Source organism: Streptomyces desertarenae (assembly GCF_042681365.1).
Lineage (GTDB): Bacteria > Actinomycetota > Actinomycetes > Streptomycetales > Streptomycetaceae > Streptomyces > Streptomyces desertarenae.
On record NZ_JBHUFU010000003.1, the window covers coordinates 309,137 to 365,478 of the forward strand.

General features: G+C 75.6%; 47 protein-coding genes and 2 pseudogenes (2 of these 49 running past the window's edge). 21 read left to right on the forward strand and 28 right to left on the reverse strand.

Features of this window, described 5'->3' with window-relative positions; genetic code table 11:
- Positions 1-213, reverse strand: the 5' end (the start) of a protein-coding gene (locus ACFSJS_RS07495; RefSeq protein WP_380898104.1) for a hypothetical protein. The gene continues 654 nt to the left of window position 1, outside the view; only the first 213 of its 867 coding nucleotides appear in the window; its start codon is at positions 211-213; its stop codon lies beyond the left edge, outside the window.
- 214 nt (positions 214-427) lie between these two features.
- On the opposite strand from ACFSJS_RS07495, the gene ACFSJS_RS07500 reads away from it, so the two are divergent.
- From ACFSJS_RS07500 to ACFSJS_RS07515, 4 genes are all read left to right on the forward strand, one after another.
- Entirely contained in the window at positions 428-1,603 is a 1,176-nt protein-coding gene (locus ACFSJS_RS07500) for a lactonase family protein (RefSeq protein ID WP_380898106.1), read from the forward strand.
- Positions 1,604-1,757: 154 nt separating this feature from the next.
- A complete protein-coding gene (locus tag ACFSJS_RS07505; protein ID WP_380898108.1) occupies positions 1,758-3,122 on the forward strand; it encodes a rhodanese-like domain-containing protein in 1,365 nt (454 codons plus the stop codon).
- 173 nt (positions 3,123-3,295) lie between these two features.
- Positions 3,296-4,342: an NAD(P)-dependent alcohol dehydrogenase gene (locus tag ACFSJS_RS07510; protein WP_380898331.1), complete on the forward strand. Its 1,047-nt coding sequence runs from the start codon at positions 3,296-3,298 to the stop codon at positions 4,340-4,342.
- A gap of 249 nt (positions 4,343-4,591) precedes the next feature.
- Positions 4,592-5,077 carry a tyrosine-type recombinase/integrase gene (locus ACFSJS_RS07515; RefSeq protein WP_380898111.1) on the forward strand — a complete coding sequence of 162 codons (486 nt, stop codon included), beginning with the start codon at positions 4,592-4,594 and terminating at the stop codon, positions 5,075-5,077.
- 21 nt (positions 5,078-5,098) lie between these two features.
- On the opposite strand, the gene ACFSJS_RS07520 is transcribed toward ACFSJS_RS07515, so the two are convergent.
- Positions 5,099-6,307, reverse strand: a complete 1,209-nt coding sequence (locus ACFSJS_RS07520; RefSeq protein ID WP_380898113.1) for a cytochrome P450 family protein — start codon at positions 6,305-6,307, stop codon at positions 5,099-5,101.
- 171 nt (positions 6,308-6,478) lie between these two features.
- Between ACFSJS_RS07520 and ACFSJS_RS07525 the strand changes: the two genes are divergently transcribed.
- Positions 6,479-7,183: a TetR/AcrR family transcriptional regulator gene (locus ACFSJS_RS07525; protein ID WP_380898115.1), complete on the forward strand. Its 705-nt coding sequence runs from the start codon at positions 6,479-6,481 to the stop codon at positions 7,181-7,183.
- 30 nt (positions 7,184-7,213) lie between these two features.
- Here the strand turns inward: ACFSJS_RS07525 and ACFSJS_RS07530 are convergent, their stop codons facing one another.
- Positions 7,214-7,684: a VOC family protein gene (locus ACFSJS_RS07530; protein WP_380898333.1), complete on the reverse strand. Its 471-nt coding sequence runs from the start codon at positions 7,682-7,684 to the stop codon at positions 7,214-7,216.
- Positions 7,685-8,316: 632 nt separating this feature from the next.
- On the reverse strand, positions 8,317-8,796 hold the full coding sequence (locus ACFSJS_RS07535) for an RICIN domain-containing protein (RefSeq protein WP_380898117.1): 480 nt from the start codon (positions 8,794-8,796) through the stop codon (positions 8,317-8,319).
- A gap of 738 nt (positions 8,797-9,534) precedes the next feature.
- On the opposite strand from ACFSJS_RS07535, the gene ACFSJS_RS07540 reads away from it, so the two are divergent.
- Positions 9,535-9,990: a tellurite resistance TerB family protein gene (locus ACFSJS_RS07540; RefSeq protein WP_380898119.1), complete on the forward strand. Its 456-nt coding sequence runs from the start codon at positions 9,535-9,537 to the stop codon at positions 9,988-9,990.
- A 182-nt stretch (positions 9,991-10,172) separates the two neighbouring features.
- A complete protein-coding gene (locus ACFSJS_RS07545; RefSeq protein ID WP_380898120.1) occupies positions 10,173-11,150 on the forward strand; it encodes a TIGR03557 family F420-dependent LLM class oxidoreductase in 978 nt (325 codons plus the stop codon).
- An 85-nt stretch (positions 11,151-11,235) separates the two neighbouring features.
- Here ACFSJS_RS07545 and ACFSJS_RS07550 read toward each other — a convergent pair whose 3' ends face one another.
- Entirely contained in the window at positions 11,236-12,729 is a 1,494-nt protein-coding gene (locus ACFSJS_RS07550) for an MFS transporter (protein WP_380898123.1), read from the reverse strand.
- A 159-nt stretch (positions 12,730-12,888) separates the two neighbouring features.
- The gene (locus ACFSJS_RS07555) at positions 12,889-13,068 is read right to left on the reverse strand and encodes a hypothetical protein (protein WP_380898124.1); all 180 of its coding nucleotides are present in this window, start codon (positions 13,066-13,068) and stop codon (positions 12,889-12,891) included.
- A 239-nt stretch (positions 13,069-13,307) separates the two neighbouring features.
- Here ACFSJS_RS07555 and ACFSJS_RS07560 point away from each other — a divergent pair, with 239 nt between their 5' ends.
- On the forward strand, positions 13,308-14,126 hold the full coding sequence (locus tag ACFSJS_RS07560) for an SDR family NAD(P)-dependent oxidoreductase (RefSeq protein ID WP_380898127.1): 819 nt from the start codon (positions 13,308-13,310) through the stop codon (positions 14,124-14,126).
- A 36-nt stretch (positions 14,127-14,162) separates the two neighbouring features.
- On the opposite strand, the gene ACFSJS_RS07565 is transcribed toward ACFSJS_RS07560, so the two are convergent.
- The 3 genes from ACFSJS_RS07565 to ACFSJS_RS07575 all read right to left on the reverse strand — a co-directional run bounded on the left by ACFSJS_RS07565 (position 14,163) and on the right by ACFSJS_RS07575 (position 17,186).
- The gene (locus ACFSJS_RS07565) at positions 14,163-15,542 is read right to left on the reverse strand and encodes a GDSL-type esterase/lipase family protein (RefSeq protein ID WP_380898129.1); all 1,380 of its coding nucleotides are present in this window, start codon (positions 15,540-15,542) and stop codon (positions 14,163-14,165) included.
- Between the two features lie 278 nt (positions 15,543-15,820).
- On the reverse strand, positions 15,821-16,963 hold the full coding sequence (locus ACFSJS_RS07570; RefSeq protein WP_380898131.1) for an amidohydrolase family protein: 1,143 nt from the start codon (positions 16,961-16,963) through the stop codon (positions 15,821-15,823).
- Position 16,964: 1 nt separating this feature from the next.
- A complete protein-coding gene (locus ACFSJS_RS07575; protein ID WP_380898133.1) occupies positions 16,965-17,186 on the reverse strand; it encodes a hypothetical protein in 222 nt (73 codons plus the stop codon).
- A 242-nt stretch (positions 17,187-17,428) separates the two neighbouring features.
- Between ACFSJS_RS07575 and ACFSJS_RS07580 the strand changes: the two genes are divergently transcribed.
- Both ACFSJS_RS07580 and ACFSJS_RS07585 read left to right on the forward strand, forming a co-directional pair.
- On the forward strand, positions 17,429-18,727 hold the full coding sequence (locus tag ACFSJS_RS07580; RefSeq protein WP_380898135.1) for an alpha/beta fold hydrolase: 1,299 nt from the start codon (positions 17,429-17,431) through the stop codon (positions 18,725-18,727).
- A gap of 238 nt (positions 18,728-18,965) precedes the next feature.
- On the forward strand, positions 18,966-20,873 hold the full coding sequence (locus ACFSJS_RS07585) for a calcineurin-like phosphoesterase C-terminal domain-containing protein (RefSeq protein ID WP_380898138.1): 1,908 nt from the start codon (positions 18,966-18,968) through the stop codon (positions 20,871-20,873).
- A gap of 93 nt (positions 20,874-20,966) precedes the next feature.
- Here ACFSJS_RS07585 and ACFSJS_RS07590 read toward each other — a convergent pair whose 3' ends face one another.
- The 5 genes from ACFSJS_RS07590 to ACFSJS_RS07610 form a co-directional block, all read right to left on the reverse strand.
- Complete coding sequence (locus ACFSJS_RS07590) at positions 20,967-23,027, reverse strand: RICIN domain-containing protein (protein WP_380898141.1); 2,061 nt, start codon at positions 23,025-23,027, stop codon at positions 20,967-20,969.
- 128 nt (positions 23,028-23,155) lie between these two features.
- Positions 23,156-25,234, reverse strand: coding sequence for a beta-galactosidase (locus tag ACFSJS_RS07595; RefSeq protein ID WP_380898143.1), 2,079 nt, complete (start codon positions 25,232-25,234; stop codon positions 23,156-23,158).
- 71 nt (positions 25,235-25,305) lie between these two features.
- On the reverse strand, positions 25,306-26,646 hold the full coding sequence (locus ACFSJS_RS07600; protein ID WP_380898145.1) for an ABC transporter substrate-binding protein: 1,341 nt from the start codon (positions 26,644-26,646) through the stop codon (positions 25,306-25,308).
- A 78-nt stretch (positions 26,647-26,724) separates the two neighbouring features.
- Positions 26,725-27,672 carry a carbohydrate ABC transporter permease gene (locus ACFSJS_RS07605; RefSeq protein WP_380898148.1) on the reverse strand — a complete coding sequence of 316 codons (948 nt, stop codon included), beginning with the start codon at positions 27,670-27,672 and terminating at the stop codon, positions 26,725-26,727.
- Between the two features lie 4 nt (positions 27,673-27,676).
- Positions 27,677-28,597, reverse strand: coding sequence for a carbohydrate ABC transporter permease (locus ACFSJS_RS07610; RefSeq protein WP_380898150.1), 921 nt, complete (start codon positions 28,595-28,597; stop codon positions 27,677-27,679).
- Positions 28,598-28,815: 218 nt separating this feature from the next.
- On the opposite strand from ACFSJS_RS07610, the gene ACFSJS_RS07615 reads away from it, so the two are divergent.
- Positions 28,816-29,895, forward strand: coding sequence for a LacI family DNA-binding transcriptional regulator (locus ACFSJS_RS07615; protein WP_380898152.1), 1,080 nt, complete (start codon positions 28,816-28,818; stop codon positions 29,893-29,895).
- A 29-nt stretch (positions 29,896-29,924) separates the two neighbouring features.
- Here the strand turns inward: ACFSJS_RS07615 and ACFSJS_RS07620 are convergent, their stop codons facing one another.
- From ACFSJS_RS07620 to ACFSJS_RS07635, 4 genes are all read right to left on the reverse strand, one after another.
- Complete coding sequence (locus ACFSJS_RS07620; RefSeq protein ID WP_380898154.1) at positions 29,925-30,191, reverse strand: Thoeris anti-defense Tad2 family protein; 267 nt, start codon at positions 30,189-30,191, stop codon at positions 29,925-29,927.
- Between the two features lie 113 nt (positions 30,192-30,304).
- A complete protein-coding gene (locus ACFSJS_RS07625; RefSeq protein WP_380898156.1) occupies positions 30,305-31,975 on the reverse strand; it encodes a DUF4139 domain-containing protein in 1,671 nt (556 codons plus the stop codon).
- A gap of 8 nt (positions 31,976-31,983) precedes the next feature.
- On the reverse strand, positions 31,984-34,191 hold the full coding sequence (locus ACFSJS_RS07630; protein WP_380898158.1) for a DUF4139 domain-containing protein: 2,208 nt from the start codon (positions 34,189-34,191) through the stop codon (positions 31,984-31,986).
- 109 nt (positions 34,192-34,300) lie between these two features.
- The gene (locus ACFSJS_RS07635) at positions 34,301-35,083 is read right to left on the reverse strand and encodes an NAD(P)H-dependent oxidoreductase (protein WP_380898159.1); all 783 of its coding nucleotides are present in this window, start codon (positions 35,081-35,083) and stop codon (positions 34,301-34,303) included.
- A 223-nt stretch (positions 35,084-35,306) separates the two neighbouring features.
- Here ACFSJS_RS07635 and ACFSJS_RS07640 point away from each other — a divergent pair, with 223 nt between their 5' ends.
- Genes ACFSJS_RS07640 through ACFSJS_RS07650 form a run of 3 tightly spaced genes read left to right on the forward strand, consistent with a single transcriptional unit; the run spans position 35,307 to position 38,163 of the window.
- Complete coding sequence (locus ACFSJS_RS07640) at positions 35,307-36,455, forward strand: Gfo/Idh/MocA family protein (protein ID WP_380898160.1); 1,149 nt, start codon at positions 35,307-35,309, stop codon at positions 36,453-36,455.
- On the forward strand, positions 36,452-37,387 hold the full coding sequence (locus ACFSJS_RS07645; protein ID WP_380898162.1) for a DUF6807 domain-containing protein: 936 nt from the start codon (positions 36,452-36,454) through the stop codon (positions 37,385-37,387). The genes ACFSJS_RS07640 and ACFSJS_RS07645 overlap by 4 nt, the downstream gene beginning before the upstream one ends.
- Entirely contained in the window at positions 37,363-38,163 is an 801-nt protein-coding gene (locus ACFSJS_RS07650; RefSeq protein ID WP_380898164.1) for a cupin, read from the forward strand. The genes ACFSJS_RS07645 and ACFSJS_RS07650 overlap by 25 nt, the downstream gene beginning before the upstream one ends.
- A 52-nt stretch (positions 38,164-38,215) precedes the next feature.
- Here ACFSJS_RS07650 and ACFSJS_RS07655 read toward each other — a convergent pair whose 3' ends face one another.
- Complete coding sequence (locus ACFSJS_RS07655) at positions 38,216-39,190, reverse strand: GlxA family transcriptional regulator (protein ID WP_380898166.1); 975 nt, start codon at positions 39,188-39,190, stop codon at positions 38,216-38,218.
- A 144-nt stretch (positions 39,191-39,334) separates the two neighbouring features.
- Here ACFSJS_RS07655 and ACFSJS_RS07660 point away from each other — a divergent pair, with 144 nt between their 5' ends.
- Together ACFSJS_RS07660 and ACFSJS_RS07665 are read left to right on the forward strand one after the other, a co-directional pair.
- Positions 39,335-40,045: a DJ-1/PfpI family protein gene (locus ACFSJS_RS07660; RefSeq protein WP_380898168.1), complete on the forward strand. Its 711-nt coding sequence runs from the start codon at positions 39,335-39,337 to the stop codon at positions 40,043-40,045.
- Positions 40,046-40,242: 197 nt separating this feature from the next.
- Positions 40,243-42,009, forward strand: coding sequence for an ABC transporter ATP-binding protein (locus tag ACFSJS_RS07665; protein ID WP_380898170.1), 1,767 nt, complete (start codon positions 40,243-40,245; stop codon positions 42,007-42,009).
- A gap of 43 nt (positions 42,010-42,052) precedes the next feature.
- Here the strand turns inward: ACFSJS_RS07665 and ACFSJS_RS07670 are convergent, their stop codons facing one another.
- The 4 genes and pseudogenes from ACFSJS_RS07670 to ACFSJS_RS07685 form a co-directional block, all read right to left on the reverse strand.
- A complete protein-coding gene (locus tag ACFSJS_RS07670) occupies positions 42,053-42,865 on the reverse strand; it encodes a peptidoglycan-binding protein (protein WP_380898172.1) in 813 nt (270 codons plus the stop codon).
- A gap of 238 nt (positions 42,866-43,103) precedes the next feature.
- Entirely contained in the window at positions 43,104-43,565 is a 462-nt protein-coding gene (locus tag ACFSJS_RS07675; RefSeq protein WP_380898174.1) for a YchJ family protein, read from the reverse strand.
- Positions 43,566-43,633: 68 nt separating this feature from the next.
- Positions 43,634-43,876 (reverse strand): acyl carrier protein, encoded by a 243-nt coding sequence (locus tag ACFSJS_RS07680; RefSeq protein ID WP_279556550.1) that lies wholly within the window; start codon positions 43,874-43,876, stop codon positions 43,634-43,636.
- A 528-nt stretch (positions 43,877-44,404) separates the two neighbouring features.
- Positions 44,405-44,803: pseudogene (locus ACFSJS_RS07685) on the reverse strand (ATP-binding cassette domain-containing protein); the annotation flags it as partial.
- A gap of 58 nt (positions 44,804-44,861) precedes the next feature.
- Here ACFSJS_RS07685 and ACFSJS_RS07690 point away from each other — a divergent pair.
- Positions 44,862-44,990 (forward strand): annotated as a pseudogene (locus tag ACFSJS_RS07690) (LuxR C-terminal-related transcriptional regulator); the annotation flags it as partial.
- A 61-nt stretch (positions 44,991-45,051) separates the two neighbouring features.
- On the opposite strand, the gene ACFSJS_RS07695 reads toward ACFSJS_RS07690, so the two are convergent.
- On the reverse strand, positions 45,052-45,699 hold the full coding sequence (locus tag ACFSJS_RS07695; RefSeq protein WP_380898176.1) for a LysE family translocator: 648 nt from the start codon (positions 45,697-45,699) through the stop codon (positions 45,052-45,054).
- Between the two features lie 172 nt (positions 45,700-45,871).
- Here ACFSJS_RS07695 and ACFSJS_RS07700 point away from each other — a divergent pair, with 172 nt between their 5' ends.
- Entirely contained in the window at positions 45,872-47,206 is a 1,335-nt protein-coding gene (locus tag ACFSJS_RS07700; protein ID WP_380898335.1) for an aminotransferase-like domain-containing protein, read from the forward strand.
- Positions 47,207-47,365: 159 nt separating this feature from the next.
- On the opposite strand, the gene catA is transcribed toward ACFSJS_RS07700, so the two are convergent.
- Positions 47,366-48,034 carry a type A chloramphenicol O-acetyltransferase gene (catA, locus tag ACFSJS_RS07705; protein ID WP_380898178.1) on the reverse strand — a complete coding sequence of 223 codons (669 nt, stop codon included), beginning with the start codon at positions 48,032-48,034 and terminating at the stop codon, positions 47,366-47,368.
- 1,300 nt (positions 48,035-49,334) lie between these two features.
- Here catA and ACFSJS_RS07710 point away from each other — a divergent pair.
- Positions 49,335-50,540, forward strand: a complete 1,206-nt coding sequence (locus tag ACFSJS_RS07710; protein ID WP_380898180.1) for an extracellular catalytic domain type 1 short-chain-length polyhydroxyalkanoate depolymerase — start codon at positions 49,335-49,337, stop codon at positions 50,538-50,540.
- A 21-nt stretch (positions 50,541-50,561) separates the two neighbouring features.
- Here ACFSJS_RS07710 and ACFSJS_RS07715 read toward each other — a convergent pair whose 3' ends face one another.
- Positions 50,562-51,992, reverse strand: coding sequence for an RICIN domain-containing protein (locus tag ACFSJS_RS07715; RefSeq protein ID WP_380898182.1), 1,431 nt, complete (start codon positions 51,990-51,992; stop codon positions 50,562-50,564).
- A gap of 476 nt (positions 51,993-52,468) precedes the next feature.
- Between ACFSJS_RS07715 and ACFSJS_RS07720 the strand changes: the two genes are divergently transcribed.
- Positions 52,469-53,290 carry an endonuclease I family protein gene (locus ACFSJS_RS07720; RefSeq protein ID WP_380898184.1) on the forward strand — a complete coding sequence of 274 codons (822 nt, stop codon included), beginning with the start codon at positions 52,469-52,471 and terminating at the stop codon, positions 53,288-53,290.
- 52 nt (positions 53,291-53,342) lie between these two features.
- Here ACFSJS_RS07720 and ACFSJS_RS07725 read toward each other — a convergent pair whose 3' ends face one another.
- Positions 53,343-53,642: a hypothetical protein gene (locus tag ACFSJS_RS07725; protein ID WP_380898186.1), complete on the reverse strand. Its 300-nt coding sequence runs from the start codon at positions 53,640-53,642 to the stop codon at positions 53,343-53,345.
- Positions 53,643-53,947: 305 nt separating this feature from the next.
- On the opposite strand from ACFSJS_RS07725, the gene ACFSJS_RS07730 reads away from it, so the two are divergent.
- Complete coding sequence (locus tag ACFSJS_RS07730; protein WP_380898188.1) at positions 53,948-54,394, forward strand: spore-associated protein A; 447 nt, start codon at positions 53,948-53,950, stop codon at positions 54,392-54,394.
- 58 nt (positions 54,395-54,452) lie between these two features.
- Here the strand turns inward: ACFSJS_RS07730 and ACFSJS_RS07735 are convergent, their stop codons facing one another.
- A protein-coding gene (locus tag ACFSJS_RS07735; protein WP_380898190.1) for a SpoIIE family protein phosphatase crosses the window boundary here: on the reverse strand, positions 54,453-56,342 show its 3' portion. Its footprint extends 228 nt past the window's final position; only the last 1,890 of its 2,118 coding nucleotides appear in the window; its start codon lies off the right edge, out of view; its stop codon occupies positions 54,453-54,455.

The following is a 56,342-nucleotide window of genomic DNA, read 5'->3' on the forward strand; positions in this document are numbered from 1 at the left end:
GGTGCCCGCCCCGCGCGGCAGGTCCTCGAAGTCCTCGCAGAACAGCAGGGCGGCGCCGCTCGGGCAGCCGCCGCGCGGGGGTCCGCCGTGGCCGGGGTGGCGGTCGGGTGAGGAGGGGGCGCCGCCGGTGGCGGCCACGGCCGTGGCCGCGGCCAGGGCGAGGGCGCCGAGCAGGCGGGGAAGCCGTCGGGCGGTGCGGGGGAGCAGGCGCATCGGAGGTCTCCGTCGGGACGTCGGGAGGGGCGCACACCCGGAATGGGAGCGCTCCCATGGGTCGCCGGGCACCCTAGGGCACCACGCCCCGCACCGCCAGATGCCGCAGCCGCCCTCCTGTGCGGGGCGGGCACCGCCCCCTTCCCCGTTCCACCGGAGGCGGTGATCCTGTGCGGGTAGCGTCTGGAACCGCTCCCACCCCCCTGGAGGACCCATGACGGACCACCCGCGGCACCCGAACCGCCGCACGGCCCTCACCCTGCTCGGCGCCGCGGCCGGAGGACTGGCGGCCGCTCCGGCCGCCGCGGCCCGGCCCCTCCCGGGCGGCCGCCGGCCGCGGTACCACCTGGGCGCCTACACCGGCGGCGACACCGCCCACGGCATCGGCGCGGCGAGCGCCGACCCGCTCACCGGAGCCCTCCGCGTGGAGGGGGTGACCCCCGCCGCGGACCCCTCCTTCCTGGCCCTGTCGGCGACCGGCCGCGTCCTGTACGCCGTCAACGAGACGGCCGACGGCCGGGTGTCCGCCTTCGCCCTCGCCCCGGACGGCACCGTCCGCCGCCCCCTGGGAGAGGCGCCCAGCGGCGGCGCCCACCCCTGCCACCTCGCCCTCCACCCCGGCGGGCGCCACCTGTTCACCGCCAACTACACCTCCGGCACCGTGGCCGTGGTGGCGCTGCGGCCCGACGGCGCCCCGGCGGGGGTCGCCCAGGTGGTGCGGTACACCGGCTCCGGGCCCCACCCCGGCCGGCAGGAGGGCCCCCACGCCCACATGGTGCTGCCCGACCCCGCGGGGCGGCGGCTGCTGACCGCCGACCTGGGCACCGACTCCGTCCACGTCCACCGCTTCGACCCCCGGCGCGGGCGCCTGGACGAGGGCACCCGGGTGCCCATGCCGCCCGGTTCCGGCCCCCGCCACCTGGCCCTGCACCCCTCCGGCCGCGCCGCCTACGTGCTGGGGGAGCTGGACTCCACCCTCACCGCCTGCGCCTACGACCCGGACCGCGGCACCCTCACCCCCACCGCCACCGTCCCCGTCCTGCCGGAGGGCACCGGGGCGGAGGGCACCACCGCCGCCGAGGTGCTGGTCTCCGCGGACGGCAGGTTCGTGTACGCCTCCAACCGCGGCCACGACCTGATCGCCGTCCTCGCCGTCGACCCGCTCGACGCGACCCGGCTGCGGCCCGTCTCCCACCACCCCTGCGGCGGCCGGTCGCCGCGCCACCTCGCACTCGACCCGGACCAGCGGCTGCTGTACGCCGCCAACCAGGACTCCGGCACGGTCACCGTCCTGCGCCGGGACCCGGCGAGCGGCACCCTGTCCCCGGCCGCCGAACCGCTGCCGTACGCGGGAGTGGTGTGCGTGCTGCCCGACCCCGCGCGGTCCTGACGGGCCGCGGGGCGGGCCGGCGCGGAACGCGGGCGGCGTGCGCCCCCGCCCCGCCCCGCGCCGACCGCCCCGTTTCCGCTCCCCCCGGCGGGTACCCGCCGGGGGAGGGCCGGGGAGGGCGGCCCCGGAGCCCCGTCCGGGAGGGAGCGGCACCGTGTTCTTCGTCGACACCGTGGAGACCCCGGGGCTGGGCAACCGCGGTTACCTGGCCGGCGGCCGGTCCACCGCGGTCGCCGTGGACCCGCCGCGGGACGTCGACCGGCTGCTCGCCCCGGCCGCCCGGCGCGGGGTGCGGATCGCCCTGGTGGCCGAGACCCACGTGCACAACGATTACGTCACCGGCGGCCCCGAACTGGCCCGGCTGACCGGTGCGGAGTACCTGGTGCCCGCCGGCGCCCGGGTCTCCCTCCCCCGCACCCCGGTGGCCGACGGCGACCGGCTGGAGGTCGACGGCGGACTGGTCCTGCGCGCGCTGGCCACTCCCGGCCACACCCCCCACCACACCTCCTACGTCCTGGAGGAGGACGGGCGCGCGGTGGCGGTCTTCACCGGCGGCTCCCTCCTGATCGGCACGGTGGGCCGGCCGGACCTGGTCGATCCCCGGCTCACCCGCGAGCTGGCCCGCGCCCAGCACGCCTCCGCCCACCGGCTGGCCGAGGAGCTGGACGACGAGGTGCCCGTCCTGCCCACCCACGGGTTCGGCAGCTTCTGCTCCTCCGCCCCGTCCGAGGGCGACGCCACCACCATCGGCAAGGAACGCACCGCCAACGACGCGCTGCTCAAGGACGCGGACGCCTTCGTCGCCGACCTGCTCGCCGGCCTGGACGACGTCCCCGCCTACTACGTCCACATGCAGCCGGTCAACGCCGCCGGCCCCGCGCCGGTCGACCTCACCCCGCCCCGGCGCGCGGACGCCGCGGAGATAGCCGCCCGGCTCGCGGCGGGGGAGTGGGTGGTCGACCTGCGCGACCGCGTGGCGTTCGCCGAGGGCCACGTCGCCGGGGCGTTCAACTTCGAGGCCGACGGCAGGCTCGCCGTCCACCTGGCCTGGCTGATCCCGTGGGGCAAGCCGGTCACCCTGCTGGCCGAGAGCCCCGGGCAGCTCGCCGGCGCCCAGCGGGAGCTGGCCCGGGTCGGCATCGACCGGCCCGCCGCGGCCGCCACCGGCGGGCCCGCCGACTGGACCGGCGCGGGCGCGGAGTACCGCTCCTACCCCCGGGGGACCTTCGCCGACCTGGCCGGCGCGCTCGGACGCGGCGGCCGGGCGGTGCTGCTCGACGTGCGCCGCGACACCGAACGGGCCCGGGGCCACGTCGACGGCTCGGTGCACATCCCGCTCCACCGCCTCCACGACCGCCTCGGCGAGGTGCCCGACGGTGTGGTGTGGGTGCACTGCGCCGGCGGGATGCGGGCCGCCACCGCCGCCTCGATGCTGGACGCGGCCGGCCGGGAGGTGGTCGCCGTCGACGACTCCTTCCGCAACGCCGAACGGGCCGGACTGACCGTCGTGCGCCCCTGACCGGAACCGCAACCGGGACCGGGACCGGCCTCGCGCCCGCGCGGCCGGGGCACCCGCCCCCCGCCCCCACCGGCCGGCGGTGTCGCATCCCCCGCGAGGGGTACCGCGGAAGCGGACGCGGACGCCGGACGGGCGCCCAGGGGGGAGAGGGACGGGAGAAGCGGATGGACCGGATGACGGCGGTACGGATGACGGCGTGGCAGCGGCCCCCCGAGGTGGTCCGGGTGCCGGTGCCGGAGCCGGGCCCCGGAGAGGTGCTGATCGAGGTCGCCGGAGCGGGCGTGTGCCACTCCGACCTCCATGTCATGGAGTGGCCCGCCGGGGCGCTGCCCTACGACCTCCCCTTCACCCTGGGCCACGAGACCGCCGGGCGGGTGCGCACCCTCGGCCCCGGCACCCGGAGCGCCGGGCTGCGCGAAGGCGACGCGGTACTGGTCTACGGCCCCTGGGGCTGCGGGATCTGCCCCGCCTGCGCCCGCGGCGCGGAGAACTACTGCCGGCGCGCCGCCGAACTGAGGGCCGCCGGGGGCGGACTGGGCGCGGACGGCGGCATGGCCCCCTACATGCTCGTCCCCTCGCCCCGGCTGCTGGTCCCGCTCGGGGACCTCGACCCGCGCACCGCCGCCCCGCTGACGGACGCCGCGCTGACCCCGTACCACGCCGTCAAACGCTCCCTGCACCGGCTCGTTCCCGGCACGGCGGCGGTCGTCATCGGGGTCGGCGGCCTGGGCCACCTGGCCGTCCAACTGCTCAAGGCGCTCTCCCCGGCCGACGTCGTCGCCGTCGACGTCGCCGAGGACAAACTGGACCTGGCCGCCGGAGCGGGCGCCGACCACTGCGTACCCGCGGGCGAGGGCGCCGCCGAGCGGATCCGCGCGATCACCGGCGGCCTGGGCGCCGCCTTGGTGCTGGACTGCGTCGGCGCCGACGCCACGATGGCCACCGCCGCCGCGTGCGCCGCCGTGGAGTCCGACGTCACCGTGGTCGGCCTGGCGGGCGGCACCCTGCCCGTGGCCTCCGGCACCGTCCCCTTCGAGGCGTCGGTGTCGATCCCCTACTGGGGCAGCCGGGGCGAGCTCGCCGAGGTCGTCGCCCTGGCCCGCGCCGGCCGGATCCGCCCGCACGTGGAGACCCACCCCCTGGAGGAGGCCCTGGAGGTCTACCAGCGCCTGCGCGACGGCCGGATCGAGGGCCGGGCGGTGCTGGTGCCCGGCGGCTGAACCGCGTCACGGACCACTGCGGCCGCACCGGTCGGGCCCACCCGGGCGTGCGGGGGTGGACAGCGGCGCGGTCGATAAATAATGTGCCAAGCAACGGCAATCGGCGGACGGGCGGAGACGGCGGCGAGGATGGCGGCGGACGGAGCGGTACCGGTGGGCAAAGCGGCGGCGCCGGCGGACGGGGCGGGCGGGCCCGGTGACGGGAAGCGGTACCCGAGGCCGACCGTCTCACCGGAGGAGGCCGAATGGGTGTGGCGGACGCTGGCCTCGCAGGCGATGGAGGAGGGGGCCAAGCCGGAGACGGTGCGGCTGGCGGTGGTGGCGGGACTGGCCCGGGCCACCGGTGCCCGCTACGGGGACCTGCTGCGCTGCACGGTGCGGTCGCTGGACCTGGGGGCCCGGTGGGTGGACGTGGAGCACGGCAAACACCGCACGCTCCGCCGGCACGGGCTGGACGCGGGCACCGTCTCGGTGCTGCGCCGCTGGATGGACGTCCGCGCCGACCTGTGCGCGGAACTGGAGGGGTCGCCGCCCGAGGCGCTGCTGCTGACGGTGCACCACACGCACGACAACGGGGTCACCGTCGCGGCGGGGCTGCCCATCACCCGGCAGGGACTGGTGCTGTCCTGGCGCCGGTTCGTGTACCGCACCAACGCCGCCCACGCCGGCAGGCGGCCCCCGCTGCCCACCCGCTTCGAGCAGTTGCGCCGGGCCTGGACCGCCGCCCGGCCCTGAGGGGGCCGGGCGGCGGTCCCCTCAGGCGTCCGGGGCCGGGTGCGGGGTGTAGCGCACCGGGAGGTGGCGCAGACCGCGCAGCATCCCGGCGTGCCACACCAACTCGTCCGGTTCCGCGTCGAGTTCGAGGTCGGGGCAGCGCCGCAGCAGGGTCTCCAGGGCGACGGCGGCCTCCATGCGGGCCAGCGGTGCGCCCAGGCAGTGGTGGACGCCGTGGCCGAAGGCCGCGTGTCCGCGGGCGTCGCGGCGGACGTCGAAGCGGTCGGGGCCGGGGAAGCGGCGGGGGTCGCGGGAGGCGGAGGCCAGGACGGCGACCACCGTCTCCCCGGCGGGGACGGCGGTGCCCGCGATCTCCACGGGTTCGGCCGTGAAGCGGCAGGCCGAGGTGAGGACGGGGCCGTCGTACCGGAGCGCCTCCTCGACGGCGCCGTCGAGGAGGGAGGGGTCGGCGCGGAGCGCGGCGAGCTGGTCGGGGTGGAGCAGCAGGGCGCAGACGGCTCCGGAGATGAGGTTGACGGTGGTCTCGTGCCCGGCCACGAGCAGCAGGAAGGCCATGCCGAGCAGTTCCTCCGGGGTGAGCGCGTCCTCTCCGGGGCCGGTGGCGCGGACCAGGGCGCCGAGGAGGTCGTCGCCCGGGGTGCGGCGCTTGTGCTCGACGAGCGCGGCGAGGTACTCGGCCATGGCCTGCGAGGCGGCGTCGGCGGCCTGCCGGTCGCCGGGGCGGACGACGGTGTCCGACCAGTGGTGGAAGGTTCCGCGGTCGGATTCGGGGACGCCCAGGAGTTCGCAGATGACGGCCACGGGCAGGGGTGCGGCGTAGGAGGCGACCAGGTCGGTGCGGCCCAGTGGCAGCACGGCGTCCAGCAGGTCGTCGGCGGTCCGCCGGACGCGGGGCCGCAGGGCGGCCACCCGGCGTCCGGTGAACTCCCGGGCGACCAGGCCGCGCAGCCGGGTGTGCCGGGGCGGGTCGGTCTGGAGCATGGAGCGTCCGACGGCGTGGCCGCCGTCGTCCTCCCGGTCGGCGCTGTGGCGCACGTCGTTGCTCAGCCGGGGGTCGGTCAGGGCCGTCCGGACGGCCTCGTGGCCGACGACGGCCCAGACGGTCCCTCCGTCGGTGGCGGGCAGGCGGTGGACCGGCCCCCGCTCGCGCAGCAGCGCGTGGACGGTGTGGGGGTCGGCGGCGTAGTCCGTGCCGGGCGGGGAGAGTCGGTCGAAGGCGGGTGTGGTCACGGTGCTCCTCCTGCGGTTCGGTCGGGTCGGGGCGCCCCAAGGAAACGGGGAATACTCCCCGCTTCCTTGGAGGGCGACCGTAGCACCGGGAGCACCCGGCGCGCCGGACGGCCCCCGCGCGCCGGGAGTTCCGGACCGGGGCGCTCCGGGGAGCCTGTTAGGGTGCCGGGCGTGGGAACCGGTGGAGGCGGCGGAGCGCGCGGTGGAGGCGGCGGGGACGTGCCGCTGCGGCGGGACGCGCGGCGCAACCGCGAGTCGCTGATCGCGGCCGCCCGCGCGGTCTACGCGGAGCAGGGCGTCGACGCCCCCCTGGACGACATCGCCCGCCGGGCCGGCGTGGGCAACGCCACCCTCTACCGGCACTTCCCGACGCGCGGCGCCCTCGTCGAGGCGGTCTTCCGCGACACGCTGGCCGGGACGCGGCGGGCGGGCGAGGAGGCGCGGCGCAGCGAGGACCCGTGGGAGGGCCTGACGTCCTATCTGGAGCTGGTCTTCGAGGGGCTGGCCGCCGACCGGGGCGCCAACGACCTGATGACCACGGGGGTGGAGGGGGCGCCGTCCCTGGAGGAGCTGCGCGCCCACAACCGCGAGACCGTCGGCATCCTGGTCCGCCGCGCCCAGGAGCGCGGCACGGTGCGGCCGGACGTCACCGCCGAGGACCTGCTGTTCGCCCTGGCCGCGCTGGGCCGGGCGGTACCGGCCTCCGCCGCCGTCGTGCCCGGTTCCTGGCGCCGGTTCCTGGCGCTGCTGCTGGACGGCCTGCGGGCCGAGGCCGCCCGGCCGCTCCCCGCACCGCCGATCAGCTTCGGCCAGCTCGAGGAGGTCCTGCGGGAGCTGGGGCCCTCGATGCCGGGGCGGCGGCCCGCGGGCCGGTGACGCGGCCGCGCGGCGCCGCCCCGGGCGGTCTCACCGGCCCGCGGCCTCCCGCAGGGCCCGGACGTCGATCCTGCGCATTCCGAACAGGGCCTTCATGACCCGGGCGGCGGCCGCCGGGTCGGCGTCGTTCAGCAGTTCCGGCAGCTCGTGCGGGACGATCTGCCAGGACAGGCCGTACCGGTCCTTGAGCCAGCCGCACTGGCTCTCCTCGCCGCCGTCGGTGAGCTTGGCCCACAGCTCGTCCACCTCGGCCTGGTCGGCGCAGTCCACCGAGAGCGAGATCGCCTCGGAGAAGGTGAACTCCGGGCCGCCGTTGAGCGCGCTGAACTGCTGCCCGGCCAGTTCGAAGGTGACCAGCAGGACCGATCCCGGCTCCCCGGGGCCGGCCTCGGTGTGGCGCTGGACGCCGGTGATCCGGGAGTCCGGGAACAGGGAGGTGTAGTACTCGGCGGCCTCCTCGGCCCGGCCGTCGAACCACAGGCAGGTGGTGATCTTCCGCATCCGCATGGCGTTCTCCCGGAGGGTGGTTCCCAAAGGTGCTTTCGACGGGTGGACCGGCCGGGGAGCCGGAACTCATCGGCCGGATGCGGGCCGGGCCGGAAGGGTTGACGCTAAACCGGTTCATTGCTGCAATGCTCCCGGCGGCCGCCCGTCCCGGTGGTGGGGGCGGGCGGCCGCCGTGTGCCGTGGGCCGCTCACGGCACGCGGGAGCGCGCGGACGCAGTGCCCCGGCGCGGCGCCACGCCGACCACGGGGGCGGCTCCGGGGCGCAGGCGCGCGAGCAGCTGCGCCAATTGCCCGATCGGGGGCTGTCGTCCGGGAGGCGACCGGGGGCCGGCGAGACGTGTGCGCCCGGGGTGAGCCGCCGTCAGCTCCCCTTCCGGGGAGGAAGGGCCCGGGGCGGCACGAAGGCCGCGCCGACGACGAGGGGGAGGGACATCGCTGGCGCGGCCGTACCCTCCGCATGCCCGGCGATCCGCGGCTCACACCCGCCCTTCCCGGAATGGCCGGCCGGCCGTTCCGGGGCGCCGGGTCGCCGCGGGGATCGCCCGGACGGGCTCCGGAGCGCGCACCCTGCGCACCACGACGCTCGGGTGCCGGTTCCCCAGTCCCGTCAGCGGGACCACGGCTTCTCAGGGCTGCCACATGTGCCACGTCTGGTTGGGCTGCGATTTCGCAGGCCACTGAATGAGCGCCGCGCCGTCACCCATCGAGTCGCCGTTCACGTCCAGCACCTTGCCGCTGTGCTTGGCCGTCAGCATGAGGCCCCCGGTCTGCAGGGGTGTGGAGCGCCACAGTTGGTTGTCGCCGCCGCGCCAGCTCGCCTGAACGACTGCCGCGCCGTCATCGGTGGAAGCTTCTGCCACCGTCAGGACCTTGCCGCTGTATTTTGCGACCAATTTGTAGTACTCGTTGTCCACCCACTGCACTTGCCACAGCTGGTACGGGACGTCGTCCCTCCAAGACCATTGGACGGCGGCTACGGCCTCGCCCTTCCCGTGTATCCCCCCGGTCACGGTCAGCGCTTTGCCTTCGGTGCTTCGTACCGTGAGGTAGACCCATGCGTCCGTTTCCAGAGTCTGGGGGCTCAACTCCGTGATCTGGATTGCCATGAGAGATCCTTTGCACTTGCCCGGCCGAGTGCCGGGCAGACGTCGTTCCTGCTCACCACCAGCCTCCGCAGTCGTGTGGCTTTTCGCCTGTCCAGGTCATATTTCTTAGTCCATACGGGTGAATCATCGCCGCCTTGACGTGCACGGTGAGGGGTCGGCAGCCGAACCCGGCTTACGGATGTGGTGAGCGGGGTTTTCTCGGTGAAAAGATCCACGTGAAGCCGGACGAGGCCTTGGTGTCGGGATGGGCCGGGCAGCCTCGTCCCGGCGGTGGGCGGACGTAAGGTCCCGGCAGGGCGGGGTCTCGCCGCAGGGACCGGTCCGCGGGAACCAGAGGCCTCACGTTGGTTCCCCGAGTTGCCATGCTCGATGCCCCCGCCCGGCGGTGGCCGCCCTCACCCGCCTGCCGACCGCCCACCGACAGCGGGCCGGCGCCCCGTATGGATCGCGGGCATTGGGCCTGTTCCGCCAAGCGGTGCCGGTGCTGGGCTGGTTCCGCCCACGCGACGGGGATCCTCACCGTTCGCGGTACCGGGGGCGGCCGTTCCGCCGGGCGGGTGAGCGCCGCGACCCCTCCCGCCCGGAGCGGGGAGGTCACCGCGGGCGGTGATCGGCTCCTATCCTTCTGAGGGGGCGGAGCGAGGCGCGGGACGGCCGCGTCCGGCTGGTGTCGCCCCGTCACCAGGACGCACCGGACGGCGGTGCGCGTCCGGACCCGGCGACGTACGGAGTGTGCTCATGGCCCTGTGGGACCGCCTCAAGGAATCCGCGCAGACGATGCAGGCGCAACTGGAGGAGCGGAGGAACGAACTGCGGGGCGGTGCCTTCCGTGACGCGAGCATGGCGATGTGCGCCCTCGTCGCGGCGGCGGACGGCCGGATCGAACCGGCCGAACGGCGGCGCGTCGCCTACCTGATCGAGCACAACGAGGCGCTGGCCGGCTTCCCCGCCCAGGAGTTGCTGGAGCGCTTCGAGGGCTGGCTGGACCGGCTCGCCGCGGACTTCGACCTCGGCCGGGCCGAGGCCCTGCGGGAGATAGCCAAGGCGCGCAGGAAACCCGTCGAGGCCCGGGCCGTCGTCCAGGTCGGCATCGTCATCGGCGGCGCGGACGGCCACTTCGACCTCATGGAGCGCTCGGTCGTCGGCGAGGCGTGCCAGGTGCTGGATCTGCCGCCCCACGAGTTCGACCTGTGAGCCCACCCGGCCCGTGACGCTCCTCCGGCGCGGCGGGCCGCGGCGGGGGCGGCGTCCGCCGCACGGCCCACGGCCGCCCCCCGCGCCGCCCGGAGGCCCCCGTTTCACCTCGCTCGCGCCGGGCACTCCTCGGCGAGTGGCGGGAATCCCGCCGGACCAGTGGAACAGGCAGCGAGGAACAGATGCAGATCGGCTACAAACTGGCGGCGGAGGCGTTCGGCCCCGCCGAACTCGTCCGGCAGGCGGTCCGCGCGGAGCAGGCCGGCTTCGACTTCGTGGAGATCAGCGACCACTACCACCCGTGGCTGGACAACCAGGGCCACTCCCCGTTCGCCTGGACGGTCCTGGGCGCCATCGCGGCGAAGACCGAGCGCATCGGGCTGGCGACCGGCGTGACCTGTCCCACCGTGCGCTACCACCCGGCGGTCATCGCCCAGGCCGCGGCGACGCTCGCCCTGGTCTCCGACGGGCGGTTCGTGCTGGGCGTCGGATCCGGTGAGCGGCTCAACGAGCACGTCGTCGGCCGCGGTTTCCCCGACGTGCGCCTGCGCCACGAGATGCTCCGCGAGGCGCTGGAGATCATCCGGCTGCTGTGGCGCGGCGGCTACCGCTCCTACGAGGGGAAGCACCTGCGGCTGGAGGACGCCAGGGTCTTCGACCTCCCCGACGAGCCGCCCCTGATCGCGGTGGCCGCCAGCGGCCCGCCCTCGGCCCGGATCGCGGCCGAACTGGGCGACGGGCTGTTCGCCACCGAGGCGAAGCCGGAGATCGTGCGGCACTACCGGGAGGCCGGCGGCACCGGGCCCGGGTACGCCGAGGTGCCCACCGCCTGGGCCCCCGACGAGCGCACCGCGGCGCGGGCCGCCCTGGAGACCACCCGGTGGGCGGTGACCGGCTGGAAGGTGATGAGCGAACTGCCCAACCCGGTCAACTTCGCGGCGGCCACCACCACCGTCCGCGAGGAGGACATGCTGGAGCACTTCGCCTGCGGCTCCGATCCGGAGCGGTACGTGGAGACGGCGCGGCAGTTCGCCGACGCCGGCTTCGACCGGCTGGTGCTGATGAACGCCGGCCCGGACCCCGACGGGTTCCTGGACTTCTACAGCAGTGAGCTGGACGGCCGGCTCCGCGGGCTGGAGCCGGGCGGGAGCGGCTCCTGAGGCCCGGGGGCTCCCGTACGCGGTGCGGGGGCGGGGACCGCCGCGGTCCCCGCCCCCGCACCGCGGCCCCTTCGGGCCGGAGTGCTCAGCGCTTGCCCGGGGCCGGTGTCACCTGCGCCGACAGCGGCACCGCGATGTCCTCCAGCGAGCGCTGTTCGGCCCGCACCGCCAGGAAGACCGCCACCAGCCCGGCCAGGGTCATCAGGGTCGCGCCGATCTGGAAGGCCAGCACGGTGTCCGCGACCACCCCGGACTCGGTGAGCTCGGCGAAGATCAGCGGACCGCTGATGCCGCCCGCGGCGGTGCCGATGGCGTAGAAGAAGGCGATCGCCATCGCCCGCGTCTCCATGGGGAAGACCTCACTGACCGTCAGGTAGGCCGAGCTGGCCCCGGCCGAGGCGAAGAACAGCACCACGCACCAGCACGCCGTGAGCGTGGTGGCCGTCAGATGGCCGCCGCCGAAGAGCCACGCGGTGACGAACAGCAGCAGCCCGGAGAGGATGTACGTGCCGGAGATCATGATCCGGCGGCCGACGGTGTCGAAGAACCGGCCCAGCAGCAGCGGCCCGAAGAAGTTGCCGACGGCGATGACGGCGAAGTAGTAGCCGGTCGAACCGGTGGGCACGTCGAAGAACGTGGTCAGGATGGCGCCGAAGCCGAAGGTGATGGCGTTGTAGAGGAACGCCTGGCCGACGAAGAGCGACAGCCCGAGCACGGCGCGCTTGCGGTACTGCGAGAAGACCGTGCGGGCGATCAGTCCGAAGCCGATGCTCCTGCGGGTGTGGATGGTGATCTCGCCGGCGGGCGGCGGCAGCTCCGCGACGCCCTTCTCCCGGCGGATCTCCTCCTCCACCCGGCTCACCAGCCCCTCGGCCTTCTCCCCCTGGCCGTGGATGAACTGCCACCGCGGGCTCTCGGGAACGTGCCGGCGCACCAGCAGGATGACCAGGCCGAAGACGACGCCGAGGGCGAAGGTCAGCCGCCAGCCGACGTCGATGGCGAAGAGGTCGGTGTCCAGCATGACGATGGACAGCAGCGAACCGCCCACCGCGCCCAGCCAGAAGCTGCCGTTGATGATCAGGTCGATGCGCCCGCGGTACTTGGACGGGATCAGCTCGTCGATCGCGGAGTTGATGGCCGCGTACTCGCCGCCGATGCCGAAGCCGGTCAGGAAGCGGCAGGCGAAGAACCACCAGCTGGAGAAGGACAGGGCGGTCAGCGCGGTGGCGCCCAGGTAGACGGCCAGGGTGATGATGAAGAGCTTCTTGCGTCCGTACCGGTCGGTCAGCCAGCCGAAGAACAGGGCGCCCGAACAGGCGCCCGCCACGTACAGCGCAGCTGCGATGCCCGTGACCTGGGCGGAGGTGATGGGCAGGCCGCTGCCCTCCTCGGCCAGCCGGCCGGCGATGTTGCCGACGACCGTGACCTCCAGGCCGTCGAGGATCCACACCGTGCCCAGACCGATCACGATCATCCAGTGCCAGCGCGACCACGGCAGCCGGTCGAGCCGGGCCGGCACGGACGTCGTGACCGTTCCCGTCCCGGCCGTCGCGTCCATGGTGTCGTTGTCTCTCGTCATCACCGCTCCCTCCAGCGCAGGGCCGAGGGAGTGCGCCTCGGCGCGCGCTCCTCACGGTTTCCCTGCCGCGTGGGGTCCACACGCGGCCCTTCGGAGGGGGCCGGACGACGGACGGGGGGCGGCGGGACGGGGCCCGCCGCCCCCGGAAGGCCACCGGGGTCAGCGCGGCTGGAGCCGGCCCTGCTCGGCGAGGGAACGGCCGAGCGTGTCGCGCATGCGCGTGTAGCGCGTGGAGTCGCCCCACAGGTCGCCACGGCGGGGTCGCTGGGCGCACACCGCCCAGATGACGGCGCATACGCCGGTGATCAGCGGGAAGAGCAGCCACACCATCGCGGCCACCGGTGTCTCTCCTTCCTGCGCCGTACGGCGCATCGAGGATGTTCGGACCCAGCACTTCTCATATACCTATCGGCAGGGAAACTGACAAATCCGGACTCAAGGTGGGCGGAGGAAGGAGGCGCCGCGCGGGGCGGGAACACCACCGCACCGGCGGCGTCCGCGCGCCCGGACTAGGGTGTGGATGCCGTCCGGGCGCCCCGCGGCACCCGGTGTCCGACCACCCCGTGAGGAGCTCCGCCGTGCAGCACCCCGATCCCGCCGGTCCCGCCGGGTCCCCGTCCCCCGGCCGGCCGGCCTTCCCCGCCACCGGGCGGCGCGTGCTGGTCACCGGGGCCTCCCGGGGGCTGGGCCGGGCACTGGCCGAGGCGTTCGCCGCCAATGGCGACCGGGTGGCCGTCCACCACGGCGGCCGCCGGCGGGACGCCGAGACCACCCTGGCGGGACTGCCCGGCGACGGCCACGTGCTGCTCGGCGCGGACCTGGCCGACCCCCGGCAGGCCGCCGGCCTGGCGGACGCCGCCGCCGAGGCGCTGGGCGGGCTGGACGTGCTGGTGAACAACGCCGCGGTCAACACCCCGCACCCGCCCGCCGGCACCTCCCACGCCGACTGGTGCGCCGCCTGGCGGCGGCACGTGGACGTCAACCTCCTCGGCACCGCCAACCTCAGCCACGCCGTCGCCCGCCACCTGATCGACCAGGGCACCGGCGGACGCATCGTCAACATCGGCTCCCGGGGCGCCTTCCGCGGCGAACCCGACCACCCGGCCTACGCCGCCACCAAGGCGGCGGTGCACGCGCTCGGCCAGTCCCTCGCCGTGGCCCTGGCCCCGCACGGCATCGCCGTCACCTCCGTGGCACCGGGGTTCATCGAGACCGAGCGCGTCGCCCACCGGCTGGCCGGCCCCGAGGGCGAGGCGATCCGCGCCCAGAGCCCCTACGGGCGGGTCGCCTCGCCGCAGGAGGTCGCGGCGGCGGTGCTGTGGCTGGCCTCCCCGCAGGCGGAGTGGGGCTCGGGCGCCGTGCTGGACCTCAACGGCGCCTCACACCTGCGGTCCTGAGGGCGCCGGCCGGCGCCCTCAGGACCGCGGACGGTTTCAGGCGGCGTTCCGGCCGGACCGGCCTTCCGCGCCGTCCAGCCCGAACAGGGACAGGTCGACGGCCCGCGCCATCGCCGCGTGTCCGGCCGCGTTGGGGTGGTAGCAGTCGGAGCGGTAGGCGTCGCGGATCCGGGTCGGGGCGGCCGGGTCCCGGACCGCGGCGTCGAAGTCGATGACGCCGTCGAACAGCCCGCCGGTGCGGACGAACTCGTTCACCGCCAGCCGGTTGGCCTCCTTGTCGCTGCCCACCGTGTTGCACATGGGCATCAGGGTGGCGCCGACGACCCGCACCCCGCGGGCGTGGGCCCGCTCGACGATCTCCTTCATGGCATCGATGACCTGCGACGCCGGGGAGGGCGGTGCGAACTCGCCGCCGCCGATGTCGTTGGTGCCCTCCAGGAGGATCATGTGACGCACCCCGGCCAGGTCGAGGACGTCGCGCTCCAGCCGGTCGGGCGCCGGAGGACCGCAGCACTGGCCGGTGGGGTCGTAGGGGCTGGGCTGCCGGCTGACGGTGTTGCCGGAGATCCCGGCGTTGGCGACCGCCAACTGCCTTCCCGGGGGCAGGGCGTTGATCCGCTGCGCCAGCAGGTCCGTCCACCGGTCGCCGCCCCCGACCGCCGCGTGCCCGGCGGTGTTGGAGTCGCCCAGCGCCACGATGGTGCCCGCGGCGGCCGTGCGGCCGTCGACGACCTCCACCCACCACAGCCGGCCCGGGTGGTAGCCGGGTTCGGCGGACAGGCCCCTGTCCTCCTCCGGGTAGGCGGCGTCACCGGTGTCGTGGGTGTGGTCACCGCCCAGCGACAGGAAGCTGGCCGGCGGGTTCGGGGTGGGCGGCGGGAAGGCGTGGTCGTTGACCGGCGCGCCGGGCGCGTACAGGCTCACCGCCAGGTTCTGCTGGGCCGCCACGCGCAGGGGAACCGGATCGCTGTACACATGGCCGCCCGGGGGCACGGTGACCTGCCGGCGGCCGTCGAAGGTGAGGGTGCGCAGGGAGCCGGGCACGAGGTCGGCCTCGCCGACCCGCAGCTGCAGCCCGACGGTCGCCGAGCGGAAGGCGGCGGGACGGTCCCCGTACGGGTTGCCGACGCGCACCCGCAGCGAGGAGGCCGCCACCGAGGCCCGGGCGATGTTGCGCACCGTCAGGTCGGGCGAGGTGCCGTGCGCGCCCTGCAGGCTCGCGCTCCACACGGCGCTGCGGCCGTGCGGCGCCGCGGCGCCGGTGTCCGGCGGCGCGGCGGCACGGGGGGCGGGGCGTTCGGCGGGTCCGGCGGCGGAGGCGGGGGCCGCCACGGCGGAGACGAGCAGGACGGCGAGCGGGACCAGCCACACGCCCAGGCGGGTGCGGACTCTGCCGCCCCCCGGTGAGAACCTCACGGCGTTCCTCTCGATCGGCTGACGGGAGCAGGGACCGGCCGCCGGATCGCGGACGGTCCGGGGTGGAGAAGTCCGGCGCCGCCTGCGGACCGCGCGGCCGCGGGTGGCGCTGAACGGGACCGGGGCGGGACACGGGCCGCGCTCCCGCACGCTAGGAGCGTCCGGGCGGACCGTCAACACCGCCTCCGGGCCGCGCCGAGCGGAGTCCGGGCGCGGTCCGTGCGGGCACCGGGCGGGCGCCGAGCGGGAGCCCTCCGCCCGCCGGGCGCAGCCCCCGGTCACCCGCCCAGCCCGTACACCCGCCGGGCGTTGCCGGCGCAGACCAGGGCGGCGACCCGTGCGGCGTCCTCGCGCGACCAGGCTCCCCCGCCGGTCCACTCCTCCAGCAGCCGCACCAGCGCCTCCCGGAAGAGCGCCGCCCCCGTCACGTACAGCTCGGGCAGCCCGTAGGCGTCGGTGGAGAACAGCAGCTTCCCGAACGGGGCGAGCTCCAGCGCCTCGGCGAGCACCTCCGCGGCCCGTGCGCCGGTGTGGTTCACGGAGAGGCCGACGTCGGCGTACACGTGCGGGTAGGCGTGCGCCAGGTAGGCGGCGTGCCGGTGGTAGGGGTAGCCGTGCAGCAGCACCAGCCGGCACCCGGTCGGCCGGACGGCCCGCACGAAGCCGGTGAGCAGCAGCGGGTCGCAGCGGTCCAGCCGCAGGTCGGGATCGCCGAATCCGGTGTGCAGCTGGAGCGGCAGACCGGTCCGCGCCGCCGACCACAGCAGGTGGCGCAGCAGGACGGGGTCGGCCACCCGGTCCCCGGAATCCCGCGCGGCCAGCCAGCGGCCCGCCGCCGCCCGCACCTCAGAGGCGGCCGGCGGTCCGGGCTCCAGATCCAGTCCGTAGCGGTAGGCCGCCACCGACTTGAAGCCCACCGCCGTCCCCGCCGCCCGCTCCACGGCGCCCTCCAGCGCGGCCAGGAAACCGCCGGCGGAGCCCGCCGCGTCGGCGGCCCGCTCGGCCAGCCGCTCCAGCCGCACCACCTCGTGGGCCCGCGCCCCGCCCGCCGCCGCCAGTTCGCCGGGACCGGTCAGGTCCGCGGTGGGACCGGTGTCCACCAGGTACTCGCCGATGCCGTCGGCCCCCAGCAGCCGCCGGCCGGCCTCGTGGGCACCCAGCTCGCGGCGCCGCGCGGTGTACGCGCCGGGCGGGCAGTGGGGCTCCAGGTCCAGCAGCGGCGGGCACCAGCGGCGCACCGCGAACCCCAGCTGGGTGTCGAAGAAGGAGGTGCCCGGCGCGGCGGGCGCGTCGGACTCGGTCAGGTACGAGGCGAACGCGTCGTCGTCCAGGTCCTCGCGCACCACCCCGTGGCAGTGGTGGTCCACCAGCGGCGGCAGCTCCCACGCGCCGCCGTCCGGCCCGCGGTGCCCCCGCGCCACGTCAGTACCTCCCCCGGGCGGCGGCCGCGATCCCGCGCGGCCCGATGCCCTCGAACAGCGCGGTCCCGGCCCTGCGCGCCGCGGCGGAGGCGCCGAAGCACTTCACCTCCGCGTTGCCCGCCCGGGGCGGGACGGTGCCGCGGGCCCCCTCAGCCGCCAGCCGGACGGCCTCCTGCCGGGCACGCCGCCGGGCCCGTTCGCGCTCCGGTGCCGCCGTCTCCACGATCCGCCTCCTCGGGTCCCTCCTCCTCGGCCCGCCCCGGTGCCGGGCGGCCCTGGGGCGATCATGACGCAGCCGCGGGCCGCCGCCCCCGCATCCCGCGGGCCCGCCGCGCCGGGACACCCGTTCGGCCGGACCCGTTCGGAGGGGGCGGCCCTGGCGGCGGGCCGGGCACTGCGTACCGTGCGGGGCGGACGGCCCGGTCCCGGCCGCCCGACCCGCAGCCCCCGAGGAGCCCGCCCGCCGTGCCCACCGCCTACCGCCACAGCGGACTCGCCGTCACCGAGCACACCCTCGACGTCCCCCTGGACCACGCCCGTCCGGACGGCCCGACGATCACCCTGTTCGCCCGCGAGGTGACCGCCGCCGGGCGGGAGGGGGAGGACCTGCCCCGGCTGCTGTGGCTCCAGGGCGGCCCCGGCCACCGCGCCGAGCGCCCCGACGCCCCCGGCGCCTGGCTCCACCGGGCCCTGCGCGACCACCGCGTCGTCCTGATGGACCAGCGCGGCACCGGCCGCAGCACCCCCGCCGACCGGCACACCCTCGCGGCCCACCCGGACCCCGCCGCCACCGCCGGGTACCTGGCCCGCTTCCGCGCCGACGCCATCGTCCGCGACGCCGAACTGCTGCGCCGCCATCCGGCCGCCGGCGGCGAGCGGGACCGCCCCTGGACGGTGCTCGGCCAGAGCTTCGGCGGATTCTGCGCCCTGACCTACCTCTCCCTGGCACCCGAGGGGCTGGAGAAGGTGATGATCACCGGCGGCCTGCCGTCCCTCACCGCACACGCCGACGACGTCTACCGCGCCGCCTACGCCCGCGTCCTGGACCACAACGCCCGCTACTTCGAGCGTTACCCGGGCGACCAGCGCCTGCTGGACGAGGTCGCCGCCCACCTAGCCGGGAACGACGTGCGGCTGCCCACCGGCGAGCGCCTCACCGTCCGCCGCCTCCAGACCCTGGGCGTCCTCCTGGGCGCCGCCGCCACGTTCGACCGGCTCCACTACCTGCTGGAGACCGCGTTCGTCCCCGGCCCCCGCGGCCCCGAGCCGTCCGACCCCTTCCTGCGCGCGGTGGAGTCCGCCGTCTCCTTCGCCGAGCACCCCCTGTACGCCGTCCTCCACGAGGCCGTCTACGCGCAGGGCGGCCGGCCCACCGCCTGGTCCGCGCACCGGGTGCGCGAGGAGTTCCCCGCCTTCGACGCCTCCCGCGGCGGACCGCTGCGCCTCACCGGCGAGATGGTCTACCCCTGGCACTTCGAGGAGGACCCGGCGCTGGTACCGCTGCGGGAGGCCGCCCACCTGCTCGCCGGGCGCACCGACTGGCCCCCGCTGTACGACCCCGACCGGCTCGCCGGCAACCGGGTGCCGGTCGCGGCCGCCGTCTACCACGACGACATGTACGTCGACCGCGAGCAGTCCCTGCGCACCGCCGCGCACGTCCGCGGCCTGCGCGCCTGGATCACCGACGCCCACGCCCACGACGGCGTGCGGGTGGACCCCGGCGTGTACGACCGGCTGCTGGCCATGGTCCGCGGCGAGGCGTGACGCCCCGGCCCGCGCCCGCCCCGACCGGGCCGGGAGCCGCCGTACCCGGTGTCCCTTCTGCCCCTCCTGCGGTGTTCGGGTCCGATGGAGTCCCGCGGTCCCCCGACGCGTCGCCTTTCCCTCGCGCGCAGTTCAGCTCCGGCGGCCAGTGTCTTCGGGCACCGGCCGTTCGCGGCCGGCCTCCCCGCCGGGGAGGCGACGTCACGTCAGCGGAAGACCAACGGAGGTGTCAGGAGCAGTGTCCCTCTCTCGCCCCTCGTCCACGCCGGTACGCGCCGGGATCGCGGTGCTCGGCGCGATGGCGATCGCGGGCTCCACGCTCACCGCCCTGGCCGTGCAGACCGCGGTCGCCGCTCCCGCGGCCGCCGCACAGGCCGAACGCAACGACTGGGACGCCGAGGCCTACCGGGGGCAGGTCGAGGTCGTGCCCGCCGACCGGTCGGCCGGCGGGGACCGGCAGACCCTCACCGGCCGGGTGTTCCTCGACGGCGACCGCGACAGCCGCAGCGACCGGCGCGAGCGCGGCGTGGCCGGAGTGGTGGTCTCCAACGGCCGCGACGTGGTGACCACCGACCGCCACGGCCGCTACGAGCTGCCCGCCTACGACAACATGACGGTCTTCGTCACCCAGCCCGCCGGCCACCAGGTGCCCGTCGACGAGCACAACGTCGCCCAGTTCCACTACAACCACCTGCCCGCCGGCTCGCCCGAGCTGCGCTACGGCGGCATCGAGCCCACCGGGCCGCTGCCCGAGGCCGTCAACTTCCCGCTGGTCAAGAGCAAGGCCACCGCCTCCCGCGAGCAGCACTGCGTCATCGCCGGGGACCTGCAGACCTACGACAAGGAGGAGGTCGGCTACGCCCGCGCCGGAGCCATCGCCGACCTGTCCCGGCGTCACGACTACACCGGCTGCGGCGCCCTGTTCATCGGCGACGTGGTGGGCGACGACCTCTCCCTGTACCCGGACGTCAAGGAGTTGACCGCCGAGCTCAACGGCCCGGTGCGCTTCCTGCCCGGCAACCACGACCTCGACTACGACGCGAAGAGCGCCGAGCACTCCTTCGACACCTTCCGGGCGCAGATGGCCCCGGCGTACTACTCCTACGACGTCGGCCGCACCCACGTCATCGCCCTCAACACCGTGCGCTACCCGTGCACCCCGGACGTCGACAACGCCGACGGCCTGCACGCCAACTGCAACGACCCGCAGAACAGCCCCTCCTACAACGGCCGCCTCGACGAGCGGCAGCTGGAGTGGCTGGAGCGGGACCTGGCGAAGGTCCCCTCGGACCGGCTGGTCGTCGTGGCCGGGCACATCCCGCTGCTGACCTACGCCGACGAGGGCAGCGCCCGGCACCAGGTCGACCAGGTCCGCGAGGTCTACGACCTGCTGGAGGGCCGCAGGGCCGTCTCGGTGGCCGGCCACACCCACTCGATCGAGAACATGAAGACCGGCGACCTGTTCAAGGGCTGGCGCGACCTGTTCGGCGTCGAGGGCCTGCCCTTCCCGCACATCACCGCCGGCGCCGTCTCCGGCGACTGGTACTCCGGGAAGCTGACGGAGAAGGGCTACCCGGTCGCCGTCGGACGCGACGGCGCCCGCCCGGGAGTCCTGACCCTCGACATCAAGGGCAACACCTTCAGGGAGCGCTTCACCCTCACCGGTGAGAGCGACGACGTCCAGATGCAGCTCGGCGTCAACTCGCCCACCTACCGCCAGTGGTACCTCGACCGCCAGGCCTGGAACAGGAACCGGCAGGGCGAGGCCCCCGAGCTGGGCGACCCCACCGTGGTCAGCCGGGACGACCTGGCCGGCACCACCTGGCTGACCACCAACTTCTGGATGGGGTCGACCGGTTCCAGGGTGCGGGTCAGCATCGACGGCGGCCGGGCGCGCGAGGCCGTGCGCACCCAGCAGGCCCGCGGTGAGGACCAGCTGGTCGGCCCGGAGTGGTCCGACCCGCACGCGGTCGCCCAGCAGCTGGTCCACGGCGGCAGCGTCGCCGACCGCACCATGCACCTGTGGCGGCTGGAGCTGCCCGCCGGCCTCGAGCCGGGGACCCACCACGCCAGGGTGACCGCGACCGACTCCCACGGCCGCACCTTCACCGACACGCTGCGGTTCACGGTGGTCGAGGAGCGCTGACCGCCCGCACCCGGCCCACCGGCCCCGGGGCCGCCGTCCGCGGCGGCCCCGGGGCTCCGTCCTCCTCCCGGGCGGGAAGGAGGAGCGGGACGGTCAGCCGCGCGGACGCGCCGTGTCCGTGAGGGTCCAGCGCTGGTTCGGCCCGGAGTTCGGCGGCCAGACCGAGACCGCGGCCCCCTCGTGCGTCGCCTGCCCGGCCACCTCCAGCAGCCGGCCGCCGACCGCGTTGACCAGCGTCCAGGAGCCGTCACCCGTGGTGGACGCGATCCACTGGGCGGCGGGGTCGCGGCGCCGGTCGTCCTCCAGCACCAACCGGCCGTCCCGGACGGCCAGGCGGCGGCCGTCCGCCGCGCTGGTGAGCGTGTGGCGCCGGCGGTTGTCACCGGCCCGCGGGTCCCCCGGGAGCGGCTCCAGGCGCCACAGCTGGTCGGTGCGGGCCGGGTCCGCGGCGCGGATCACCACGCCGGTCCCGTCACCGGAGACGGTGAGCGCCTTTCCGCTCTGCACGCCGCCCAGCCGGTAGGCGTGCCCCGTGCGGATCGCCGCGGCGTCCCGCGCCACGCCCGAGACGCCCTCGACCAGGAAGGTGGTCACCGACTCGGCCGGCACGGTGTACGCGGCGCGGCGGTCGGCGACGCGGACCGGAGCGTGCCGCACCAGCGCGCCGTCGGCACTGGTCACCACCGGGGTGACCGTGGCGTCCCGCGCGACACGGCCGAACTTCGCCAGGTCCAGGGTGACGGTCCGCGGTCCGGCGGAGTCGTTGACGTGGACGACCGTCGCGCCCCCGCGGCCGACCGCCGCGGCGCTGGAGGCGTCGTCGACCTTCACCAGCCGGTCCCCGGGGCGGATGTGGTGGGTGAAGTTCCGGGCGGTGTCGAACTTGGTGTTGGTGCGGATCGGGCAGGTCTCCAGGGTGTCCCCGGCCGTGCAGTCGAACGGGAGCTGGATGCTGCCCCAGTTGCCGCCCTGCGGGAACTCGCCCCCCGGCTTCATGTTGTCGTGGTCCTCGACGGGCTGCCAGAACACCCAGGCGGACGGCTCCAGTTCGCGCAGGTCGTCGACGATGTGCCGGGCGAGGCCGAGCCCGGGCGCCATGGACTCGAAGTCCTGCCGCCCCTCGCCCCAGTCGCCGCCCACCTCGCTCATCCACAGCGGCTTGCCGGCGGCCTTGGCCAGGTCGCGGGCGGTGGTGCGGCCGCCGGTGCCGTAGGTGTGGACGTTCAGCTGCGCGACCTTCTCGCGCACGTCCTCCGGATAGGACTCCCAGTTGCGCGCGAAGAGGGTGGGGTTGGTCTCGTCCATCGCCGAGATCACGGCGCCGGTGCCGGCGTCCTCCAACTCCTTCGCCAGCGCGCGGACGACGCGCTGCTGGAGCTCGGGGCCCATGTGGGCGCCCTCCTGGCGCCCGCCGACGGGTTCGCCGTCGGGGCCCAGACGGGTGCTCCAGTAGGGGGTGTTGGGCTCGTTGAACGGGTCGATGGTGTCGACGTCGATGCCGTGCGCCTCCTCCAGCCGCTCCACCGCGCCCACCAGGTAGGCGGCGAAGTCGTCGACGGAGTCGCTCCTGAGCTGGTCCGCGTTCGGGTCGAAGCCGCCGGAGACGTATCCGCTGACGGTCATGAACCACGGCGGGGAGTTGCCGAACGCCTCCCAGTGGTCGACCTCGTCCTTGACGCGCTCCACCCACCAGCGCTGGGTGCGGTCCGCGCCGGAGTTCCAGTCGGCCGGGTCGTCGGCGCTCCACCAGGCGGTGTCCTCGCGGGTGGTGCCCTCCGGAGCCCGCCACCAGCCCTCCACGGCGCCTCCGGCGCGCAGGTAGTCCCGCACGTCGGGGGCGTTGCCGCCGCCGACGTTGTAGCGGGCGATGTTCAAGGCGAGGCCGTCGTCGCCGAAGACCAGGTCGGCGAGGCGCTCGCGGATCTCGTCCGGGTAGTCGCCGGTGGCGTTGGCGAACCACACCAGGCTGGTGCCCCAGCCCTCGAACTCCCGGTGCGCGTAGGACGGGTCGGGGGTGACCGTGACGGCCTGCGGCGCGGCGGCCGGACGCGCCTGGGCCCGCGGCGCCGGGCCGGCCGCCAGGACCGCGCCCGCGGTGAGGGCGGCCGCGCCCAGGACGGCCGTCAGGCGCCGGGTCGTGCCGGGTGGTGTCATCTTCGGTCCTCTCGTGTCGGTCGTGCGGGCGTGCCCGGTGCGTCCGGCGTGCTCGACGCGCCCGGTCCTCCGGGGCCGGTGGTCCGCCGGCCCGCCGGGCGGGGCCGGGCGCTCCGGCCCCGCCCGCCTCACCCGCCGGCGGCCTCGTCCCCCGGGCGGGCGGCCCGGCGCAGGACGGCCACACCGCGCGGGGCCAGGACGAGCCGGTCCCCTCCGCCGCCGTCCGCGGTGCGGGCCGCGAGCACCTCGCCGGTGACGCCGGCCAGCTCCACCGGCTCGTCGGTGCGGTTGACCAGGAACCAGTACGCCTCGCCGTCCCGCTCGCGCACCGCCAGCTCCACCCGCCCGCGGGCCGGCCCGGGCAGTTCGCTGTCCACCCCCGCGGCGTCGAGCAGCCGCGCCAGGACGCCGGCCAGGCCGTCCGGACCGAGCCGGGTCGAGACGTACGCGGCGGAGCCGCCGCCCACCGGGCGGCGGGTGATCGCCGGCCGCCCGGCCTGCTCGCCGGTCCGGTAGGAGGCGAGCACCTCCACGTCGGGGCCGGTGGCGGTGATGCGGTCCGTCCACAGGGTCCCGGTGGTGCCGTCGTCCAGCTCGACGGACCCGCCCTCGGGCAGGGGGTCGAACTCCTCGACGCGGATGCCGAGCAGGTCGCGCAGCGGACCGGGGTACCCGCCGAGCCAGGCGTGGTCGTTCTCGTCGACGATCCCGGAGAAGTAGGTGGTGACCAGGTGCCCGCCGCCGGTGACGTAGCCGGTCAGCTCCTTGGCCAGCTCGCCCGGCACCATGTGGAGCACGGGCGCCACCACCAGCTCGTAGCCGCCCAGCTCCGTGCCCAGGGGGACGACGTCGGCCCGTACCCCCAGGGCGAGGAAGGCCGAGTACCAGTCGAGCGCCTCCTGCCGGTAGCGCAGCAGGTGGGTGGGGTGGGAGTCCTGCTCGGCGGCCCACCACGACTGCCAGTCGAAGACGATCGCCGCCCGCGCGGGGGAGCGGTCCGAGCCCACCACCGGCGCGAGGTCGCGCAGGGTGCGGCCCAGGTCGGTGACCGCGCGGAACACGGCGCTGTCGGAGCCGGCGTGCGGCACCATCGCCGAGTGGTACTTCTCGGCGCCGGCCGCCGACTGGCGCCACTGGAAGAAGCAGACGGCGTCGGCGCCGTGTGCCACGTGCACCAGCGAGTCGCGGGCCAGCTCGCCGTCGCGCTTGGCCCGGTTGACCGGCTGCCAGTTGACGGCGCTGGTGGAGTGCTCCATGAGGAACCACGGGCGCCCGCCGGCGATGTTGCCCGTCAGGTTCGCCGAGAACGACAGCTCGTCCAGGGCCTGCGGGCCGGGCCGCACGTAGTGGTCGTTGGAGACGAAGTCCACCTCCGCCGCCCAGTCCGCGTAGTGCAGGGCGCGGGACTCGCCGGTGACCATGAAGTTGGTGGTGACGGGCACGTCCGGGGTGATGCGGCGCAGCACCTCGCGCTCGGCCCGCAGGTGGTCCTTGAGCGCGTCGGAGGAGAAGCGCTTGAAGTCCAGCTGCTGGGTGGGGTTGGGGTGGGAGGCGGCCAGCCGGGGCGGCAGGACCTGCTCCCAGTCGGTGTACCGCTGCGACCAGAACGCCGTGCCCCAGGCGTGGTTGAGGCCGTCGAGGGTGCCGTAGCGGGCGCGCAGCCAGGCGCGGAAGGCGTGGGCGGCGTCGTCGGAGTAGTCGTAGGCGTTGTGGCAGCCCAGCTCGTTGTTCACGTGCCAGGCCACCAGCGCGGGGTGGTCGCGGTAGCGCTCGGCCAGGGCGGTCACCAGGCGCAGCGCGTGCTCGCGGAAGACCGGCGAGGTGGGCCGCCAGTGCTGGCGGGCGCCGGGCCACAGGGTCTCGCCGGTGCGGGTGACGGGCAGCACCTCGGGGTGGGCGGCGGTGAGCCACGGGGGAGGGGAGGCGGTGGCGGTGGCCAGGTCCACGGCGATGCCGTGCTCGTGGAGGAGGTCCATCACCTCGTCCAGCCAGCCGAACTCCCAGCTGTCCTCGGCCGGTTGGATGCGCGCCCAGGAGAAGATCGCCAGCGAGACGATGTTGACGCCCGCCTCGCGCATCAGGCGGACGTCCTCGTCCCACACCTCGCGCGGCCACTGGTCGGGGTTGTAGTCGGCGCCGTAGGCGAACCCCGGCGCGGTGCCGTCGTCCGGGCGGCGCAGCATCGGGGGCAGGGGGAGGTGGGTCATGGGGACTCCTTCCGGGAAGGGGGAACGTGCCGGACGGCGGGTGTGCGGGTGGGGCGGGAGGCCGGCGGTGTTCACTCGTCGACGGTGAATCCCTGCTCCCTGCCGTACTCGATGCAGGAGCGCTGCCAGGCCTTCAGCCCCTCGGACAGCGGCCTGTCGGAGACGTAGGCCTTGCCGACGGTGTCGTTGAAGACGGCGTTCGCGTAGACCTGGTAGGGCAGGTAGTTCCAGCCCTCGGAGACGTCCGCCGAGGACTGGGCGAATATCCGGTTGGCCTCCTGGCCGCCGAAGTACTCGAACTCGGTCCCCAGGAACTCCTCGGACTCCAGGTGCTCCGTGGTGGCGGGGAAGGCCCCCGCGTCGACGCGGGTCCGCACCCCGTCGCCCGTGGTGGCGTACTGGACGAAGGCGTAGGCCAGGGCCTCGTTCCCGCTCGCCTTGGGGATCGCCAGCCCGCTGCCGCCGTTCTCCGCGCTGCCGGTGGCGCCCTCCTCCCACTGCGGGAGGGGGGCCACGCGCCAGGAGCCGGATCCCTTCGGCGCGCCGGACGCGAAGTTGGCGGGCATCCAGGCCCCGGCGGGCAGGGTGGCGATGGTGCCGTCGGCCAGGCCGCGGTACCACTCGTCGCTCCAGGAGGTGACGGGCGCCAGGAGGTCCTCGTCGAGCAGTTTCTGCCAGGTCTCGGCGTACGCCGTGGAGCCCTCGTCGGTGAAGTCGACCGTCACCTCGGTGCCCTCGGTCCGGTAGGGGCGGCCGCCGGCCTGCCAGATGAGGCTGGTGGTCAGTCCCGGGTCCCCGGTGTCGTTGGTGATGTGGACGTCCGGGTCGGCCTCGTGCAGGGCGCGGGCCGCGTCCACGTACTCGTCCCAGGTGGTGGGCACCTCGACGCCGTGCTTGTCGAAGACGTCCTTGTTGTAGAACAGCGCCATCGGGCCGGAGTCCATGGGCAGTGCGTGGACGCCGCCGAAGGCCCGCACCGCGTTCCACGGTCCGGGCGCGAAGGTGTCGCCCAGGTCGTCCGCGCCGAGGGGCGAGAGGTCGTGGACGGCTTTGGTCAGGGCGAACTGGCCCAGGGCGAAGTACTCCACCTGCGCCACGTCGGGTGCGCCGGAGCCGGCCGATATCGCGTTCTGCAGCGCGGTGTAGTGGTCGTTGCCGGTGCCGGCGTTGACCAGTTCGACGTCGACCTCCGGGTACTTCCTCTCGAAGTCGGCGGCGACCTGGTTCAAGGTGGGCTCCCACGTCCACACGGTGATCGAGCCGCCCTCCGCCAGGGCCGACCGGACGTCGGCGGCGGAGACTCCCCGGAGGGTCTCGTTCTCGCTTCCCCGGTCTCCGCACGCGGTCGTGCCGAGGACGGCGGCGCACAGCAGACCCACACCGCGCAGCAGGCGGCGCGTCGTGACGGTCATGGGGTCCTCACTTCGTTGTCGGACGGGAGGGAGGGGAGGGAGCGGCTGGTGCGGGGCGCGGCGGAGGGGCCCAGGGCCTCACTCCTTGACGCTTCCGGCGGTCAGTCCCGACTGCCAGTACCGCTGGAGCAGCAGGAAGGCGGCGATCAGCGGGACGATAGTGAGCAGCGAACCGGTGATCACCAGGTCGAAGACGGCCTCGCCGCCGGCCGTGGAGGCCTGGGAGTTCCAGGTGTCCAGGCCCAGTGTCAGCGGGTACCAGTCGGGGTCCTTGATCATGATCAGCGGCAGGAAGTAGTTGTTCCAGGTCGCGACCATGGTGAACAGCGAGACCGTGACGATGCCGGGGCCCAGCAGCGGCAGGGCGACGCGGAAGAAGGTGCGCACCTCGCCCGCCCCGTCGATGCGGGCGGCCTCCATCAGTTCGGTGGGGACCGCGCCGGCGGTGAAGACCCACATCAGGTACAGGCCGAAGGGCGAGATCAGCGACGGGACGATCACCGCCCAGGGGGTGTTGGTCAGGCCCAGCTCGCTGAACATCAGGAAGGTGGGGACGGCCAGGGCGGTGCTCGGCACCGCGACGGCTCCGATGACCACGGCGAGGACCGCGCGCCTGCCGGGGAAGGCGAACTTCGCCAGCCCGTAGCCGCCCAGGACGGCGAGGAACGTGGCACCGCCCGCGCCCAGCACGACGTACAGGACCGTGTTGAGCAGCCAGCGCACGAAGACGCCGTCGTCGTAGGCCAGCGTCCGGGTGATGTTCTCCCAGAGGGCGAAGTCCCCGTCGAACCACAGTCCGAAGGAGTCGAACAGGCCCTCCTGGGTCTTGGTGGCGTTGATGGCCAGCCACGCCAGCGGCACCAGGCTGTAGAGGAGCACCAGGCCGGTGAGCGCGGTGAGCGCCACGCTGCGGCGCGGGCGGTCCGCCGAGTGGCGGCGGCCGCGTCCGCGCGGCCGCGGTGCGGGGCGGGTGCGGCCGCCGGGGGCGGGCCGGGCGGTGGACGGGGTGGGGGCCGGGGCGCTCATCGCGTCACCCCTCCTTCCGCATGCCGCGCAGCTGCACGGCGTAGGCGACGGCCATCGTGATCAGTCCCATGACGACCGCGACGGTCGCCGCGTAGTTGTGCTGCTGTCCGGAGAAGGACAGCGAGTAGGTGTAGAAGTTGGGCGTGTAGTCGCTGGTGATGGCGTTGGGCGCCACGTCCTGGAGGATGCTGGGCTCGTTGAAGAGCTGGAAGCTGCCGATGACGGAGAAGACGGTCGCGATCACCAGGGCGCCGCGGAGGGCGGGGAGCTTGACGGCGGTGATGACGCGGAACTGGCCGGCTCCGTCGATCTCCGCGGCCTCGTACAGGGAGCGGGGCACCACCCGCAGCGCCGAGTAGAGGATCAGCATGTTGTAGCCCGTGAACTCCCAGGTCACGATGTTGCCGATGGCCGCCAGCACGAGATCGGGGGAGAGCGGGTCGGGGAGGGAGACGCCCAGGGCGTCGTTGACGTCGCCCAGCAGCCCGATGCGCGTGCCGTAGATGAAGCCCCACATCAAGGTGGCGACCACGGCGGGGACGGCGTAGGGCAGGAAGATCGCCATCCGGAAGAAGTCCCTGCCGTACAGCCGACCGCTGTCGACGGCCAGGGCCACCAGCAGGGCGATGCCCAGCATGATCGGCACCTGGACGGCGAGGAAGAGCGCCACCCGGCCGACCCCTTCCCAGAACCGGGGGTCCTCCAGGGCCCGCCGGTAGTTCTCCAGGCCCACGAAGATCGTGCCGCCGATCATCCGGTCCCGGAACAGGCTCAGGTAGAGCGAGTAGCCGATCGGTGCCAGGAACACCAGGCCGAAGACGGCCATGAAGGGGCCGACGAAGCCCCAGCCCGTCCAGGCGCGGGCGCTGCCGCGCCGGCGCCGCGGTGCCGTGGGGCCCACCGTTGCGGGCAGTGGCGTCGTCATGGTCGTCTCTCGCCCCTCGTCTCGCTGGGTGCCCGCCGGGCCGGCCCGGCCGGCGGAATCGAACGGCGGTGATGTTTGCGTGAACATCACCGTTCCGCCAGGGTCGGGACGGAGGAATGTTTACGTAAACATCGATTGGCGTGATGTCTACACTGCACCGGTACGAGGGTCAAGGGGTGCGGCGGAGGTCCGGCCCGGAACGAGGGGGCGCAGACTCGATGGACGGCATCGCTCAGACCGCGCGGGGGGACGGCGGCCCGGCGGCCCCGGACGGAACCGTCCCGGCGCGCCGCAGGCGGGGCGCGTCCATGGCGGACGTGGCCCGGTTGGCCGGTGTGTCCGCGCAGACCGTCTCCCGGGTCTCCAACGGCTATCCGGGCGTCACCGAGGGGACGCGGCAGCAGGTGCTCGCCGCGATGCGGAAGCTCGGCTACCGGCCCAACAGCGCCGCCCGGGCCCTGAAGCGGGGCGAGTTCCGCACCATCGGCGTCATCCTCTTCAACCTCTCCACGACCGGCAACGTCCGCACCCTGGAGGCGATCGCGTCCTCGGCCGCGCAGGAGGGCTACGCCGTCACGCTCCTGCCGGTGGCCGTGCCCACCCGGGACGAGGTGCGGGGCGCCTTCACCCGGCTGGGAGAGCTCGCGGTGGACGCCGTCATCGTGATCATGGAAGTCCACCTGCTGGACGCCGCCACGGTCTCCCTGCCGCCCAACGTGCAGGTCGTGGTGGCCGACTCCGACGCCGGCGACCGCTACAGCGTCGTCGACACCGACCAGGCGGGGGGTACGCGCGCGGCCGTGCGCCACCTGCTGGACCTCGGGCACCGCACCGTGTGGCACCTCGCCGGTCCGCAGGAGTCGTTCGCGGCGCAGCGGCGCGCCGCCGCGTGGCGGGCCACCCTGGAGGAGGCCGGGTGCGAGGTGCCCGTGCCGGTACGGGGCGACTGGTCGGCGGAGTCCGGCTACCGGGCCGGGCTGCGGCTCGCGGCGGAGCCCGGCTGCACCGCCGTCTTCGCCGCCAACGACCAGATGGCGCTCGGCCTGCTGCGCGCCCTGCACGAGACGGGCAGGTCCGTGCCGGAGCAGGTCAGCGTGATCGGCTTCGACGACATCCCCGAGGCGGGCTCGTTCGTGCCGCCGCTGACCACCGTCCACCAGGACTTCGCCGAGGTCGGACGGCGCTGCGTCCAGGGGGTCCTGCGGCAGATCCGCGGCGAGGCGGCCGAGCGGGGTACGACGCTGGTTCCCACGCGCCTGGCCGTCCGGCGCTCCACGGCCCCGCCGCCGGGACGGTGACCGGCGCGGCGCCCGCCGCCGGCGGGGCGTCAGGCCCCGCCGGCGGAACCGGGCTCGGCGTCGACGTCGTACCAGTCGTTTGCCAGCAGCCCGGCGTGCGAGGGCTGCACCCCGGCCTGCACCGTGCCGTCCGCGGTGACGAACCGCAGATGGGCGGCGAGTCTGCGGCTGCGCCCGTCCGGCGAGACGCAGACCGACTCCGGCTCCAGGTAGACGTACTTGCCGGGCTGGATCCAGCCCCGGCGGGCCACCCGGCGACCTTCCCTGAGTAGCTCCAGTGCTGCGGAGAAGTCCATGCCGCCGAGCCTAGCCGCCGTCCCAGGAGGCCTTGAGGAGGCAACGGCGCATGTGGTAAAGGCGATTCGCCGTGGCCGCCGTGGTGCGTCGCCGCCCGGGACGGGACCGCGGGTCACAGGCCGACGACCCCGGCGCCCGCCACCACCTCGTACTCCAGCGTGATCTCGCGCCGCCCGCCGGGCGGCAGCCGAAGCGTGTACCGCACCATGCCCTCGGCGTCGACCCCCTCGTCGGGCTCCGGACTGCACGCCTTCCCGCGCAGCCGCACCTCGACGGCGGAGACCTCGGAGACCGGGACCCGCTCGCGGACCACGACCTCGGCCGCCTCCCCGTCCGGCGAGCGGTCGAGCCGCGAGACGAACAGCCGCACCGTCCGCCTGACCACCGTGCGCCGGCCGACCCCGGCCGGACCCGCGGTGTCGCGCCGCTCCTCGACGCGGCGCACCACCCGGTAGGTGTCCTCGCTGCCGAAGGCGAGCCGGACCTCCTCGCCGAGCCCGGCGAACGGCAGCTCGCCGCGCCCGGTGAACCCGCTGCCGCGCACCAGGTCGACCGGCCCGGCCAGCAGCACGTGGCCGGCCTCGTTGGCCGACACGGCCACCTTCGCCACCAGCGGCGACAGCTCGGGAGCACAGGTCGATTCGGTGCGGCACGGCGCGGTGAAGGCGGACAGGGGCACCCGGTGGGGGCGCCCGTCGGAGACGACGGTCACGGGCCGCGGGGCGGCCAGCACCCGCACCTCGCCGCCGTCGGCGAGGCCGGGCAGCTCCGCCGGACCGGCGCCGCCCCCGCCGGGCCCCTCCGGCTCCGCGCCGGCCGAAGGCCCGCCGACCGTGCGGACCTCCTCCTCGCGCAGGTCGACCTCGACCGTGCGCCGCTCCTCGGCCGTGCGGTCGCGCAGGACGAGCGTGTCCTCGGCCAGGGCCGGGGGGCTCGCGGCGAGGGTGGGGCGGGCGGTGGACAGAGACAGCCGCACCCCGGCCCAGTCCTCCCCGGTGCGCTGCCACACCACCGCGTCGGACTCCAGACGCACCGACCGCTCGTCCTCGGCCAGCGTCGCCCGGTAGGCCGGCCGCCACAGGGCGCAGGGCACCAGATGGACCACGCGCAAGGTGGCGGACCCGGCCCGGTCGGCCTCGACGACCACCTCCACGGCGGCCGTCAGCTCCGCCGGCTCCTCCTCCGTGCGCCGCAGGGTCTCGCGGGCCTGCTCCAACTCCTCCGCCAGGCGGCGCACACGGCGCAGCAGCAGCCGCAGCTCCTCCTCACGCCCGGCGGCCTCCGCGTCGATCCGGAGCAGCCCCTCCGTCCAGCGCTCCGGGTCGGCCTCGCCCGCTCCGGCGCCCTCGGTGACGTCGCGGTACAGATCCGCCCGGGCCTGGCCGACGATCGCGAGCCGGCTCTCCAGCCGCTCACGCAGCAGGCTCGCCTCCCGCGCCTCCGTCTCCAGGGTGTGCACCCTGCGGCGGAGGGCGGAGGCGTCCTCGCCGGGGCCGCCCGGACGCGGGGGCTCGTACGCGCGCACCACGCGGGCGTCGACGACCCGCGCGCCGGACGCCCCCGAGGCGGCCGCGGCGAACTCCGCGCGCAGGGAACGGTCCACGGCCAGCGGCGTCACCGGTCCCACGAGCAGCCGCTGGGTCCCCGCGGTCAGCTCCACCGCCGCCTCCCGCTCCACCTGGGCGCGGTCCTCCATGCACGTCACGGCGGTGACGGGCAGGGGAACGGGTTCCCGGTCCGCGTCCGGCCCGGTGGGGGCGGCCGGCGGCGTGGTCTCGGTCATGGCGTGCCTCATCCCCTCCGGTTCCCGCCGACCAGTGCCCTGCCCGCCGGTATCCGGATCTCGTATCCGCCCCTGAGCACCGTGGTGTGCCCCGGATCCAGCTCCACCCGCCAGATCCTGGCCCCGCGCACAGGGCCGCCGGCGTCGCCGGAACCTGCGTCGTCGAGCGGGCCGGTGGGCGCCGTCCAGGGCGGCGCGGCCCGGTGCTCCTCGATCCGCACCTCCTTCTCGGTGCTCACCGGCACGCGCTCGCGCACCTCGACCACCACCCGGTGCGGGAGGCGGTTGGCCAGCTCCACCTCCACGGTGTGGTCGAGCACCGTCGTTCCGCCGCGCAGGCCGGCCGTGGACTCGCGCAGGTGCGTGCGCCGCGCGGCCCGCACGCTCTCCACCGCGCCGATCCCGACCCGGCGGCGCTCTCCGGGGGCGAGGGTGGGCAGCGGTGCGGTGAGGACGAACTCGTCCCCGACGGTGACGTCGACGGGGCCGGCCAGCAGGGCGTGGTGCGAGGTGTTCGCCAGCAGCACCGTGCCGTACACCGTCTCGTCCACCGACGGGACGCACACGTACTCCGGCACCGCCTCCACCGGGACATCGCAGACGGGGACGGTGTGCCAGGCGCCGTCGGCCGCCACGTCGACCGGCGCGGCCGTGTCGTAGCGGTGGTGGAAGGAGCCCGCCGAGCGCCGTACGTCCACCGTGTGGGAGGGACGCCCCTGCCGGGCCACGGCCTCGGCCGGCCGCCGCCGCCCGGCGTCCCCGGCACCCGTCCCGTCCGGTGCCGGCCGCAGCCGTCCGCGCCGGACGGGGTCCTCCGGGCCGGCCAGTTCCAGCCGGGAGTAGTCGAGCATGTCGGTACTCGGGCCGGGCGGGGGAGCGGCCCGCGGGGGTACGGGGCCGCCCGCCACGGCGGCCGGCGCCTGGGCCGCCCCGTACCCGGCGAACCCGAACTCCGCCGTGCCCGCCGTGTGAGCGGCACCGGGAGCGGCGGCCGGGGCGGGGGCTCCGGCCGCCGCCCCGGGCGGGGGCGGGGGCGGGACCGCGCCGGCCAGGGGCGCCGCGACGGGCATCGCCGCACTCCCCGTCCGCGGCGATGGGGCGGCGCCCCCGGCACCCCTGGCGGCTCCGGCACCCCCGGCGGCCCCGGCCGCCGCGGGACGGGACCGGGTGCGGGGGTCCGGCGCCGCGGCGGCGTCGTACCCGGAGAACAACTCGTCCAGACCCGGCGGGGGTTCGCGCCAGCCCCGCGCCTCGGGCTCCTCCTGGCGGCGTCCGATCCGCAGCGACCGCAGCCGGGGGACACCGGCGGGGCGCAGCAGGTCGGCGGTGGACAGACCCAGCCGCACCCCCGCCCAGTCCTCACCGGTGCGCTGCGCCACGCAGGCCCGCAGCACCAGTGTCCCGCCGGGGGCGGTACCCGTGCCGCCCAGCCGCAGCCGGTAGACCGGCGACCACGTCGCCCCGGGGACGCGGTACTCGACCTCGACCTCGACCTCGACCTCGGTCTCCGCGCCCTCCTGCCCGCCGTCGTCCGTGTCACCGCCGCCGGTACCGCCGCCAGCGCCCCCGGCCAGTGTCAGGACGGCGGTGACCGACTCCCGCGTCCGCCCGGTGGACAGCGCGCTCGACACGCCCTCCAGCCGGACCGAGAGCACGTCGGCCTCGTGCTCGGCGTCGCGCAGCTCCTCCTCCGCGGAGCGCAGCCGCTCGTGGAGGAGGGCCAGCCTGCCGTCCAGGAAGTCGGCCAGGGCCAGCAGGGACTCCACCGGCGCCCGGCGGGGCGGGTCGCCGCGGCGGGGCTGGGGCGGGACGGCGCGCAGCGCGGCCACCTCGGCGATCTCCGTCCTGAGCCCGTCCCGTCTCGACCGCAGCCCGTCCACGCGGTCGCGCGCCTCCTCCCACGCCAGGCGCAGACGCGGCAGCTCGCCGTCCGGCCGGGGCCCGGCCGCCCGCGCCACCCGCACGTCCGTCACCCGCAGCCCGGGGGGCCCGGAGACGACCCGGCCGCGCAGCGAGTGCCCGTGCACGGTGACCGGCAGCCCTTCGACGAGGACCCGTACGCCCGCTCCCGGAGGTGACGGAGGGCGCGTGGGGAGGACGCAGCGGGCCCGCCGCACGCACACGGCCCCCGCCGGGTGCACCACCACGGACTCCAGTCGGGACGCCACGCGCGGCGCCGCCTCCGCACCGCGCTCCGTGACCGGCTCGGCCGCCATGTCTCCCCCTCACCCGCTCGCCCGCCAGGTGACCGCACCCTATCCGCTGGACGGGGGAGCAGGACGGGCCTGTGGACGACTCCGTCCGGCCGCCCCCACCCGACCGGGGTCACGGGGCGTAGTGCACCCCCAACCCCGTGGCCCCCGGCGCGAGGTCGGGGCGCAGGACGAGGTCGTCGTCGTAGTCGCCGCCGTTCTGGAACCGGAACGGAAGGGGCTCGGTGTCCCCGATGGACGTGACGCGCTCGCGCAGCAGCGCCGCGGCCTCCTCGTACTCCCGCGGCGGCAGCCGGTCGGCGCCGTACACCGCGACCGGGGGCAGGACGGTCATGCCGGTGTACCACAGGGTCCCGTGCAGCAGCGGGAACAGGACGTGGTCGAGCCAGCCGTTGATGCCGCGGGGGCCGAGGGCGGGCTCGGGCGAGCCCGCGGTGACGACGACCAGGGCGCGCTTCCCGGCCAGCAGGCCCTGCCCGTAGCGCAGGGTGCGGCCCGGATGGCCGGGATCGGTGACGCCGTAGGCGTACCCCTTGACGAAGACCCGGTCGAACCAGCCCTTGAGGATCGCGGGCATCCCGTACCACCACAGGGGGAACTGCAGGACCACCGCGTCGGCCCAGTCGAGCTTCTCCTGCTCGGCGCGTATGTCGGGGCTGAGCGTCCCGTCGCGGTGGGCGCGCCGGGACGCGGAGGTGACGATCAGCCGGTCGTCCGACGGCCCCGGCCGCTCCCCGAAGTCGTCCCGGTCGACGGTCGGCTTCCACCCCATGGCGTACAGGTCGGAGTGGCGGCAGTCGTGGCCGGCGTCGGCCAGGGCGCGGACCCCCTCGTCGCGCAGGGAGCCGTTGAGGGACCGCCGTTCGGGGTGAGCGAACACCCACAGCACGTTCATCGAAGATCCTTTCGGTCGTTGCCTCCGGCTGCCTCCCCGCTCTCCGGCCGCCTCAACCGCCCGGCCGCCCCAACCGCCCCGGCCGTCCCGGCGGTCCTCCGCCGTCCGCGCCGCCTCCGCGGGATCGCGGCGCCCGGCCCCCTTCCGGATCACCGCTCCGGCTTCTAGGGTCCTCCGTGGCAAGCGCTTTCCATCGCATCGACCCCGAAGGAGCCGGACCTCCATGCCCCCATCCACCACCCCGCCCCTGCGCGCCGCCGTCATCGGCACGGGGGCCATCGCCACCGGCGGCCACCTGCCCGCCCTCAGGGCCCACCGCGGCGAGGTCGAGCTGGTCGCCGCCGTCGACGTGGACGCCGGACGGCTCGACGCCTTCCGGGCCGAGGCCGGCGAGGGCGTGGCGGGCTACACCGAACTGGGCGAGATGCTGGCGCGGGAACACCCGGACCTGGTGCTCATCGGCACCCCGCCCGCCTTCCACCGGGAGCAGGCCGTGGCCGCGCTGCGCGCCGGCGCCTGGGTGCTGTGCGAGAAGCCGCTCTGCCTGTCGCTGGCCGAATACGACGCCATCGCCGCCGAGGAGGGCGCGGACGGCGGCCCGTACGCGGCCGTCGTCTTCCAGCACCGCCACGGCTCCGGCGCCGTCCACGCCCGCGACCTGCTGGCCTCCGGGGCGCTGGGCAGGCCGCTCGTCGCGCACTGCCAGACCACCTGGTACCGCGACACCGCTTACTACGCCGTTCCCTGGCGCGGTCGATGGGCCACCGAGGGCGGCGGCCCCACCATGGGCCACGGCATCCACCAGACCGACCTGCTGCTGCACCTGCTCGGCGACTGGACCGAGGTGCGCGCCATGGCCGGGCGCCTGGTGCACGACGTGGAGAGCGAGGACGTCTCCACCGCGCTCGTCCGCTTCCGCAGCGGCGCCATGGCCACCGTCGTCAACAGCGTCCTGTCCCCGCAGGAGACCAGCCGCATACGGATCGACTGCACCGACGCCACCGTCGAGCTGACCCACCTGTACGGGCACACCAACGACGACTGGGTCTACACCCCCGCCCCCCACGTCGCGGACGCCGCGGACGCCGCGGAGCGCATCAGCGCCTGGCGCACCCCCGCCGCGGACCTGCCCAGCTCGCACACCGCCCAGCTCACGGGCGTGCTCGCCGCCCTGCGCGACGGAGTGCGCCCGCCGGGCAGCGGACACGACGCGCGCCGGACCCTGGAGTTCACCGCCGCCCTGTACAAGGCAGCCTTCACCGGGCTGCCCGTGCGCGCCGGCGAGATCGGGCCCGGCGACCCGTACTACACCGCCATGCACGGCGGCCACCCCGACTGGGCGCCGCACACCCCCGCGAAGGAGAACCGGTGAGCGCACCGATCACCCTCACCCACACCCACGGCGAGCGGATCTCGGCCGCCTGCGGCGGAGTCGAGCTGATGTCGTACGTCTACCGGCCCGACCCGGACCCCTTCGAGTCCCGCAAGCCCTACGCCCATCCGCTGCGCACCCTGTCCGGACACGTCGTCACCGGCTACCGGCCCAGCGACCACCGCTGGCACAAGGGCCTGCAGATGACGGCCAGCCACCTGTCCGGGCAGAACTTCTGGGGCGGCAACTCCTACGTCCACGGCCGCGGCTACCTGCCGCTCCACGACCGCATCGGCCGCATGCGGCACGACGCCTTCGACACCGTCGACGCCCGCGGCGACCGCGCCTCCTTCACCGAGCGCCTGACCTGGGTCGAGAACGGCGGCGAGGAGTGGGCGCGCGAGACGCGCACCGTCGAGGTGCACTCCGCCGAACCGGAGGAGGGGGCCTGGGCGCTGGACTGGTCGATCCGCCTGCTCAACACCCGCACCGAGGCGCTGCGCTTCGGTTCCCCGACGACCGCCGGCCGGGAGATGGCCGGCTACACCGGACTCCACTGGCGCGGTCCGCGCGACCTGACGGGCGGCGACGTGTTCGGGCCGGACGGACGCGGCGGACGGGGGGAGGCCGGGGCCGCGGGGATGATGGGCACCCAGGCGCCCTGGCTGGCGTTCACCGGGCCGCGCGACGGCGCGGACGCGCACAGCACCCTGGTCTTCGCCCACGCCCCGGAGAACGACGGCGCGATCCACGCCTCCCACTGGTTCGTGCGCTCCGAGCCGACCCCGGTCGTCGCCCTCTCCTGGGCGTTCTTCGAGGAGTTCGAGCTGCCGCCGGGCGAGGAGTTCGCCTACCGCTACCGGGTGGTCGTCGCGGACGGGGCCTGGGACCGCGACCGGGTGGAGGCATGGCTGGGAGCGCACGGGTGGTGAGCGCGGCGGACGGGGAGCGGCCGGACGCGGCGGGAGGCGCCGCCCCGCTGCCGGGCGCGGTCGGCCTCTCCCACGTCGGTGCCTACGACTGGGAGGCCGCCGACGGCGTCCGCGGCGGCAGCCCGCACCTGCACCTGGTGTGCACCGAGGCGTACGTCGTCACCGCCGGGCGCGGCGCCGTGCAGACCCTCACCGCCGGGGAGGGCTGCCGCGAGACGGACCTCGCCCCCGGCGCGGTCGTCTGGTTCACCCCCGGCACCGTGCACCGCATGGTGCAGCACGCGGGCCTGAAGGTCACGGTGCTGATGGAGAACGGCGGCCTCCCCGAGGCGGGGGACGCCGTGTTCACCTTCCCGCCGGAGGTCCTGGCCGACCCCGAGCGGTACGCGGCGGCCGCCGCCCTGCCCGCCCGCCGCGGGCCGGCGGCGGAGGAGGCCGCCCGGCGCCGGCGCGACCTGGCGGTCGAGGGCTACCTGGTGCTGCGCGACGCGCTCGCGGCGGGCGACGCCGGACCCCTGCGGGAGTTCCACCGGGCCGCCGCCCGGCTCGTCGCCCCACGGATACCGGACTGGGAGCGCCTGTGGCGGGCCGGTCCCCTCGCCGCCGCGGAGCGCACCGGCGGCCGGCTCGCCGCGCTCGCGGCGGGCGACGCCGGCCACCTGGCGGAGGCCGGGGTCAGGGCCACGGGCCCGACCCGGCGCGGCGGCTACGGGATGTGCGGGCGCCGGGAGGAGTACGAGATCCCCGGCGCCACCCTGCCCTACGGCGGCGAGTGAGGGCCGGCGCGGCCGGGGGCCGCCCGGCCCCCGTTCCGCGGGCCGCCCCCGTTCACGGGAGCGGCGCGCGGAACGCCTCGCGGTAGGCGGCCGGGCTCGTCCCCAGCCGCTTCCTGAAGTGGGCCCGCATCGACACCGCCGAACCGAAGCCGCACAGCCCGGCGACGCGCTCCACGGCCAGGTCGGTGGTCTCCAGCAGCTCGCGGGCCCGCTCCACCCTCGCCCACAGCAGCCACCGCATCGGGGTCGTCCCCGTCTGCGCCCTGAAGTGGCGGTTGAGGCTCCGCACACTCAGGCCGGCGTGCCGGGCGATGTCGGAGAGCGTCAGCGTGCGGTGCAGACTCCCGTGGAGCCACTCCAGGGTCTCCTGGAGCCGGACCGCTCCGCCCGCGGCGTCCGGTGCCGGATGGGAGACGAACTGCGCCTGCCCGCCCTCGCGGCGCAGCGGGACGACGAGCATGCGCGCGGTGCGGGCCGCGACGGCGGCGCCGTGGTCCCGGCTCACCATGTGCAGGCACAGGTCGAGACCGGCGGCCACCCCGGCGGAGGTGAGCACCCGCCCGTTGTCCACGAACAGCACGGAGGGACGGACCCGCACCCCCGGGTACGCGCGCGCCAGCCGGTCCGCCGCGCGCCAGTGGGTGGTCGCCGGCGCCTCCTCCAGCAGCCCCGCCTCGGCCAGCAGGAAGGCGCCGGTGCAGACGGAGGCGACCCGGATCCCCCGGTCCGCCGCCGCCCGCAGCACCTCGACCGTCCTCCGGTCCGGCTCGGCGCCGTGCCCGTGGACGCCGGGCACGACGACGGTGTCCGCCTCCAGCGCCGCCTCCAGCGGGTGGGCGGCGGTCAGTTCGAAGCAGGGCACGTCCGCGGCGGTGGCCGTGACGGGGGAGTCGCCGCAGACCCGCACCTCGTAGGGGGCGGAGCCGTCGGGGAGCCGGACCGAGGCGAACACCTGGCAGACCGCGGCCAGATCGAAGCCGACCGCCCCCCGCGGCGCCAGCACGGCCACCGAGTGAACCGAGCGCATGGCCAGAACCTATCGCGGCCCGGCACGCGCGCGGCTGTCCGCCCCCCGGGGGCCGCTGCCAGGCTGACGGCGTCCACCGGCCCCGGCGTCCTCCGCGGCACGGGGCCGGCACCCGCGGAACACCACGGAAGGGGACCACCACCCATGGAGCGCAGGAACATCCTCCTCGGCGCCGCACTGCTGGGCGCCGGAGTGCCGGCCGCGCAGACCCTGGGGGCGCGCGGCGCGGCCGCGGCCCCCCGCAACGGACCGCTGCGGGTCCACGTCGTGATGTTCGACGGGGCCGAGGAGCAGGACTTCATCGCGCCCTACGAGGTCTTCTCCCTGGCCGGGGCGCTCAGCGAGCGCGGCGTCGAGGTCGACTACGTCACCACGGGCAGGCCCCGCCTGGTCCGGTCCGCCTTCGGCACCCGGGTCCGGGTGGACCGCGTCTGGGATCCGCGGAGCGCGGACGTGATCGTCGTCCCCGGCGGCGGCTACCGGCGCCGTGAGGGCCCCGGTGTCTGGGCCGAGATCGCCGACGGCACCCTGCCGCGGGCCCTGGCGGACGCACCGCGCCGGGGGCTGACGATCGCCTCGCTGTGCACGGGGGCGTTCCTCCTGTCGGAGGCGGGACTCCTGCGGGGCCGCCCGTGCACTACGCACCACCGCGCCCGTGCCGACCTGGAGGCCCGGGGCGGAGTGCTGAAGGACGCGCGCGTGGTCGACGACGGCGACGTGGTCACCGCCGGAGGCGTCACCTCGGGACTGGACCTGGGGCTGTGGCTGGTGCGGCGGGAACTCGGCCCGGACACCGCGATCGGCGTGGAGGGCGTGCTGGAGTACCGGGCCGACGGCACCGTCTGGACCCGCTGACGGAGCGGCGGGCACCGGACGGCGGAGGGGCCGGGCGGGCGGGCCGTGCGCGGTCCGCCCGCCCGGTCGGCGCCGCAGGGCGGCCCGAGCGCGGACCGGGCCGGGGCCGGGGAGAATACTCAACCGGTGCAGCGCGACGAGGCGCTCCACACCCCCCACGCCCCCTCAGCCCGTCTTCCCCGCACAGGAGTCCCGACATGGCCGCGCCGCAGGGCCCCCTCGACCACCGCTACCGGGGCGAGCACCCGGTCCGCACCCTCGTCTACCTCTTCCGGCAGGACCGCGGCCGCATGGCCCTCGGCGTGCTGGCGTTCCTCATCAAGCACAGCCCCACCTGGCTGATGCCGCTCATCACCGCGAACGTCATCGACATCGTCGTCCACCACCGGCCGGTCTCCGGCCTGTGGCTCAACGCCGGCCTGCTGCTGCTCACCCTGGTCCTCAACTACCCCTTCCAACTGCTCTACATCCGCTGCTGGTACGGCAGCGCCCGGCGCACGGGCAACCGGATGCGCTTCGCGCTGTGCGAGCGGATGCAGCAGCTCTCCATCGGCTACCACGCGCGGGTCAGCGCCGGCGTCCTGCAGACCAAGGTGATCCGGGACGTGGAGAACGTCGAGACCTCCGTCCAGCAGGCCGGGGACCAGGGCCTGTCCGCGCTGGCGACGCTCATCGGGGCACTGGCGGTGATCACGCTGCGCACCCCCGCCTTCCTGCCGGTCTTCCTGCTGGTCGTCCCGGCCGCCTCCGCCCTGGTGGTGTGGCTGCGCGGGCGGCTGCGCTCCCACAACGAGATGTTCCGCCAGGAGGTGGAGCACCTCTCCTCGCGGGTCAGCGAGATGACCACCCTCATCCCCGTCACCCGCGCCCACGGGCTGGAGCACACCGCGCTGCGCCGGATGGACGGCACGCTGCGGCAGGTGCTGGACGCCGGGCTGCGACTGGACCGGCTCAACGGCCGCTTCGGCGCCCTGGGCTGGATCCTGCTCAACGCCCTGGGCGTGGGCTGCCTGGTCGGCGCCGCGCTGGCCGCCTACCACGGCCGGCTGGCCGTCACCCCCGGCGACGTGGTGATGCTCAGCGCCTACTTCTCCTCCCTGACCGCCGCCGTCACCACGCTGCTGGGCCTCACGCCCGTGATCACCAGGGGCCTGGAGTCGGTCCGTTCGGCGGGCGAGGTGCTGGAGGCCCCCGACCTGGAGCAGAACGACGGCAAGAGCGAGGTGACCGCCGTCCGCGGCCGGTTCGACTTCCAGGGCGTCGGGTTCGCCTACGACGGCGCCGACCGCCACTCCGTCCGGGACTTCACCCTGACGGTCCGTCCCGGCGAGACCATAGCCCTGGTCGGGGCCTCGGGCGCGGGCAAGTCCACCGCGCTCAACCTGGTGACCGGCTTCCTGCGGCCCACCTCGGGACGCATCCTGCTGGACGGCGTCGACATGGAGGAGCTGGACCTGCGCAGCTACCGCCGCTTCCTGTCCGTGGTGCCCCAGGAGTCCGTCCTCTTCGAGGGCAGCGTCCGGGACAACGTCGCCTACGGCCTGACCGGGGTGGGCGAGGAGGAGGTCCGCGCCGCGCTGCGCGACGCCAACGCGCTGGAGTTCGTCGACCGGCTGCCCGCCGGGGTGGACACCGTCGTCGGCGAGCGGGGGGCGCGGCTGTCCGGGGGCCAGAAGCAGCGGCTGGCCATCGCCCGCGCGCTGATCCGCGACCCCAGGGTGCTGGTGCTGGACGAGGCCACCTCCGCGCTGGACTCCCGCTCCGAGGCCCTGGTCCAGCAGGCGCTGGCGCGCCTGGTGCGCGGCCGGACGGTCTTCGTGGTGGCCCACCGGCTGTCCACCGTCCGGGGCGCGGACCGCATCGTGGTGATGGAGGAGGGCAGGATCGCCGAGATCGGGTCGCACGAGGAGCTGCTGCGGGCGGGCGGCCTCTACGCGGACCTCCAGGCCGTCCAGTCCGCCTGACCGCGGTGCCCCCGCCGCCGGCGGCGGGAGCACCGCGCCACGGTCAGGTGTGCGTCTCCAGGGCGCGCCGGGTGTCGTCGCCGTAGACCCCCTCCTCGTCGCCGCGCACCCCGTACCAGTGCTGGAAGCGGGCGACGGCCGCGGCGACCTCGCCGTCGTACCGGCCGTCGACGTCGCCGCCGGGATACACGTGCGGTACCTCCAGAAGCCGCTCCTGGAGCTCCTCCACCGCGGGCCCGGTGTCGCCCTGCCGCAGCACGCCGGGGCCGGCGGCCTGTGGCCGCTGCGCGGCGGGCGTGGGCGTGGGGGCGGGCGGTGGGGGCGCGGCGGCCGGGGGCCGGGGAGCCGGGGAGCTCTCCGGCCTCCCCGCCCCGGACGGCGGCGCGTGCGGTTTCGACGCGGGGGCGGACGGGGTCCGCGCCACCGGGGAGGGGGCCGCGGTGGAGGGGGCCGCGGTGGAGGGAGCCGCGGTGGAGGGGGCCGCGCCACCGGGCGGGACGGTCGCCGGGGGAGAGGTCTGCGCCAGTCCGACCGGTCTGCCGCCGGAGGAGGGGGTCAGCACGCCGGAGGCCAGGAGCAGCCCGGCCAGCGCGGAGCCGATGGTCCCCGTGGTCAGGATCAGGGCGGCGGTGCGCGGTCCCCGCTGCCCGCTCAGGAAACCGCGGGGCGGAGCGGGGGGCGTGACGGACCCGGCCCGGGGGACGCCGCGCGCCTCCCCGCCGCCGTGCCCGGTGCCGCGGCCGTCGCCGGGCGGGCGCGGCGGTCCCGTCCGCGCCGCGTCCCACGGGCCCAGGGACCGCGGGGGCTCGGCGGCCGGGCGGTGGTACCGCGGCTCCCGGTCGGAGCGGATGACCATCTCCCCCTCCTGTTCCTCCTGCACCCTCCCCCGTTCGGAGGGACGCGGAAAGACCGCCGGGGCGCACCCGTGCCGGGGTCCCGGGGCCGGGACGGCATCCGCCGGGCCGTGCCGCACCGTGCGCGGCCGCTCACGGATGGTCCCCCGCCGACCATACTCGTTCCCGGCCGCGGGAGAGCCCGTCGCGCGGCTCCCACCGGCGCGGCCGCACGCCCGCGCCGACCGCGCCGATCGCCCGTCAGGGCGCGCCGAGCGCGTCGAGGTAGACCCAGGCGCCCTCGTGGCGCACGAAGCGGCTGTGCTCCTCCAGGACGCCGGGGCGCCCCCGCTCGGTGCAGTGGGCGCGGAAGGCGACGGTCCCTTCGGTGTGGAAGGGGCTGCCGCCGGTGGTGGAGAGCACCTCCAGCCGCCGCCACCGCGTCCCCGGGTCGAGGTCCAGGCGCGCCGGCCGGGTGCCGGGGTGCCAGGTGCGCAGCAGGTACTCCCGGTCGCGCACGGCGAAGGCGCTGTAGCGGGAGCGCATCAGCGCCTCGGCGGTGGGGGCGGGGGACGGGCCCCGGTGGTACCGGGCGCAGCACGCGGCGTAGGAGGCGGGGAGGCCGCAGGGGCAGGGGGCCGCGGGATCGGAGGCGGCCGGGTCGGCGGCGGGGACCGGAGCGGCGGGGGAGGCCGGTCGCCGGCCTGGTCGGCGTCGGGACATGCACCCATGGTGACGGCCGCGCGGGGATCCGCGCGGCCGGGGGTGGGGGGAAGCCGTTCCCGGCGGGGCTACTGGACGGCCGGCCCCGCGTCCTCGGTGCCGGAGAGCTGCGCCAGGTACTTGTGGCACTGGGCGGCGCGCCGGGAGTCCTCCTCCATCACCGTGCGGAAGAAGTCGGCGATCTCCTGCTTGCCGGCGTTCTCGGCGTCGCGGACGTACTGCCCGTAGTCGTGCCCGGCCTTCAGCGCGTGGTACTGCACCGAGATCAGGTCGTAGACGACATCGCTGAATCCGGTCTCTCCGGTTGCCATCGCTTCACCTTCCTCCGAGGTCGTCGTGCTCAGGCATTCGGGTTTCCCGAAAGGGTGGGGGGAAACGGCCGTCTTCCCCGGAAGCGGGCGCAGGGCGGCGGTGGGCCGGTGCGGTGCCGTGCGACGCGCCCGGCGTACGGGGGGAGACGCCGGGCGCGCGGGCCTTCGGAGGCCACCCGCTTCCGCGGGCTCCGGTTGTGCGGTGCGCGGTCTCTCTCCGCTTCCCCGCACCCGGCGGCCGCCTCCGCGGCCCACCACCATGACACCACGGGCGGCGCCGGGAGCGCAGGGCCGGCCGTCCCGCGCCGATGGGCCGGCCGGCCCATCCCCGGACCGCCCGCCGCCGGCCCGCGCCCGGCGGGCGCGCGGGCACACGCCCGCCGAGCGCCCCCTGGAGGTTCCCCCTCCGGGGGGACGGGGCCGAGCACCGGAGGGGCCCCTCCGCGTCCGACCGGTCCGGTGCCGCGGGGCGCCCGCCGGACTGCGGGGCGCCCGCTCACCCCGGGTGCGCCCCGGCCGGCCGGGGCGCAGGACGCCGTCGCGCATCCCGGCGATCCGGTCGGCCCGGGCCAGGTGCGCGCGGTCGTGCGGGACGAGCACGGTCGCCGTGCCGCTGCGGTGCGTCAGCTCCGCGATCAGGTCGACCGCGGCCGCCCCCCGCTCGTGGTCCAGGGCGCTGGTCGGGTTCGTCCACCAGCAGCACGGTGGGGCCGTTCATCAGGGCGCGGGCGGTGCCGACGCGCCGGCGCCGGCCGCCGGAGAGCCGGTGCGGGCGGCGGCCGGCGGGCTGGACTTGCCGGAGCCCGACGGTCCCACGACGGCGGTGAGACACCCCGCGGGCACCTCCGGGGGCACGCGGTCCACCGCGGTCGGACGGCCGCCGCCGTCGGGATGGGCGAGGGCGGCATCGGTCAGGGCCAGGCTCACCGGGCCCCAGGGCGGTCAGCGGACCGACGGAGGTGACGCGGCACACGGCCGGGCCGGCGCCCAGCGGCTCCACCTCAGTCAGGCCACCGTCACGTCGCACCTGGTGCGCATCTACGCCAAGCTCGGCGTCGACTCCCGCACCGCCTCCGTGGCCGCGGCCACCCGCAGGGGACTCATCCGGCCCTGAGCCCGCACCGCCGGTGTCCCGGCAGGGCAGCCGGCCGGGACACCGGCGGCACGGAGCCCTCTCAGGCCGCCCGAGCGGGCCGGGAGTCGTCGAGGGCCAGGCCGACGGCCAGCGCGCCGAGCACGGACCCCATGGCGTACCGCTGCACGCGGAGCCAGGAGGGGCGCCGGGCCAGGAAGACGGCGACGGAGCCGGCGGCCAGGACGATCGCCAGGTTCACGGCCACGCTGACGGCGATCTGCACCGCGCCGAGCGCGACCCCCTGGAGGAGCACGTGACCGTCCCGCGGGTCGACGAACTGCGGGATGAGCGAGAGGTACATGACGGCGATCTTGGGGTTGAGCAGGTTCGTCACCAGCCCCATGGCGAACAGCCGCCGCGGTGGGTCGTGGGGGACCTCCCGCACCGCGAAGACGGGCGTCCCCCCGGGCCGGAGCGCCTGCCAGGCGAGCCACGCCAGGTACCCGGCGCCGGCGAGCTTGACCGCGGCGTACAGGCCGGGCACGGCGAGGAAGACCACCGACAGGCCGAGGTTCGCGGCCAGCAGGTAGACCAGGAAGCCCAGGGCGACCCCGCCCAGGGAGACGATCCCGGCGCGCCGCCCCTGGGTGATGCTCCGGGACACCAGGTAGACCATGTTCGGCCCCGGTGTGAGGACCATTCCCAGGGAGACCGCCGTGACGCCGAGCACCGCACCTGCCTCGAGCATGGATGTGCCCCGCCCTTCTTCCGGGTCCGCGGCCGTGGCCGCGCCGTGGTTCCGCCTCGGCCGTCGAGAGCGTATGCACCCTCCGCGGGCGAGTGCAATAAAGGAAAATGAACTCGGTGCAATGATGTGATCGCTCTGTTCCGGCGACGGCTGACGGATCGTGGGGTGGCAGGTGGAGGACTACCGGCGGATCGCCGACGGCCTGGCGGCGGACATCGCCGCGGGCCGGCTCAGGCCGGGCGACCGGCTCCCGGCGCAGCGGCAGTTCGCCCGGCGGCAGGGGATCGCCGTCTCGACGGCGGCGCGCGTCTACCGCGAGTTGGGCCGCCGAGGCCTGACGACCGGTGAGGTCGGCCGGGGCACCTTCGTCCGGGCCTCCGGGCGGCCGGGGACGGCACTGGCCGAGCCGGCCGGCGGCGGAGTCGACCTGGAGCTCAACCACCCGGTGGTGCCCGAGCAGTCCGCGCTCCTGGCGGCCGGGCTCGCCCCGCTGCTGCGCCCCGGCGTCCTGGAGTCCGCCACCCGGCCCGTCGGCGTGGCGGGGACCCCCGCCGCGCGGAACGCCGCCGCCGCACTGCTCGCCCGCGGCGGCTGGCGGCCGGAGGCGGACCGGGTGCTGTTCGCGGGCGGCGGCCGCCAGGCCATCGCGGCCGCGGTCGCGGCACTGGTGCCGACCGGTGGACGGCTCGGTGTCGAGGAGCTGACCTACCCCGTGGTGAGGTCGGTCGCCGCCCGGCTCGGCGTGGAGGTCGTCCCGCTGGAGACGGACCGGGCGGGCCTGGTCCCCGACGCGGTCGCCGCCGCCCACCGCGCGGCGCCGCTGCGCGCCGTCTACGTGCAGCCGGCGGTGCACAATCCGCTGGGTCTGGTGATGCCGGGCCGGCGGCGGGAGGAACTGGCCGACGTGCTCGGCCGGCTGGGGGTGGACGTGGTCGAGGACGCCGTCTGGGGCTTCCTGCGCGACGACCTGCCGCCGCTGGCCGCCCTGCTCCCCGAACGGACGGTCCTGGTGGACAGCCTCTCCAAGCGGCTGGCCCCCGGCCTGTCGGTGGGGTACGCCGTCGCGCCCCGCGCCCTGGTGCCCGCGGTCGCCGACGCGCTGCGCTCCGGGGGGTGGGGGCCCGCGCGGTTCGCCCTGGAGGCGGCGACCCGCTGGTCGGCCGGGGGCGCCGTGGAGCCGGTCGTCCGCGCCAAGCAGCGGGACGCCGCCGCCCGCCAGGAGATCGCCGCCCGCCGGCTGCGCGGCTTCGCGGTGCACGGCGGCCCGCTGTCCTACTCCTGCTGGTGGGAGCTGCCTCCGCCGTGGCGGGCCGACACGTTCACCGCCGCCGCGGCCCGGCACGGCATCGCGGTCGTCCCCGCCGCGGCGTTCGCCGCCGACGCCGGGCGCGCCCCGCGCGCGGTGCGCCTGGCACTGGCGTCGCCGCCCCCGGACGTCCTGGACCGCGCCCTGGAGACCCTCGCCGTGCTCGCCCGCTCCGCACCACAGGACGTGCCCGCCGAGTGAGCTGCGCGGGAGCGCGTCCGCCCCCGCATACGCTTCGGCCCGTGGACGACACGGGCGGTCCGCGCGAGCGCGGGAAGCGGCGGATGTGCCGGCGGCTCCCCGGCACGGCGATCGGGCTCGACGACGAGGACGGCACGGAGGACTGACGAGGCCTTCTGCTCAGGCCTTCGGGCTCCCCTCCAGCCAGGTCGGGTCCGCAACGAGAGCCTGCAGCTCGTTGACGAGCCGTGTGGAGTGAAACCCGTCTGCGGCGGCGTGGTGCACCTGCACTGCCAGGGGGAGCAGGATCCGGCCGTCCCGCTCGGTGTAGCGACCGAGCGTGAAGATCGGCGCGAGGTGGTCCCAGCCGTCGCCGATGTTGAGATTGAACCCGGTGAAGGACGCCCAGGGCAGGCTCGACACGTCGAACGCATTGGTCGGCAGCTCCCCCTGAGGGAAGAAGTCGGTGGCGCGACTGTGCTCCGCGAGCAGAGGGGCGGCGACGTCGTGGAACGCGCCGAAGTCGGAATCGTGGGGGGCCCACACGCACGCGAACGTCTCGCGTTCCGGATTGAATACCGTGAAGGCCGGGTGTACGACAGGCCAGACGGCCGGCTCCCCCGCCGCGGTGAGACACATCTTGAACTCATCGTGACGGTTGACAACCGTGGAGAGTGCCCAGACCTGCGCGATGTAGGACTTTCGCTGCGATCGACGCAGTGCCGCAGTGAACGCGGTGACGTCCAGCTCCACCGTCATCGAGTACGTACACGGAACGAGCCGGCGGTAGTGCTCGAAGTGCTGTCGGCGCGGCCATGTGTCGAGGTCGATCGGGACGGAGGCATCCATCGGCTCATCATGCCATCTGTCGGTGTTCGGCCCGGAATTGGTTGGGGAGACCGCCGGGTTCGACCAGGAGCCGGAATCGAACTGTGCTTCCCCTAGGTGCGAGCGACGCTCTCCGCTGTCCGGCAGCTGTCGGAAACGGACATTTCCCGGAGCGAGACCGGAAACGGTCCGCCCGCGCGGCCCGGACCGCCGATCCAGTGTCGGAACTCGTTCTCGCTCAAAAGGGGAACGAGGGTGTTCTGGGAATTGTTTGCGACGCCATCCGAGGGCATGGCGGGCCGTCAAGCCGCACAGCCGAGCGGCGCGGTCGACGTCGAGCGCCACCCCTGCCCACGTTGTAACGCTCACCCTGCCGCTCGCGCCCCGGAGTCGTCGCCGGCACCTACTGCACCGGCCGCTTCACCAAGGTGCCCCGGCTCGCGAAACTCCTGCGGGTACCGCCCCCGGCCGGCCGCGCCCGGGCCGGCCGTGGCGGCCCGGCACCCCGGCGCCCTCCCCGGTCGGCCCGGAGGCCCCGAGCGCGGACATCCGCATCGGCTACGCCCGCCGCCCGCAAGGACAAGCACGGCGGCCGGCCGCCGGTTGCCACCGACGACGTGCTCCACACCGTCCTGCGCCGATGCGCGAACGGGGAGGCCGTCGGGCAGAGCCAGCCCAACCTGATCGTCCCCACCGGCAAGCGCAAGGGACAGAACCCCGGCCTGTCCAGCATCCACCGAGCCCTCGCCGAGTACGAGAAGCGGCAGGCGTGCCCCGAAGCCGTCGCGCCCGGGCCCACAACGACTTCGCCGTCCCCCAGAGCACCGGAAACATCCCGACCCAGACGGCAGGGATCACCAGCGCGTGGTCTACGGCGTTCACCGCGCGAAGGGCGCCCCCATCCTCGGGGCTCCGCCGGACCAGGACGGCCCCTTCGGTCGGCGGCCCGCTCCGGACGACGGCGACACCGAGGAACTGGAGCCGGCCGTCGACCATGACCGATCTCAGCGCCGACCACGGTTCCACCGATCCCCGGGGCCGGTCCCCGAGCCGACCCTGTTCCGCTGCTTCCCCGCCGTGGAGGATCCGGTCCTGCACCGGCCCGCGGACCACGACCCCGAGGCCGCGCGGGCGGGGCCGCCGGAGCGAGGGACGGGCCGTCGCGGCCGCGCACCGGGGAGGCGCCGGTGGGGACACCGCAATGTGCGGTGCCCCCACCGGTGGTCCGGCCGCCCTGTGCCCCCCGCCCGTTCGGGCGGGCCGCGCCGCGGCCCTACGGTTCGGGCACCCCCTGTCCGTTCCACCCAGGCGTGAGGACCCCATGAGAGCCGCAACCCTCCTGCGCCGCGCGGGCGTGCTGCTGGGCACGTTCACCCTGGCGCTCACCGGGCCGTCCGCCGTGCCGGCGGCGGCCGCCGACTACGAGCGCGTCACCGGCTTCGGCTCCAACCCCGGGGCGCTGACGATGTACCGCCACCTCCCGGACGGGCTGTCCGCCGGCGCCCCCGTCGTCCTGGTGCTGCACGGCTGCACCCAGGACGGACCCGGCTTCGCGACGGGCGCGGGCTGGCGCGCGCACGCCGACGCGCACGGTTTCGCGCTCGTCGCCGCGCAGCAGGAGTCCGCCAACAACGCCTCGCGCTGCTTCAACTGGTTCCAGAGCGGCGACACCGCGCGCGGGCAGGGCGAGGCGCTGTCGCTGCGCCAGATGGTCGCGCACACCGTGGACGCGGTCGACGCCGACCCCTCCCGCGTGTACGTCGCCGGGTTCTCCGGCGGCGGCGCGATGGCCGCGAGCCTGCTGGCCGCGTACCCGGACGTGTTCGCGGGCGGCGCGATCCTGGCCGGCGTCCCGCACGGCTGCGCCACCGGCATGGTGCAGGCGTTCGGTTGCATGAACCCGGGCTCCGACAGGACCGCCGCCCAGTGGGGCGACCTGGTGCGGGCCCGGAACCGGGGGTACGGCGGCCCGTGGCCCACCGTCTCGGTCTGGCACGGCACCTCCGACACCACCGTCGTCCCGGCCAACGCCACCGAACTGGTCGAGCAGTGGACGGACGTGCACGGCACGGACGCAGCCGCCGACGGTTCGGCCTCCCTGCCGGGCGGGGTGACACGGAGGACGTACGAGGCCGGCGGCGGCACGGTGGTGCGCGAGTACCGCGCCGCCGGCATGGGGCACGCCGTCCCGGTCCGCCCCTCGGAGGGGTGCGGCACGGCGGGCGCGTACGCCGCGGACGTGCTGTGCGCGGCGGAGCACATCACCGCCGACTGGGGCCTGGGCGCCACGGACCCGCAGGACCCGGACGAGCCGACGGATCCGGAGGAGCCCACCGACCCCGAGCCGGTGCCGTGCTTCACGGCGAGCAACCACGGCCACGTGGCGGCGGGCCGGGCCACCGTCCGGTACGGCATCGCGTACGCGGTCGGCTCCGGCGACGCACTCGGATGGTGGAACACCTACACCGTCACCTCCCTCACCGAGCCGCGTCCGGGATGGTACGAGCGGACGAGCGGCTGCGGCTGAGGGACCGCCAGCCCCGGACTCCTACGCGACCCGCCACTGCTGGTTGGCCCCGCCCGTGCAGGACCACTGGGCCACGCGCCCCATGTCCGCCGCCGACTCGTCCAGCACGTCCAGGCACCTGCCGCTGTGCGCCGCGAGGAGCCGGACGTGGCCGCCCCCCGCGTCCTGCGTGCGCCACCGCTGGTGCGCGCCGCCGTCGCACCACTGCTGCTCCACCACCGCACCGTCGGCACCGGAGGCGCCGCGCACCCCCAGGCACATCGAGCTGTGCCGGGCCACCAGCTGCACCTGGCCGCCGCCGGCGTCCCGGAGCCAGAAGCGCTGGTTGCCGCCGCCGTTGCAGCCGTACTGGACGGCCTCGGCGCCCTCGGCCAGGGACCGGTCCCGCACGTCCAGGCACCTGCCGCTGTGCCGGGCGGTCAGCGTCCGGTACGGTCCGCCCGAACCGGTGACCGTGCCCGCCTCCGTGTCGATGGTGAGCTGCGGGTGCCAGTCCATGGCCATGTCGGTGGGGGAGGGGAAGGACAGCGGCAGCCAGACGTAACGCGAGTCGCCTACGGTGCCGCCGAAGGAGTTCCCCCACCGGTCGCCCATGTACAGGTACGCCGTCCCGCGGCTGCCCTGCACCGGCAGCACGAAGGCGGTCTGCGAACCGTACGCGGTGGAGTCGCCGACGTCGCGCATCCCGCTCCACGGGCCGGCGGGCGAGGGGGCGGTGGCGTACTTCTGCTGGTTGGGGGACCAGCCGGTGGCGCCGGAGGTCAGCATGAAGTAGACGCCGTTGCGCTCGAACAGGGCCGGGGCCTCGCGGTGGCCGCCCGGCCAGGGGTTGGCCACCAGCGAGGCGACCTGCGTGTAGTCGTCACCGAGCCGGTAGATGTGCAGGTCGTAGTTGTCGCGGGCGGCGGAGACCAGGTAGCCGGTGCCGTCGGTGTCGGTGAAGACGGTGAGGTCGCGGGACATGTGGCCCAGCGGGCGGAACGAGCCGTGCCAGGCGTAGTCGCCGTCGACGGTGGGGGAGGTGGCCACGGCGGCACGGGCCTCGCCGTAGTCCCGGCCGTTCTCCTTGTGCATCCACATCACGAACCGCCCGGTGCGCCGGTTGTACACGACCTTGGGGCGCTCGATGTTGGCGACGGCGAGTTCGGGGGCGCTGTCGCGGGTCAGGACGTGGCGGCGGAACTCCCAGTCGCGCAGGTCGGCGGAGCGGTAGGCGGAGACGGCACGGAAGGTGTTGTCGGCGTTGCGGTGCTCGCCGAACCAGTAGTAGTACGAGCCCACCTTGAGGACCCCGCCGCCGTGCGCGTGCAGCGGGGCGCCGGAGGTGTCGGTGAACGGGAGGCCGTTGGCGACGGGCACGGGCGCGGCCTGCCCGGTGCCGGCGGCCGCGAGGGGCCCGGCCAGGGCCAGGCACAGGGCGAGCAGGAGGGAGCGGAGGCGTAATCGGCTCATGCGGGGCTCCTCGGTCGGTGGTCGGTCGTCCGCGGCGCGATGGCGCTGTGCCGTGCCGCCGGGCGCGGGCCCGGCCCCGCGGTGCGGACCCGCTCCGCCGGCGAGGCGGGTCCCGGCCGCCGCCGTGTCCCCGCGACCGGGCCGGTGCGCGGCGGCGGGCCCGGGCGCCGTGCGGTGCCGGGGCGGCCCGCCGGGCATCGGATCCCCTCCCGTGCGGCGGCCGTCATCGTCCGACATCACGAACGACGTCCGGTTTCCCGGCGACACCATGGTGGACGGCGCAGGCGGTCCCTTCAAGGGGGCGAGGCGGGGCCCGGGCCGGCGCGCGGGCCGTCCCCCGGGGGCGCGGCGTTCCCGCAACGGTCACGCGGTCTTTTCCGCGGCGTTATTGGCAGGGACATGCCGTCATGGCAGGCTCCGCATATCGAACGCCTGTCAGCGGCCCCGAACGGGGGCCCGTCGAAAGGACATTCCCCATGTCCCGCTCCCGCGCCTCCCGAGGCTCCGTGGCCGGAGGCATAGGCCTGGCCGTGGCCGCCCTGCTGGCCGTGGCCGCCCCCGCCCCGGTGTCGGCCGCCCCCGCCGGCGACGCCCCCTCCGCCTCCGCCTCCGCGGTGGCGGACTACTACGCCCCCGCGGAGGGCAGGACCGGCGAGGCGCTGAAGGCGGCCCTGCACGACATCGTCAGCGACCAGACCAAGCTCTCCTACAGCCAGGTCTGGGGAGCCCTCGGCGACACCGACGAGGACCCGGCCGACCCGGACAACGTGATCCTGCTGTACACCGGGCGCTCCCAGGCGAAGTCCGAGCACGGCGGAGACCTGGGCGACTGGAACCGCGAGCACGTCTGGGCCAAGTCCCACGGCGACTTCGGCACCAGCATCGGGCCCGGCACCGACCTGCACCACCTGCGCCCCACGGACGTCCGGGTCAACAGCATCCGCGGCAACAAGGACTTCGACAACGGCGGCAGCTCCGTCTCCGGCGCACCCGGCAACTACACCGACGGCGACAGCTTCGAGCCCCGCGACGCGGTCAAGGGCGACGTCGCCCGCATGATCCTGTACATGGCCGTGCGCTACGAGGGCGGGGACGGCTTCGCCGACCTGGAGCCCAACGACCGGGTGGGCAACGGCTCGGCTCCCTACCACGGCCGCCTCGGTGTCCTGAAGCAGTGGCACCGGGAGGACCCGCCGGACTCCTTCGAGAGGAACCGCAACGAGGTCATCTACAGCGCCTACCAGCACAACCGGAACCCGTTCATCGACCGCCCCGAGTGGGTCGAGGCCATCTGGTGATCCGGTGACGGACGGCGCGCGGCGCCCGCTCCCCGCCGCCTCCGCCGGCCGGTCAGGCCACGCGGTCCGCGCCGGGGCCGGGCGCCCCGGCGCGCAGGGCGGCCGCGTCCCGGTCGGCCGCGGCCGCCTGGGACAGGAGCCGCCGCGCCAGTTCGCGTGCCTCCCGGGGTGTCAGCGCCGCCCAGGTGCCCGGCACTCCGTCGTCCTCCGGACCCAGGTCCAGGGTGACCCTGCTGATCGGCCGGCCCGCCGTGGGCAGCCGCAGGCACTTCACGGTGATCCGCCGGTCGCAGGAGGTCAGCATCGACGCGTCGTCGGCCGGGTGGGCGTGCGCCCGTCCTGTCTCTGCCATCGTTCCCACGCCTTTCCTCTCGCACCGCCGGGATGTCCACTGGTGACAGCGCCGTCCGGGGCCGCCTTGTTCCCGCCGGGCCGCACCGCCCGCGCAAGGAGGCCGCAGGGCGCGGGCCCCGGAGGCGGGAGCGCCGAATTCCGGCGGTGCGGGAAAGGAATTCCGTTGCGGTTGTGGCGGGGGTTTCCGCGCGGTGCCGAAGTTGTTCGCATTCCCCCCTTTCCGTGTACAACCCCCGGCCTTTCCCGCCGGTCTTCCCAGTGACACCGCACGGCGTGTCACGGAAACGACCGGCAGGGGGGAAGATGAGGATTTCCAGGAGAGCGGCCGCCGCGGCGGCGGTCTCGGTCGCGGCGGCGGGCTGCCTGGCCGTCTCGGCGCCGCAGGCCGCGGCCGCGGCGGCGTACGGCGGCGAGTGCGGCCGCGGGTACGGCGTGGTGAACTCGGCGCCCATCGGGACGAAGGGCACCGTGTTCCTGACCTACAACCCGTCCAGCGGCTACAACTGCGTCGTCACCAAGAGGACCACCACCGGGTCGACCCCGGTGTACATGTTCTCCCACCTCCAGGTGCCCCAGACCGGGGACTGGGACGAGGACAGCGGCACCTACTACTCCTATGCGGGCCCGGTGTACGCCTACGGAAAGGGCATGTGCGTCGACTGGGCCGGCGGCATCGCCAACCAGTCCACCTGGACCTACGGGTCGAACTGCGGTTCCTTCGCCGAGCACCGCGTGACCAAGGGCTGGTGACCCGGCCCCCTCGGGCGGAGGGGGACCGGCGGGCCCGCGCTCCGCGGGCCCGCCGGGCTCACGAGGCGGCGGGCGGATCCGCGGGCAGGCGCAGGGCGATCAGGGCGATGTCGTCGCGCCCGTCGGGCGCGGTGGCCTCCACCAGCCGGTCGCACAGCGTCTCGACGGGCTCGCCGGCCAGCTCCGAGGCGCGGCGCTCCAGCCGCAGCAGGCCCCGGTCGATGGGTTCGCCGGGGCGCTCGATCAGCCCGTCGGTGTAGAGCAGCAGGGTGCCGCCGGGCGGCAGGACGTCGCCGGCGCTGCCCCGGGGGGTGTCCGGCGGCAGCACGCCGAGAAGGGTGCCCTGGGCGCCGGTGAGGAAGCGGGTGCCGCCGCCGCGGGCGACCAGCAGGGGCGGGGGGTGACCCGCCACGGCGTACGCCAGCGGCCACGGGCCCCCTGCGTCCCGCTCCTGCACCGGTCCGCCGCCGACCCGCACCACGGCGCAGGTGACCGTGCCCGCCGCCGGGTCGAGGACCTGCGTGACGGCGTCCAGGCGCCGCACGACGTCCCCCGGGGACCGCCGCCCGCCGTGGTCGGCGGCCAGGGCCCGCAGCATGTTGCGCATCTTGCCCATGGTGACCGCGGCCCTCAGGTCGTGTCCGGCCACGTCGCCGATGACCATCAGCAGCGATCCGTCGGGGAGGAGGAAGGCGTCGTACCAGTCCCCGCCGACCTCGGCGGCCGACGGGCTGGGCAGGTAGCGCGCCGCGATCCGCAGGCGGGGGTGCCCGGGGGGATCGGTGAGCAGGCTGCTCTGCAGGGCCCACGCGACCCGCTGGGAGCGCTGCAGCGTCAGAACCTGGCTCAGCGCGTCGTGCGCCTGCTCGACCACCTCGCGCATCAGGGACCGGTCCTCCGGGCCGATCGGCTCGCGGTCCTGGCAGGCGAAGGCCACCACCACGGCCGCCACGGTCCCGTCGACGAGGACGGGCAGGACGACTCCGTCGTGTGCGCCGTTCCGGTTCAGCCACGGCAGGGTGCCCGGCGGAGCGATGTCCTCCGGTACGGCCCCGATCGGGAACGAGCGGTGGACGGGGCGCCGCTCGCGGACGGCGCGGGCGAGCGCGTGACCGGCCTCGACGCGCTCCTTGCGGCGCGGCGGGAGCCCGTCGGGGAGTCCCTCGCGCGCGGTGGAGGCGACCCGCTCCACCAGCAGGGGGCCCGCCCCGGGCCGCTGCTCGGCGGGGTCGGGCAGCAGGTAGATGCCGCACTCGTCGGCCAGCGCGGGGACGATCGTCCGGCTCAGCGAGGCGAAGGCGTCCGGCACGTTCCCGGCCTCCGTCACCCGGTGGGCGGCGCGGGAGAGCAGGGCACTGCGCCGCTCCGACCGCCACCGCTGCTCGATGTCGGCGCAGGCGCCCACCCACTCCTGGACGGGCCCGCCGTCCCGGCCGTCGCGCAGCGGTACGGCCCGCAGGAGGCAGTGCCGGTAGACCCCGTCGGCGTGCCGCAGCCGGTAGACGTGCTCGAAGCGGTCGGGCACGTCCCTGACGGCCCGGTCCCACGCCTCGGCGAGCGCGCCGCGGTCGGCCGGGTGGACGGTGCTCAGCCACCCCGAGCCGCGCAACTCCTCCCAGGCGAGCCCCGTCACCCTCTCCCAGCCCTGGCTGCCCTCGACCAGGAGTCCCGCCGGGTCGGCCACCCACACCTTCTCGGTGCTCGTCGAGATCAGGCTCTCGTAGCGCTGCAGCGTCCGCCGGCGCTCCTCGGCCAGGCTCCGGGCCCGCTGCTCGGCCAGGACCTCGCCGGTGACCTCGGTGGCGACGACCAGCACGCCGGTGCCGTGCCCGGACGCCTCGACCCGGGACAGGCTGAAGGAGAAGAACCGCCGCTCGACGTCCCCGTGGGCGTAGCGGACGGTGACCGGCGCGGCGGAGATCCGCACCGGCCTGCCGTCGCGGAACAC

Bases quoted from the DNA above. Each gene is read 5' to 3' on its own strand.
- ACFSJS_RS07695 (WP_380898176.1), bottom strand. From the start codon at position 45,699: ATGCTCGAGGCAGGTGCGGTGCTCGGCGTCACGGCGGTCTCCCTGGGA.
- ACFSJS_RS07540 (WP_380898119.1), top strand. From the start codon at position 9,535: ATGGCCCTGTGGGACCGCCTCAAGGAATCCGCGCAGACGATGCAGGCG.
- ACFSJS_RS07625 (WP_380898156.1), bottom strand. From the start codon at position 31,975: ATGACCGAGACCACGCCGCCGGCCGCCCCCACCGGGCCGGACGCGGAC.
- ACFSJS_RS07590 (WP_380898141.1), bottom strand. From the start codon at position 23,027: ATGACACCACCCGGCACGACCCGGCGCCTGACGGCCGTCCTGGGCGCG.
- ACFSJS_RS07630 (WP_380898158.1), bottom strand. From the start codon at position 34,191: ATGGCGGCCGAGCCGGTCACGGAGCGCGGTGCGGAGGCGGCGCCGCGC.
- ACFSJS_RS07660 (WP_380898168.1), top strand. From the start codon at position 39,335: ATGGAGCGCAGGAACATCCTCCTCGGCGCCGCACTGCTGGGCGCCGGA.
- ACFSJS_RS07720 (WP_380898184.1), top strand. From the start codon at position 52,469: ATGTCCCGCTCCCGCGCCTCCCGAGGCTCCGTGGCCGGAGGCATAGGC.
- ACFSJS_RS07620 (WP_380898154.1), bottom strand. From the start codon at position 30,191: ATGGACTTCTCCGCAGCACTGGAGCTACTCAGGGAAGGTCGCCGGGTG.
- ACFSJS_RS07635 (WP_380898159.1), bottom strand. From the start codon at position 35,083: ATGAACGTGCTGTGGGTGTTCGCTCACCCCGAACGGCGGTCCCTCAAC.
- ACFSJS_RS07615 (WP_380898152.1), top strand. From the start codon at position 28,816: ATGGACGGCATCGCTCAGACCGCGCGGGGGGACGGCGGCCCGGCGGCC.
- ACFSJS_RS07665 (WP_380898170.1), top strand. From the start codon at position 40,243: ATGGCCGCGCCGCAGGGCCCCCTCGACCACCGCTACCGGGGCGAGCAC.
- ACFSJS_RS07680 (WP_279556550.1), bottom strand. From the start codon at position 43,876: ATGGCAACCGGAGAGACCGGATTCAGCGATGTCGTCTACGACCTGATC.
- ACFSJS_RS07535 (WP_380898117.1), bottom strand. From the start codon at position 8,796: ATGGCAATCCAGATCACGGAGTTGAGCCCCCAGACTCTGGAAACGGAC.
- ACFSJS_RS07655 (WP_380898166.1), bottom strand. From the start codon at position 39,190: ATGCGCTCGGTTCACTCGGTGGCCGTGCTGGCGCCGCGGGGGGCGGTC.
- catA (WP_380898178.1), bottom strand. From the start codon at position 48,034: ATGGATGCCTCCGTCCCGATCGACCTCGACACATGGCCGCGCCGACAG.
- ACFSJS_RS07600 (WP_380898145.1), bottom strand. From the start codon at position 26,646: ATGACCGTCACGACGCGCCGCCTGCTGCGCGGTGTGGGTCTGCTGTGC.
- ACFSJS_RS07545 (WP_380898120.1), top strand. From the start codon at position 10,173: ATGCAGATCGGCTACAAACTGGCGGCGGAGGCGTTCGGCCCCGCCGAA.
- ACFSJS_RS07715 (WP_380898182.1), bottom strand. From the start codon at position 51,992: ATGAGCCGATTACGCCTCCGCTCCCTCCTGCTCGCCCTGTGCCTGGCC.
- ACFSJS_RS07650 (WP_380898164.1), top strand. From the start codon at position 37,363: ATGGCTGGGAGCGCACGGGTGGTGAGCGCGGCGGACGGGGAGCGGCCG.
- ACFSJS_RS07670 (WP_380898172.1), bottom strand. From the start codon at position 42,865: ATGGTCATCCGCTCCGACCGGGAGCCGCGGTACCACCGCCCGGCCGCC.
- ACFSJS_RS07550 (WP_380898123.1), bottom strand. From the start codon at position 12,729: ATGACGAGAGACAACGACACCATGGACGCGACGGCCGGGACGGGAACG.
- ACFSJS_RS07640 (WP_380898160.1), top strand. From the start codon at position 35,307: ATGCCCCCATCCACCACCCCGCCCCTGCGCGCCGCCGTCATCGGCACG.
- ACFSJS_RS07675 (WP_380898174.1), bottom strand. From the start codon at position 43,565: ATGTCCCGACGCCGACCAGGCCGGCGACCGGCCTCCCCCGCCGCTCCG.
- ACFSJS_RS07510 (WP_380898331.1), top strand. From the start codon at position 3,296: ATGACGGCGGTACGGATGACGGCGTGGCAGCGGCCCCCCGAGGTGGTC.
- ACFSJS_RS07725 (WP_380898186.1), bottom strand. From the start codon at position 53,642: ATGGCAGAGACAGGACGGGCGCACGCCCACCCGGCCGACGACGCGTCG.
- ACFSJS_RS07500 (WP_380898106.1), top strand. From the start codon at position 428: ATGACGGACCACCCGCGGCACCCGAACCGCCGCACGGCCCTCACCCTG.
- ACFSJS_RS07595 (WP_380898143.1), bottom strand. From the start codon at position 25,234: ATGACCCACCTCCCCCTGCCCCCGATGCTGCGCCGCCCGGACGACGGC.
- ACFSJS_RS07610 (WP_380898150.1), bottom strand. From the start codon at position 28,597: ATGACGACGCCACTGCCCGCAACGGTGGGCCCCACGGCACCGCGGCGC.
- ACFSJS_RS07710 (WP_380898180.1), top strand. From the start codon at position 49,335: ATGAGAGCCGCAACCCTCCTGCGCCGCGCGGGCGTGCTGCTGGGCACG.
- ACFSJS_RS07530 (WP_380898333.1), bottom strand. From the start codon at position 7,684: ATGCGGAAGATCACCACCTGCCTGTGGTTCGACGGCCGGGCCGAGGAG.
- ACFSJS_RS07605 (WP_380898148.1), bottom strand. From the start codon at position 27,672: ATGAGCGCCCCGGCCCCCACCCCGTCCACCGCCCGGCCCGCCCCCGGC.
- ACFSJS_RS07730 (WP_380898188.1), top strand. From the start codon at position 53,948: ATGAGGATTTCCAGGAGAGCGGCCGCCGCGGCGGCGGTCTCGGTCGCG.